Annotated in this window: 60 protein-coding genes, 1 tRNA gene, 1 rRNA gene and 1 other RNA gene (1 of these 63 cut by a window edge); 47 read left to right on the forward strand and 16 right to left on the reverse strand. The window is 74.6% G+C overall.

Annotated features, from left to right (window positions below; all coding sequences use genetic code 11):
* The first annotated feature begins 3 nt into the window (after positions 1-3).
* The 3 genes from rrf to AB1207_RS14740 all read left to right on the forward strand — a co-directional run bounded on the left by rrf (position 4) and on the right by AB1207_RS14740 (position 2,521).
* A 5S ribosomal RNA gene (gene rrf / locus AB1207_RS14730) occupies positions 4-120 on the forward strand.
* A gap of 1,091 nt (positions 121-1,211) precedes the next feature.
* Entirely contained in the window at positions 1,212-1,991 is a 780-nt protein-coding gene (locus tag AB1207_RS14735) for a tetratricopeptide repeat protein (RefSeq protein ID WP_367639142.1), read from the forward strand.
* A gap of 2 nt (positions 1,992-1,993) precedes the next feature.
* Entirely contained in the window at positions 1,994-2,521 is a 528-nt protein-coding gene (locus AB1207_RS14740) for a DUF6912 family protein (protein WP_367639143.1), read from the forward strand.
* A gap of 18 nt (positions 2,522-2,539) precedes the next feature.
* Here AB1207_RS14740 and AB1207_RS14745 read toward each other — a convergent pair whose 3' ends face one another.
* Entirely contained in the window at positions 2,540-3,040 is a 501-nt protein-coding gene (locus tag AB1207_RS14745) for a DUF2505 domain-containing protein (RefSeq protein WP_367639144.1), read from the reverse strand.
* A gap of 97 nt (positions 3,041-3,137) precedes the next feature.
* Here AB1207_RS14745 and AB1207_RS14750 point away from each other — a divergent pair, with 97 nt between their 5' ends.
* Together AB1207_RS14750 and AB1207_RS14755 are read left to right on the forward strand one after the other, a co-directional pair.
* Positions 3,138-8,093 carry an NAD-glutamate dehydrogenase gene (locus tag AB1207_RS14750; protein ID WP_367639145.1) on the forward strand — a complete coding sequence of 1,652 codons (4,956 nt, stop codon included), beginning with the start codon at positions 3,138-3,140 and terminating at the stop codon, positions 8,091-8,093.
* 46 nt (positions 8,094-8,139) lie between these two features.
* On the forward strand, positions 8,140-9,642 hold the full coding sequence (locus tag AB1207_RS14755) for a sensor histidine kinase (RefSeq protein ID WP_367639352.1): 1,503 nt from the start codon (positions 8,140-8,142) through the stop codon (positions 9,640-9,642).
* 74 nt (positions 9,643-9,716) lie between these two features.
* Here AB1207_RS14755 and AB1207_RS14760 read toward each other — a convergent pair whose 3' ends face one another.
* Positions 9,717-9,965, reverse strand: coding sequence for a WhiB family transcriptional regulator (locus tag AB1207_RS14760; RefSeq protein ID WP_179753353.1), 249 nt, complete (start codon positions 9,963-9,965; stop codon positions 9,717-9,719).
* A gap of 394 nt (positions 9,966-10,359) precedes the next feature.
* Here AB1207_RS14760 and AB1207_RS14765 point away from each other — a divergent pair, with 394 nt between their 5' ends.
* Positions 10,360-10,767 (forward strand): hypothetical protein, encoded by a 408-nt coding sequence (locus tag AB1207_RS14765; protein WP_367639146.1) that lies wholly within the window; start codon positions 10,360-10,362, stop codon positions 10,765-10,767.
* Between the two features lie 17 nt (positions 10,768-10,784).
* On the opposite strand, the gene AB1207_RS14770 is transcribed toward AB1207_RS14765, so the two are convergent.
* The 4 genes from AB1207_RS14770 to AB1207_RS14785 form a co-directional block, all read right to left on the reverse strand.
* The gene (locus tag AB1207_RS14770; protein WP_367639147.1) at positions 10,785-11,579 is read right to left on the reverse strand and encodes a SigB/SigF/SigG family RNA polymerase sigma factor; all 795 of its coding nucleotides are present in this window, start codon (positions 11,577-11,579) and stop codon (positions 10,785-10,787) included.
* Positions 11,576-12,022, reverse strand: coding sequence for an ATP-binding protein (locus AB1207_RS14775; RefSeq protein ID WP_367639148.1), 447 nt, complete (start codon positions 12,020-12,022; stop codon positions 11,576-11,578). Before AB1207_RS14775 ends, AB1207_RS14770 begins: the two co-directional genes overlap by 4 nt.
* 66 nt (positions 12,023-12,088) lie before the next feature.
* Positions 12,089-12,613 carry a GNAT family N-acetyltransferase gene (locus AB1207_RS14780; RefSeq protein WP_367639149.1) on the reverse strand — a complete coding sequence of 175 codons (525 nt, stop codon included), beginning with the start codon at positions 12,611-12,613 and terminating at the stop codon, positions 12,089-12,091.
* Positions 12,610-16,476, reverse strand: a complete 3,867-nt coding sequence (locus AB1207_RS14785; RefSeq protein ID WP_367639150.1) for an FtsK/SpoIIIE domain-containing protein — start codon at positions 16,474-16,476, stop codon at positions 12,610-12,612. Before AB1207_RS14785 ends, AB1207_RS14780 begins: the two co-directional genes overlap by 4 nt.
* A 144-nt stretch (positions 16,477-16,620) precedes the next feature.
* Between AB1207_RS14785 and AB1207_RS14790 the strand changes: the two genes are divergently transcribed.
* The 17 genes from AB1207_RS14790 (at position 16,621) to AB1207_RS14870 (ending at position 30,225) form a co-directional block, all read left to right on the forward strand.
* On the forward strand, positions 16,621-17,859 hold the full coding sequence (locus tag AB1207_RS14790) for a TadA family conjugal transfer-associated ATPase (RefSeq protein WP_367639151.1): 1,239 nt from the start codon (positions 16,621-16,623) through the stop codon (positions 17,857-17,859).
* Positions 17,856-18,719, forward strand: coding sequence for a type II secretion system F family protein (locus AB1207_RS14795; RefSeq protein WP_367639152.1), 864 nt, complete (start codon positions 17,856-17,858; stop codon positions 18,717-18,719). The genes AB1207_RS14790 and AB1207_RS14795 overlap by 4 nt, the downstream gene beginning before the upstream one ends.
* Positions 18,716-19,582 carry a type II secretion system F family protein gene (locus tag AB1207_RS14800; protein ID WP_367639153.1) on the forward strand — a complete coding sequence of 289 codons (867 nt, stop codon included), beginning with the start codon at positions 18,716-18,718 and terminating at the stop codon, positions 19,580-19,582. The genes AB1207_RS14795 and AB1207_RS14800 overlap by 4 nt, the downstream gene beginning before the upstream one ends.
* 29 nt (positions 19,583-19,611) lie before the next feature.
* A complete protein-coding gene (locus tag AB1207_RS14805) occupies positions 19,612-19,797 on the forward strand; it encodes a hypothetical protein (protein ID WP_367639154.1) in 186 nt (61 codons plus the stop codon).
* The gene (locus tag AB1207_RS14810) at positions 19,794-20,180 is read left to right on the forward strand and encodes a TadE/TadG family type IV pilus assembly protein (RefSeq protein ID WP_367639155.1); all 387 of its coding nucleotides are present in this window, start codon (positions 19,794-19,796) and stop codon (positions 20,178-20,180) included. Before AB1207_RS14805 ends, AB1207_RS14810 begins: the two co-directional genes overlap by 4 nt.
* Positions 20,177-20,587, forward strand: a complete 411-nt coding sequence (locus tag AB1207_RS14815; protein WP_367639156.1) for a pilus assembly protein — start codon at positions 20,177-20,179, stop codon at positions 20,585-20,587. Before AB1207_RS14810 ends, AB1207_RS14815 begins: the two co-directional genes overlap by 4 nt.
* Entirely contained in the window at positions 20,584-21,027 is a 444-nt protein-coding gene (locus AB1207_RS14820; protein WP_367639157.1) for a pilus assembly protein TadG-related protein, read from the forward strand. Before AB1207_RS14815 ends, AB1207_RS14820 begins: the two co-directional genes overlap by 4 nt.
* 19 nt (positions 21,028-21,046) lie before the next feature.
* Entirely contained in the window at positions 21,047-21,718 is a 672-nt protein-coding gene (locus tag AB1207_RS14825; protein ID WP_367639158.1) for an SDR family NAD(P)-dependent oxidoreductase, read from the forward strand.
* 50 nt (positions 21,719-21,768) lie between these two features.
* Positions 21,769-22,833: a peptide chain release factor 2 gene (prfB, locus tag AB1207_RS14830; protein ID WP_367639353.1), complete on the forward strand. Its 1,065-nt coding sequence runs from the start codon at positions 21,769-21,771 to the stop codon at positions 22,831-22,833.
* 42 nt (positions 22,834-22,875) lie between these two features.
* Positions 22,876-23,565 (forward strand): cell division ATP-binding protein FtsE, encoded by a 690-nt coding sequence (ftsE, locus tag AB1207_RS14835; protein WP_367639159.1) that lies wholly within the window; start codon positions 22,876-22,878, stop codon positions 23,563-23,565.
* Positions 23,565-24,470, forward strand: a complete 906-nt coding sequence (gene ftsX, locus AB1207_RS14840; protein ID WP_367639160.1) for a permease-like cell division protein FtsX — start codon at positions 23,565-23,567, stop codon at positions 24,468-24,470. Before ftsE ends, ftsX begins: the two co-directional genes overlap by 1 nt.
* 47 nt (positions 24,471-24,517) lie before the next feature.
* The gene (gene smpB, locus AB1207_RS14845) at positions 24,518-24,988 is read left to right on the forward strand and encodes an SsrA-binding protein SmpB (protein ID WP_367639161.1); all 471 of its coding nucleotides are present in this window, start codon (positions 24,518-24,520) and stop codon (positions 24,986-24,988) included.
* Positions 24,989-25,004: 16 nt separating this feature from the next.
* Positions 25,005-26,702 (forward strand): DUF2207 domain-containing protein, encoded by a 1,698-nt coding sequence (locus tag AB1207_RS14850; RefSeq protein WP_367639162.1) that lies wholly within the window; start codon positions 25,005-25,007, stop codon positions 26,700-26,702.
* 62 nt (positions 26,703-26,764) lie between these two features.
* Positions 26,765-27,130, forward strand: a transfer-messenger RNA (tmRNA) gene (gene ssrA / locus AB1207_RS14855).
* Positions 27,131-27,232: 102 nt separating this feature from the next.
* Entirely contained in the window at positions 27,233-27,934 is a 702-nt protein-coding gene (locus AB1207_RS14860; protein ID WP_367639163.1) for an ABC transporter ATP-binding protein, read from the forward strand.
* Complete coding sequence (locus AB1207_RS14865) at positions 27,931-29,247, forward strand: hypothetical protein (protein ID WP_367639164.1); 1,317 nt, start codon at positions 27,931-27,933, stop codon at positions 29,245-29,247. Before AB1207_RS14860 ends, AB1207_RS14865 begins: the two co-directional genes overlap by 4 nt.
* Before the next feature lie 138 nt (positions 29,248-29,385).
* Entirely contained in the window at positions 29,386-30,225 is an 840-nt protein-coding gene (locus tag AB1207_RS14870; RefSeq protein WP_367639165.1) for a GGDEF domain-containing protein, read from the forward strand.
* Here AB1207_RS14870 and AB1207_RS14875 read toward each other — a convergent pair.
* Positions 30,146-30,499 carry a hypothetical protein gene (locus tag AB1207_RS14875; RefSeq protein ID WP_367639166.1) on the reverse strand — a complete coding sequence of 118 codons (354 nt, stop codon included), beginning with the start codon at positions 30,497-30,499 and terminating at the stop codon, positions 30,146-30,148. The two genes, AB1207_RS14870 and AB1207_RS14875, sit on opposite strands and share 80 nt — an antisense overlap.
* A gap of 67 nt (positions 30,500-30,566) precedes the next feature.
* On the opposite strand from AB1207_RS14875, the gene AB1207_RS14880 reads away from it, so the two are divergent.
* The 6 genes from AB1207_RS14880 to AB1207_RS14905 are packed head-to-tail and all read left to right on the forward strand — an operon-like array spanning position 30,567 to position 35,006.
* Positions 30,567-31,145, forward strand: a complete 579-nt coding sequence (locus AB1207_RS14880; RefSeq protein WP_367639167.1) for a YqgE/AlgH family protein — start codon at positions 30,567-30,569, stop codon at positions 31,143-31,145.
* A gap of 32 nt (positions 31,146-31,177) precedes the next feature.
* A complete protein-coding gene (locus AB1207_RS14885; RefSeq protein WP_367639168.1) occupies positions 31,178-31,489 on the forward strand; it encodes a DUF3039 domain-containing protein in 312 nt (103 codons plus the stop codon).
* Position 31,490: 1 nt separating this feature from the next.
* The gene (locus tag AB1207_RS14890) at positions 31,491-33,308 is read left to right on the forward strand and encodes a DEAD/DEAH box helicase (protein ID WP_437178950.1); all 1,818 of its coding nucleotides are present in this window, start codon (positions 31,491-31,493) and stop codon (positions 33,306-33,308) included.
* Between the two features lie 9 nt (positions 33,309-33,317).
* Positions 33,318-33,773 (forward strand): SRPBCC family protein, encoded by a 456-nt coding sequence (locus AB1207_RS14895; protein ID WP_367639169.1) that lies wholly within the window; start codon positions 33,318-33,320, stop codon positions 33,771-33,773.
* Positions 33,774-33,809: 36 nt separating this feature from the next.
* Positions 33,810-34,268, forward strand: coding sequence for a tellurite resistance TerB family protein (locus AB1207_RS14900; RefSeq protein WP_367639170.1), 459 nt, complete (start codon positions 33,810-33,812; stop codon positions 34,266-34,268).
* 21 nt (positions 34,269-34,289) lie between these two features.
* Complete coding sequence (locus tag AB1207_RS14905; RefSeq protein ID WP_367639171.1) at positions 34,290-35,006, forward strand: RDD family protein; 717 nt, start codon at positions 34,290-34,292, stop codon at positions 35,004-35,006.
* Positions 35,007-35,020: 14 nt separating this feature from the next.
* Here AB1207_RS14905 and AB1207_RS14910 read toward each other — a convergent pair whose 3' ends face one another.
* A complete protein-coding gene (locus AB1207_RS14910) occupies positions 35,021-35,638 on the reverse strand; it encodes a nicotinamidase (RefSeq protein ID WP_367639172.1) in 618 nt (205 codons plus the stop codon).
* Positions 35,635-36,927 (reverse strand): nicotinate phosphoribosyltransferase, encoded by a 1,293-nt coding sequence (locus AB1207_RS14915; RefSeq protein WP_367639173.1) that lies wholly within the window; start codon positions 36,925-36,927, stop codon positions 35,635-35,637. Before AB1207_RS14915 ends, AB1207_RS14910 begins: the two co-directional genes overlap by 4 nt.
* A 40-nt stretch (positions 36,928-36,967) precedes the next feature.
* On the opposite strand from AB1207_RS14915, the gene clpS reads away from it, so the two are divergent.
* From clpS to AB1207_RS14955, 8 genes are all read left to right on the forward strand, one after another.
* Complete coding sequence (gene clpS, locus AB1207_RS14920; protein ID WP_367639174.1) at positions 36,968-37,267, forward strand: ATP-dependent Clp protease adapter ClpS; 300 nt, start codon at positions 36,968-36,970, stop codon at positions 37,265-37,267.
* The gene (locus AB1207_RS14925; protein ID WP_367639175.1) at positions 37,268-37,861 is read left to right on the forward strand and encodes a DUF2017 domain-containing protein; all 594 of its coding nucleotides are present in this window, start codon (positions 37,268-37,270) and stop codon (positions 37,859-37,861) included.
* Positions 37,858-38,709: a glutamate racemase gene (murI, locus tag AB1207_RS14930; protein WP_367639176.1), complete on the forward strand. Its 852-nt coding sequence runs from the start codon at positions 37,858-37,860 to the stop codon at positions 38,707-38,709. Before AB1207_RS14925 ends, murI begins: the two co-directional genes overlap by 4 nt.
* Before the next feature lie 382 nt (positions 38,710-39,091).
* Positions 39,092-39,832, forward strand: coding sequence for a ribonuclease PH (rph, locus tag AB1207_RS14935; RefSeq protein ID WP_367639177.1), 741 nt, complete (start codon positions 39,092-39,094; stop codon positions 39,830-39,832).
* Complete coding sequence (gene rdgB / locus AB1207_RS14940) at positions 39,829-40,473, forward strand: RdgB/HAM1 family non-canonical purine NTP pyrophosphatase (RefSeq protein ID WP_367639178.1); 645 nt, start codon at positions 39,829-39,831, stop codon at positions 40,471-40,473. The genes rph and rdgB overlap by 4 nt, the downstream gene beginning before the upstream one ends.
* Position 40,474: 1 nt before the next feature.
* Complete coding sequence (locus AB1207_RS14945; RefSeq protein WP_367639179.1) at positions 40,475-42,028, forward strand: molybdopterin-dependent oxidoreductase; 1,554 nt, start codon at positions 40,475-40,477, stop codon at positions 42,026-42,028.
* A 92-nt stretch (positions 42,029-42,120) separates the two neighbouring features.
* The gene (sigK, locus tag AB1207_RS14950) at positions 42,121-42,666 is read left to right on the forward strand and encodes an ECF RNA polymerase sigma factor SigK (protein ID WP_367639180.1); all 546 of its coding nucleotides are present in this window, start codon (positions 42,121-42,123) and stop codon (positions 42,664-42,666) included.
* A complete protein-coding gene (locus tag AB1207_RS14955; protein ID WP_367639181.1) occupies positions 42,663-43,418 on the forward strand; it encodes an anti-sigma factor in 756 nt (251 codons plus the stop codon). The genes sigK and AB1207_RS14955 overlap by 4 nt, the downstream gene beginning before the upstream one ends.
* A gap of 13 nt (positions 43,419-43,431) precedes the next feature.
* Here the strand turns inward: AB1207_RS14955 and AB1207_RS14960 are convergent.
* Positions 43,432-43,513: transfer RNA gene (locus AB1207_RS14960), tRNA-Leu, on the reverse strand.
* A gap of 12 nt (positions 43,514-43,525) precedes the next feature.
* Positions 43,526-44,002: a thioredoxin-dependent thiol peroxidase gene (bcp, locus tag AB1207_RS14965; RefSeq protein WP_367639182.1), complete on the reverse strand. Its 477-nt coding sequence runs from the start codon at positions 44,000-44,002 to the stop codon at positions 43,526-43,528.
* Positions 44,003-44,103: 101 nt separating this feature from the next.
* Here bcp and AB1207_RS14970 point away from each other — a divergent pair, with 101 nt between their 5' ends.
* From AB1207_RS14970 to AB1207_RS14995, 6 genes are all read left to right on the forward strand, one after another.
* Positions 44,104-44,394 (forward strand): DUF3618 domain-containing protein, encoded by a 291-nt coding sequence (locus AB1207_RS14970; protein WP_367639183.1) that lies wholly within the window; start codon positions 44,104-44,106, stop codon positions 44,392-44,394.
* A 23-nt stretch (positions 44,395-44,417) separates the two neighbouring features.
* Positions 44,418-44,723, forward strand: coding sequence for a GroES family chaperonin (locus tag AB1207_RS14975; protein WP_367639355.1), 306 nt, complete (start codon positions 44,418-44,420; stop codon positions 44,721-44,723).
* A gap of 10 nt (positions 44,724-44,733) precedes the next feature.
* Positions 44,734-46,059, forward strand: a complete 1,326-nt coding sequence (locus AB1207_RS14980; RefSeq protein WP_367639356.1) for a cytochrome P450 — start codon at positions 44,734-44,736, stop codon at positions 46,057-46,059.
* On the forward strand, positions 46,056-46,454 hold the full coding sequence (locus AB1207_RS14985; protein ID WP_367639184.1) for a RidA family protein: 399 nt from the start codon (positions 46,056-46,058) through the stop codon (positions 46,452-46,454). Before AB1207_RS14980 ends, AB1207_RS14985 begins: the two co-directional genes overlap by 4 nt.
* A 17-nt stretch (positions 46,455-46,471) precedes the next feature.
* Positions 46,472-47,863: a GGDEF domain-containing protein gene (locus tag AB1207_RS14990; RefSeq protein ID WP_367639185.1), complete on the forward strand. Its 1,392-nt coding sequence runs from the start codon at positions 46,472-46,474 to the stop codon at positions 47,861-47,863.
* A gap of 104 nt (positions 47,864-47,967) precedes the next feature.
* Positions 47,968-48,321, forward strand: coding sequence for a hypothetical protein (locus tag AB1207_RS14995; protein WP_367639186.1), 354 nt, complete (start codon positions 47,968-47,970; stop codon positions 48,319-48,321).
* Here AB1207_RS14995 and AB1207_RS15000 read toward each other — a convergent pair whose 3' ends face one another.
* Positions 48,322-48,792, reverse strand: coding sequence for a hypothetical protein (locus tag AB1207_RS15000; RefSeq protein WP_367639187.1), 471 nt, complete (start codon positions 48,790-48,792; stop codon positions 48,322-48,324). It abuts the gene before it with no gap.
* 18 nt (positions 48,793-48,810) lie between these two features.
* Here AB1207_RS15000 and AB1207_RS15005 point away from each other — a divergent pair, with 18 nt between their 5' ends.
* Genes AB1207_RS15005 through AB1207_RS15015 form a run of 3 tightly spaced genes read left to right on the forward strand, consistent with a single transcriptional unit; the run spans position 48,811 to position 51,068 of the window.
* The gene (locus tag AB1207_RS15005; RefSeq protein ID WP_367639188.1) at positions 48,811-49,740 is read left to right on the forward strand and encodes a LysR family transcriptional regulator; all 930 of its coding nucleotides are present in this window, start codon (positions 48,811-48,813) and stop codon (positions 49,738-49,740) included.
* A gap of 21 nt (positions 49,741-49,761) precedes the next feature.
* The gene (locus tag AB1207_RS15010) at positions 49,762-50,145 is read left to right on the forward strand and encodes an ArsR/SmtB family transcription factor (RefSeq protein WP_367639189.1); all 384 of its coding nucleotides are present in this window, start codon (positions 49,762-49,764) and stop codon (positions 50,143-50,145) included.
* Positions 50,142-51,068, forward strand: a complete 927-nt coding sequence (locus tag AB1207_RS15015) for a cation diffusion facilitator family transporter (RefSeq protein WP_367639190.1) — start codon at positions 50,142-50,144, stop codon at positions 51,066-51,068. The genes AB1207_RS15010 and AB1207_RS15015 overlap by 4 nt, the downstream gene beginning before the upstream one ends.
* Here AB1207_RS15015 and AB1207_RS15020 read toward each other — a convergent pair.
* The 4 genes from AB1207_RS15020 to aztD form a co-directional block, all read right to left on the reverse strand.
* Positions 51,065-52,567 carry an HNH endonuclease signature motif containing protein gene (locus AB1207_RS15020; protein WP_367639191.1) on the reverse strand — a complete coding sequence of 501 codons (1,503 nt, stop codon included), beginning with the start codon at positions 52,565-52,567 and terminating at the stop codon, positions 51,065-51,067. The two genes, AB1207_RS15015 and AB1207_RS15020, sit on opposite strands and share 4 nt — an antisense overlap.
* 83 nt (positions 52,568-52,650) lie before the next feature.
* The gene (locus AB1207_RS15025; RefSeq protein WP_367639192.1) at positions 52,651-53,541 is read right to left on the reverse strand and encodes an HD domain-containing protein; all 891 of its coding nucleotides are present in this window, start codon (positions 53,539-53,541) and stop codon (positions 52,651-52,653) included.
* A gap of 34 nt (positions 53,542-53,575) precedes the next feature.
* On the reverse strand, positions 53,576-54,436 hold the full coding sequence (locus tag AB1207_RS15030) for a metal ABC transporter solute-binding protein, Zn/Mn family (protein WP_367639193.1): 861 nt from the start codon (positions 54,434-54,436) through the stop codon (positions 53,576-53,578).
* Positions 54,433-55,692: a zinc metallochaperone AztD gene (gene aztD / locus AB1207_RS15035; protein ID WP_367639194.1), complete on the reverse strand. Its 1,260-nt coding sequence runs from the start codon at positions 55,690-55,692 to the stop codon at positions 54,433-54,435. Before aztD ends, AB1207_RS15030 begins: the two co-directional genes overlap by 4 nt.
* Positions 55,693-55,841: 149 nt before the next feature.
* Here aztD and treS point away from each other — a divergent pair, with 149 nt between their 5' ends.
* Positions 55,842-56,563, forward strand: partial view of a maltose alpha-D-glucosyltransferase gene (gene treS / locus AB1207_RS15040; RefSeq protein WP_437178953.1) — the 5' end (the start) only. It continues 1,570 nt past the right edge of the window; the window shows 722 of its 2,292 coding nt (coding positions 1-722); the start codon lies at positions 55,842-55,844; its stop codon lies beyond the right edge, outside the window.

Below are 56,563 nucleotides of genomic sequence, written 5' to 3' on the forward strand. Positions count from 1 at the left end.
TGGTCCGGTGGTCATAGCGGTGGGGAAACGCCCGGTCTCATTCCGAACCCGGAAGCTAAGCCCACCAGCGCCGATGGTACTGCTCGGGAGACTGGGTGGGAGAGTAGGTCACCGCCGGCCACTCACATTCGTGAGTGATGGGGAGTGCCTCCTTCGGGAGGCGCTCCCCATCGTCATGTCCAGCCCGTGTGAGAGGCTGGACCGCTCGTTCGACGAGCATCAACGTGAAAAGCGACGAGGACATCCGCGCACAGCGCGGCGGTGGGGAGATCGGCATGGCAGAGCAGGGTTCGCGCGGCGGCGGGAACAACGAGCGTCGGCCGAGCGGCGGCGCACGTGGCGGCGCCGGCGGTTTCCGCTCCGGTGGTCCTCGTCGCTCCGACTCCTCGCAGCGTCCTGACCGCGACCGTCCTCGTCGTTCGAGCGCCGGTGACGACCAGCGTCCCAGTCGTCCCGTTCGTGACGGGGCCCGTCAGGGTGACCGCCCGCAGCGTTCCTACGGTGACCGTCCCCGTGACGACCGCCAGCGCGATGACCGTCAGGGCGACCGTCCGCAGCGTTCCTACGGCGACCGTCCCCGTGTCGACCGCCAGCGCGACGAACGCCCCCAGCGTTCCTACGGTGACCGCCCCCGTGACGACCGCCAGCGTGACGACCGCCCCCAGCGCTCCTACGGTGACCGTCCCCGTGACGACCGCCAGCGGGACGACCGTCCCCGTCGCACCGACCGTCCGTGGGAGGACCGCGGGCCCCGGACCGAGCGTCCGCGACGCGACGACGACCGTCCTCGTCGTGATGAGCGACCCCGTCGCGACGACCGTCCGCGTCGTGACGACGACCGCCCCCGCTCCGACCGTCCGCAGCGCGACTCGTTCCGCAGCAACCAGTCTCGCGGGGACGCTCGCGGTGAATCCCGCGGTGAATCTCGCGGTGAATCCCGCGGTGTAAGCCGCGGTGAGACCCGTGGCGGGTTCCGCAGCGGTGCCCGGCCCGACATGCGTTCCGGGGAGCGTCCCGGCGCTCGTGGTGGCGCCGGCCGTCCCGAGCGTGCCGGCCGCCCGGACCGCGGTGACCGCCCCTTCCGCGACCGTCCGCAGCGGGCGGACGAGCGTCCCCGTCGCACCGACCGCGGCCCGGTCCGCTCGGCCGGCGCCGACCGTGGCCGGGACAGCCGTCCGCCCCGTCCGACGGGCCCCCGCATCCCGGACGGCGTGACCGGCAAGGAGCTGGCGCCCGACGTCCGTCGTGCGGTGCAGAGCCTGCCCAGCGAGAGCGCGGACGTCGTCGCCAAGCACCTCGTCGCCAGCGGCCAGCTCCTCGAGGTCGACCCCGAGGCGGCGTGGCAGCACGCGCTCGTGGCGCAGAAGCGCGGGGGACGCATCGCCGCCGTCCGTGAGGCCGCGGGCATCGCCGCCTACAAAGCGGGCCACTTCCGCGAGGCGCTGGCCGAGCTGCGCACCGTGCGCCGGATGACGGGCGACGACAGCTACCTGCCCCTCATGGCGGACTGCGAGCGCGGTTTGGGCCGCCCGGAGCGCGCCCTGGACCTCGCGACCTCGCCCGAGGTCGCCGGCCTGGACACCCCGGCGAAGGTGGAGATGCTCATCGTCGCGGCCGGGGCGCGCCACGACCTCGGTCAGCACGACGCGGCCGTCGTGTCCTTGCAGGTGCAGCAGCTGCGCACCAACAGCCGTGCGCCCTGGCGCGCGCGCCTCTGGTACGCCTACGCGGACGCGCTGATCTCCGTGGGCCGCACCGCCGAGGCGCGGGACTGGCTGGTCAAGGCCGCCGAGGCCGACGCCGACGGCGAGACCGACGCGGCCGAGCGCCTCGACGAGATCGACGGCATCGTCTTCGACGAGGTCTGGGACGACGAGGACGACGAGGCCGAGGACGACGAGGCCGAGGTCGGCGAGGTCGAGGAGGCCGAGGTCGAGGAGGCCGGTGACAGGGCCGGGCGTGACGAGGACGACGCCACGGACGGGCACTGACCGTGCGCGTCTACTGGCCGACGACCCTCGCGGCCCTCGCCCGCCTCGCCGACACCGCTGAGCTGGCGGCGGCGCCCGTCACCGTGCACGCCGTGACCCCCACCCTCCGGGACTACTACGCGGACGCCGATCCGCGCGACCTCGAGGAGGAGCTGGAGTACGTCGCGATGACGGACGCCGCGGGGGAGTCGGTGCGGATGCTCGCGGCGGAGGCCGCGGGCGGCGCCGCCCGCCGGGTGGTGCTCGCCCTCGACGTCCCCGACGCCGCCGTGGAGGTGGGACGCGCGGGGTGGGCCGCGCCCGAGCGCTCGCAGGTGCGCCTCACCGTCCCGTTGACGCTCGACGACCTCGCCAGCGTCCACGTCGACGACGGTGACGCCGAGGCGGACGTGCGGGCGGCGGTCGCCGCGCTGCCCGCGGCCGACGCCGGCGACGAGGACGCGCAGTTCACGGTCGAGGCGTGCGAAGGGCACGACCTCCTCTGGTACGACGCCGGCGAGCTGCCGATCCTGCTCAGCGTCGGTCCCTGAGGCGGTCCCCCGGACCGCTCAGGCTCCTGCGGCCCACTCCTGCGCCAGGGCCGACTCCGAGCGGACGAGCTGGAGCAGGCCCGGCAGGGCGGCCCGCTCGACCTGGCCGCCCAGGAGTGGCACCCGGACCTCGAGCGTGCCGTCGAGGCGGTGGGAGCTGCCCGGACCGTCGGGCGCCAGGACCGAGGACGCCGTCAGCGTCACGGGCGCGTTCCGGATCGTCAGCGTCAGGTGCGACCGGCGGCTCCCGTCGGCAGCCGCCGGGTCCCACCGCTCGACCTGCTCGACGACCGCGGTGGACCCGAGGAAGCGCGATGCCGCCGCCGGCAGGACGTCCGTGCTCACCGTGCGGGTGCTCGTCACCACGACGGCCTCGCCGTCCGCGGACACCGACTCGGTGTGCTCGAGCGCACCGGAGCGTTCGGCGCGGGCGCGCAGGAACGCCGGGTCGACGAGGACCGCGTGCACGGCGGTGGGGGGCGCGGTGAAGCGCGTCTGCTCGGAGAACGGGGTGGGCACGGCGTCACTCTAGGTGCCGCCTCGCGCGTCCCCCTGCGGACCGGCCGTGATCACGACTAGGCTGGCAGCGCGTATCCACCCGCGAACCGGAGCAGTGATGCCCGCCTCGACCTCGGCCCCCGCCGGCAGCGTCCGTGAGCTCGTCCGAGCCGCCTCGACCGCCCGAGACGACCGCTGGGGGGAGGGGATGCCGCCGGCCCTGAGCTCCGGGACGGCCGTCGAGCGGCTGCTGCTGGACTACTTCGCCCACACCGCGCCCGATGACCTCGCCGAGCGCGCTCCGGCGGAACTCCTGGCGGCCGTCGCCTCGCACGTGCGGTGCGGGGCGGTCCGCCGACCGGGCACCACCCTCGTCCGCATCGTCGACGGCCCCACCTCGGGTGCGGGGGAGGGCCGGTCGACCGTCGAGGTCGTCACCGACGACATGTCCTTCCTCGTCGACAGCCTCACCGCAGCGCTGACCCGCGCGGGGCGCGGCATCCACCTGCTCGTCCACCCGCGGCTCGCGGCGCGCCGTGCGGCCGACGGGACCCTGGAGGACCTCCACGACGTCGGCACCGCCCCGCCGTCGGAACCGGCCGAGTCCTGGATCCGCATCGAGATCGACACCGCGGGCGCTCCGGAGGCCGACGAGGAGCTGCTCACGAGCCTGCAGGGCGTCCTCGACGACGTCCGCGCCGCCGTGAACGGCTGGCAGCCCATGCGCGCCAAGGCGCTGCAGATCGCCGACGCCCTGCAGATCGATCCGCCCAAGGGGATCGCCGACGCGGAGCTGCGCACCGCCGAGCGGTTCCTGCGCTGGATGGCCGACGACCGCTTCACGTTCCTCGGCTACCGCGAGTACGACCTCGTGACCGCCCCCTGCGCGGACGGGGAGGCGGCCGAGGGGGACGAGGACGTCCTGCTCGTCGCCCGGTCCGGCACGGGTCTCGGTGTCCTCGCCGAGCGGCCCGGCCGGCGCGGGGGCCGGGAGCGCAAGCTCTCGGGCCCGGTGCGGGACAAGGCGACCGAGCCGCAGGTGCTCGTCGTGACGAAGGCCAACGCGCAGGCGACCGTGCACCGGCCGGCGTTCCTCGACTACGTCGGCGTGAAGAAGTTCGACGCCGACGGCCGCGTCACCGGGGAGCTGCGGTTCCTCGGGTTGTTCACCTCGGTGGCCTACACCGACTCCGTCAAGCGCGTCCCCGTCGTCGCCGAGAAGGTCACGGAGGTGCTGCAGCGCGCCGGGTTCGGCTCCGGGGGGCACTCGGCCAAGGACCTGCTGAGCATCCTCGAGACGTTCCCGCGCGACGAGCTGCTGCAGTCCGACGTCGAGACCGTCCTGCAGACGTCGCTGGCCGTCCTGCGCCTGCAGGAGCGACGCCGGACGCGGGTGTTCCTGCGCCGCGACGACTACCGCCGCTTCATGTCCTGCCTCGTCTACATGCCGCGCGACCGCTACACGACGCGGGTGGGCGCGCGCATCGAGTCGCTCCTGCAGGACGCGTTCGACGGCGGGTCCGTCGAGCACACGCTGCGCGTCTCGGAGTCCGTGCTGGCCCGCCTGCACGTGGTCGTCCGCGCCCGCGCCGGGGAGGAGCTCACCGACGTCGACGTCTCCCAGCTCGAGGCCGACGTCGCCCGCGCCGCCCGGTCGTGGGAGGACGACGTCGTCGACGACGCCCGGGAGCGGGCCGGGGACGCCGGCGCCGCCCTCGTGCGGCGCTGGGCCGGCGGCATCCCCAACGGCTACCGGGCGTCGGTGCCCGTCGAGCGGGCCGTCGCGGACCTGCAGCGGGCCGAGGAGCTGCTGGACCGCGCCGACGGCGAGCAGCGCGACCAGCCGCTCCTGGACCTGCGCGAGGACCCCGAGCAGCCGCGGTCGTGGCGGATGACGAGCTACCGGACGAGCCCGGTCACCCTCAGCGCGGTGCTGCCGGTCCTGTCCGACCTCGGCGTCGAGGTCACCGACGAACGCCCGCACCAGCTGACGCGCGAGGACGGCCGGCGGGTCTGGGTCGACGACGTGGGCCTGCGGCTGCCGGTCGACGTCTGGCACCTCGACGCCGACGCGGCCGCGGCACGCACCCGGTTCACCGAGGCCTTCGCGGCCGCCTGGTCGGGTCAGGCCGAGAGCGACAGCCTGGCCCGGCTCGTCCTGGCCGGCCAGCTCACGTGGCGGCAGGTCGCCGTCGTGCGCGCGCTCGTGCGCTACCTGCGGCAGGTGGGGCTGGCGTACTCGCTGGACTACGTCGCCAACTGCCTGCTGGGCGACGTCGGCATCACCCGGCTCGTCGTCCGGTTGTTCGAGGCGCGGTTCGCGCCGACGCGGCCGGGCCACGAGGACGAGCGGGCCGAACTCGTCGACGCGCTCGCCGAGGAGACGCGCGGCGCGCTGGACGGCGTCGCGAGCCTGGACGCCGACCGGATCCTGCGGGCGCTGCTGTCCGTCGTGCAGGCCGTCGTGCGCACGAACGCCTACCAGGACGGGCCGGACGGCAGGCCCCACCCGTACCTGTCGTTCAAGCTCTCGCCGCGGCTCGTGGCGGGGATGCCCGAACCCGCGCCGCACGCGGAGGTCTGGGTCTACTCCCCGCGGGTGGAGGGCGTGCACCTGCGGTTCGGCGAGGTCGCCCGCGGCGGTCTGCGCTGGTCGGACCGGCGCGAGGACTTCCGCACCGAGGTCCTGGGGCTGGTGAAGGCGCAGATCGTGAAGAACGCCGTCATCGTCCCGACGGGGGCCAAGGGGGGTTTCGTCGCCAAGCAGCTCCCGGACCCGTCGGTGGACCGGGACGCGTGGTGGGCCGAGGGGATCGCCTGCTACCGGACGTTCATCTCCGGCCTGCTCGACATCACCGACGACCTGCGGTTGGTCGACGGGGTGCGCACGACGGTGCCGCCCGTCGACGTCGTCCGCTACGACGGGGACGACTCCTACCTCGTCGTCGCGGCCGACAAGGGGACGGCGACGTTCTCCGACATCGCCAACGAGATCGCGGTCTCGCGGGGTTTCTGGCTGGGCGACGCGTTCGCCTCCGGCGGATCCGTCGGGTACGACCACAAGGCCATGGGCATCACGGCCCGCGGGGCGTGGGAGAGCGTGCGCCGGCACTTCCGCGAACTCGGGCACGACACCCAGTCCGATCCGTTCACCGTCGTGGGCGTCGGGGACATGAGCGGTGACGTCTTCGGCAACGGGATGCTGCTGTCGCAGCAGATCCGGCTCGTGGCGGCGTTCGACCACCGGCACGTGTTCCTCGACCCCGACCCCGACCCGGCCGCCTCGCACGCCGAACGCGCGCGGTTGTTCGCCCTGCCGCGGTCGTCGTGGGCCGACTACGACACCTCCCTCGTCTCCGAGGGCGGGGGCGTCTACCCCCGCACGGCGAAGTCCGTACCCGTCAGTCCGCAGGTCGCCCAGCGCCTCGGCCTGGACCCGGCGACGCGGTCGATGTCGCCGGTCGACCTGCTCAAGGCGGTCCTGGCCGCGCCCGTCGACCTGTTCTGGAACGGCGGCATCGGGACCTACGTCAAGGCGTCGACCGAGTCGCACGCCGACGTGGGCGACAAGGCGAACGACGCCATCCGCATCGACGGCCGCGACCTGCGCGTCCGCGTCGTCGGGGAGGGCGGGAACCTCGGCCTCACCCAGCGCGGGCGCATCGAGGCGGCGCAGTCCGGCGGTCCGGGTGGCGAGGGCGTCAAGCTCAACACCGACGCCATCGACAACTCCGCCGGCGTCGACTGCAGCGACCACGAGGTCAACATCAAGATCCTGCTGGACCACCTCGTGACGCAGGGGCAGCTCGACCCGGCCGACCGGAACGAGACCCTGCTGCGGATGACCGACGAGGTCGGCCACCTCGTCCTGCGCGACAACTACGACCAGAACGTCGTGCTGAGCGTCGAGGGGAGCTTCGCCTCAGGCCTGCTGCCGGCGCACCGGCGGTTCCTCGACGTCCTCGTGCGCGCCGGGGACGTCGACCGGCGGCTGGAGGCCCTGCCGTCGTCGGCCGAGCTCGACCGGCGCGCCCGCGAGGGCGGCGGGCTGACGATGCCCGAACTGTCGGTCCTCATCGCCCACGCCAAGATCACCCTCGGCCGCGCGGTGCTGGACAGCGCGCTGCCGGACGAGGAGTGGGTCGCGGCGACCCTGCGCGGGTACTTCCCCGCGGAACTGGGCGAGCGGTTCGGCGACCACCTCACCGACCACCCGCTGCGCCGGGAGATCGCGACCACGGTCCTGGTCAACCACGTCGTCGGGACCGGGGGGCTGACGTTCGCGTTCCGCGCCGCCGAGGAGACCGGGTCCGACCCCGCCGACGTCGTGCGGGCCTTCGTCGTCGCCTCCCAGGTGTTCGGGCTGCCCGAGCGGGCCGCGGCCGTCGAGGCCCTGGACGGGCAGGTGGAGGCGTACGCGCAGTCCCGCATGCGCCAGGCCCACCAGCGGCTGCTGGACCGCTCGGTGCGCTGGCTCCTGCACACCCGGCCCGAGGGGATCGACGTCCCCGCCGAGATCGCCCGGTTCGCCCCGGCCGTCGCCCGGCTGGCGCCCTCGATCGTCGACCTCGACGACGCGGCGACGCTGCAGGCCGAGGCGGAGTGGTTCACCGAGCGCGGGGTCCCCGCGGACGAGGCGCTGCGGACGGTGGCCCTGCTGTCCCTGTTCCCGCTGCTGGACGTCGTGGAGGTCGCCGACGCGAGCGGCCGCACCGTCGAGGAGATCGCGGCGGTCTGGTACGAGCTGTCCCGCCGCTACGCCATCACCACGGTGCTGGAGGGGATCGCCGCGCTCCCGCGCGGGGACCGCTGGCAGTCCCTGGCCCGGGCGGCGCTGCGCGACGACCTGTACTCGGCCGTGCGGGACTTCACGGCCGCCGTGGTCGCCGAGGTGCCCGCGGGTGCCCCGGTCGACGCGGCGGACGCCGTGCAGGCGTGGGAGACCGCGCACGCCCCGGCCGTGCGGCGGGCGCAGCAGACGATGACGGACCTGGAGGGCGAACCGGGCGCCGGGGACCTCGCGGCGCTGTCCGTGGGACTGCGGGCGCTGCGCACCGTCCTGCGCGCGGGCTGAGCGGAGGTCCGGCGTGGTCGGCCCGTACGCTCGTGCGGTGCCCACCATGTCGGACCTGCTGCACTCCCAGACCGCGATCTCGGGCGCGGAGGCGGAGTGGTTGCGGTTGCTCGTCGGCGACTGGCAGCTCATCTCCGACCTGTCGTTCGCCGACCTCGTCCTGTGGGTCCCGACGGCCGACCGTCAGCACTTCGTCGCGGTCGCGCACTGCCGTCCCACCACCGGCCCGACGGTGCACTACGACGACGTCGTCGGGGCCGTGCTCGAACGCGGTCGCCGTCCGCAGGTGGACACGACGTTCGACGAGGCGCGCAGCCTGCGCGGTCGCGACCCGGAGTGGGACGACGACGTCCCCGTGCGCGAGGAGACCATCCCCGTCGTCCGGGAGGGCGTCGTCCTCGGCGTCCTGGCCCGGCACACCAACCTGGCGACGTCGCGGACGCCCAGCCGCCTGGAGCTGAACTACGTCAAGTGCGCCGACGACCTCACCCGCATGATCGCCGCGGGGGAGTTCCCGCAGACGGCGGCGCCGACGGGCCCGCGCCGCGGCGCCCCCCGCGTCGGGGACGGGATGCTCCGTCTCGACGCCGACGGGGTCGTCACCTACGCCAGCCCCAACGCGCTGTCCGCGTTCCACCGCGCCGGCCTCATCGGCGAACTGGTCGGGGCCAACCTCGCCGAGATCTCCAGTTCGCTGGCCGCCTCCCACCTGCCGGTCGACGAGTCGCTGCCCCTGGTCGTCACCGGCCGGGCACCCTGGCGCACCGACCTCGAGACGGACGCGGCGACCCTGTCGATGCGGGCGATCCCGTTGACGCGCAAGGAGAACGGCGCGGCGGTGCGCACCGCGGCGCTGCTGCTCGTGCGCGACGTGTCCGAACTGCGCCGTCGTGAGCGCGAACTCATGACGAAGGACGCGACGATCCGCGAGGTGCACCACCGGGTCAAGAACAACCTGCAGACGGTGGCTGCGCTGCTGCGGCTGCAGTCGCGGCGCATCGGCTCGGAGGAGGGGCGCTCGGCGCTGCAGGAGGCGATGCGGCGGGTCGCCACCATCGCCACCGTCCACGAGACGCTGTCGCAGGGCATCGACGAGAACGTCGACTTCGACCAGGTCCTCGACCGCTGCCTCATGATGGCCGCCGAGGTCGCGATGGAGAACGCCGAACGCGTCCGCACCGTGCGCGAGGGCCGGTTCGGCGAGCTGCGGCAGGAGGACGCGACGGCGCTCGCGCTCGTCCTGACCGAGCTGGTGACGAACGCCGTCGAGCACGGCTTCGGGTCCGACAAGGCCGGGACCGTGGTGGTCAAGGTCGAGCACACCGCCGACGACCGGATCGAGGTCGTCGTCAGCGACGACGGCGTCGGGTTGCCGGCGGACTTCCAGGTCGGCAGTTCCGGGCTCGGGACCCAGATCGTCCGCTCGCTCGTGGCGGGAGAACTGCGGGGGCGCATGGAGTTCGGCGCCAGCGAGTCCGGGGGGACGGAGGTCCGGCTGGACCTGCGCGTGCGGCGGGACGTCGCCCAGATCGGCAGCGTCCGCAACTGAGCGGGTCACGACGTCAGCGAGGCCCCCGACCGGAGTCGGGGGCCTCGCTCAGTGTCGTGCTGGTGCGGCGGGTGTCAGCTCGCGCGGCGGGCGCGGGCGGCGCGGCGCTTGAGGGCGCGACGCTCGTCCTCGCTCATGCCGCCCCACACGCCCGCGTCCTGGCCGGTCTCCAGCGCCCACTTCAGGCAGGAGTCGACGACGTCGCAGCGGCGGCAGACGGCCTTGGCCTCTTCGATCTGCAGGATCGCGGGGCCCGTGTTCCCGATGGGGAAGAACAGCTCGGGGTCTTCGTCGAGGCAGGCGGCATTGTGGCGCCAGTCCATGGGGGTTCCACTCCTTCTCGCGTGTTCGGTCTCAGGACACACGTGTCAACCTCGCGGAAACGAGCTGGACACGCGGGATCCCTGAGCACCGGCAACGCCGGCGGTGCCAGGACACATGCTCCTCACCTGCAACTTCCCAGGTGACGACGTGTGTCGGGGATCGCGTCGGGATCCAGAGTCACACCTCGTGCGCGCTTTCACAAGAGGTGGGACCAGGTCGATCGTGAGGAACGCATGTCGAGTACGTCACACGGTCGTAACACAGCAGACCCCTCCCGGTAATCCGTGGTCTCCCGGCGCGCCCGGTTCGACACGCCGAGTCATGACCCTCGCTGGGGGGACGCGCCGCTACGGACCGGGGGAGGCCCCCGACGTGCTGCCGTACCGTGCTCCCGTGCCGTCCGTCCCCGCGCCCAAGGCTGCGACACATCGCCCCCGCCCGCCACTGCTGACGGCCATCGCCGTGGTCGTCGGCGTCGAGGTCCTCCTCCTGCTGGCCGGGGCCGCCTACCTCGTGCACGGTCTGGTCGTCGAGGGGTCGCGTGCTCCGCTGGCCGGGCTGTCGGTCGTCCTGCTCGCCGTCGTGTTCGCCGCGGGCCTGGCGTTCTGCGCCCGCGGCCTGCTCCAGCGGGCGACGTGGGCGCGCTCGCCGCTCGTCGTGTGGCAGGTCCTGCAGATCGCGGCCGGCCTGCCCGCGTTCACCGGGGGGTCGCCGTGGCTCGGGGCGCTCCTCGTCGTGCCCGCCCTCGCCGTCGGCGTCGGCCTCTTCCTGCCGTCGGTCTCCGACGAGGTCGGTCGCTGACGGTCGGTCGCCGACCGTCAGTCGACGTCGCCGAGGCCGTCGCGCAGCTGGGCCAGCGTCCGGGTGAGCAGCCGGGACACGTGCATCTGCGAGATGCCGACCTCGGCCGCGATCTGCGACTGGGACATGCCGCGGACGAAGCGCAGCACGAGGATCCGCCGTTCCCGCACGGGCAGGGCCGCCAGCAGCGGGCGCAGCGCCTCGCGGTTCTCGACGTTCTCCAGCGCAGCGTCGTCCTCGCCGAGCGCGAGGGCCGGGGACGTGGGGGAACCCGTGTCCAGCGGGACGGTCGAGTAGGCGTTCGCGGCCTCGAGCACCTCGACGACGTCGTCGGCCTCGTGGCCGGTGCGCTCGGCCAGCTCGGCCACCGTCGGGGCGCGGCCCAGCTCCTGGGTGAGGACCTCCCGGGTGTCGGCGAGCAAGCGGCCCGCCTCCTGGACCCGGCGCGGCACCCGCATCGCCCAGCCGCGGTCGCGGAAGTGCCGCTTGATCTCGCCCAGCATCGTCGGTACGGCGTACGCCCCGAACGGCACGCCGCGGGTGGGGTCGAAGCGGTCGAGGGCCTTGAGCAGCCCGATGGTCGCGACCTGGGCGAGGTCGTCCTGCGGCTCGCCGCGGCCTGAGAAGCGGGCGGCCAGGTGCTCGGCCAACGGCAGGTGGCGGCGCGTCAGCTGCTCGCGCAGGTGGAGCCGCTCGGGGTCGTCGGGTGCGAGGGAGGCCATGCGCTCCAGGAGTGGGGCGTCCGCGTCGTGCTCGCCCTCGCGTGCCGCCGGCACGTCCCGCGCCGGCGAGCGGTGCGACGTCCCGTTCACCCGACCCCCGCGGCCACGCTGGCGGCCGCCCCCGACGTCTTGCTGTGCCGCAGCACGATCCACGCCCCGGTGGCCGAGGTGCCGGTGAAGACCTCGCCGACGAGGGCCTCGAGCACCGCCCACGCGAAGCTCGAACGTTCGGGCAGTTCGCGCGCCGGGCCGCGCACCTCGACCTCGAGGGACCCGTCGCCGAGGCGGAAGGTCGCCACCAGCTCGGCGTCCGACGGCGAGGGCCCGAGCAGCAGCGTGCACGCCTCGTCGACGGCGATGCGCAGGTCCTCGATCTCGTCGAGCGTCAGGTCCAGCCGCGCGGCCAGTCCGGCGCTCGCGGTGCGCACGACCGTCAGGTACGCCGGGTCGGCCGGGACCCGCAGCTCCACCAGGTCGGTGGAGGCGTCCGCGACCGGATCGCCGGCCGGTTCACCGGTCGTGGAGGTCGACACGTGGCTGGGTCCTTTCGGGGCCGGGTACAGCGCGGAGCTGCTGCTCAACGTACAAGCGTGACCACGTTAGGTCACGGCCGGGGCCGGGGTGTCACCACCGAGCGTCGCCAGCTGCTCGCCGTCCAGCCGCCAGACCGTCCACTCGTCCTCCGGCCGCGCCCCGAGGGCCCGGTAGAAGGCGTGCGCGGAGGTGTTCCAGTCCAGGACCCAGAACTCCAGCCGACCGAAACCCCGCTCGGTGCAGATGCGCCCGAGCTCGGCGAAGAAGGCCGACCCGATGCCGCCGCGCCGGTGCTCGGGACGGACGTAGAGGTCCTCGAGCCACATGCCCTGCCGGCCGAGCCACGTCGAGAACGTCGTGTACCACAGGGCCATGCCGACCACCTCGGGACGGCCGTCCACCTCGACCTCCGCCACCACGCAGCCGATCCCCGTACCCGGCTGCAGGGCGCGGGCGAAGTCCTGGGCGCTCGCCGTCGCGGCCTCCGGCTCGCGCTCGTACTCGGCCAGTTCCCGGACCAGGCCCGCGATGGCCGCGCCGTCCTCGGGGGTGGCGGTGCGCAGGGTCGCCCACGGGGCTGGGGTGCTCACGGAGCCACGGTAGGGCAGTCGGTGGCGCCCACCCGCACGCTGGTCCAGACCCCGTCGCGCACCACGAAGCCCGCGCCGGGTCCGGGACCGGGCGCGGGGACCGGACGGCGGCCGACGAGCTCGGCCGGCACGCGGTCCGAACGGCCCAGCAGCACCGTCGTGCGGGCCGTCGTGCGGGCCAGCGCCGCGACCCCGCGGAAGCTGCCCGTCAGCTCCTGCCCCTCACCGGCGACGACGACGCGGACCGGCTCGCCGCCCTGCAGGGCCGCGACCAGCGCGTCCTCGACGTCCGGGGGCAGCGGCCGGACCGCGTCGTCCACCAGCACCAGCCGGCCCGCCGCCAGCGCTGCCCGCACGGCCGGTCCGCCGGCCGTCCGTGCCCAGACGCTGCCCGGCTCCTGGGCCGCGAGCGTCCGCAGCGCGGTGGTGCGTCCGCTGCCGGCCGGGCCGGCCACGAGGAGCACGGGGTCCGCCGTGACCACGACAGCCCCCGCGTCGTCCCCGCCCCGGCCCAGGACGAGACCACCCGGGGCGGCTGCGGGGACCGGGCAGCGGCGCGGGAGGGGGGCCACCGGCCACCGGCACGCGCGCGGCGCGGCGGGGTCCCGGGGGAGGGCGACCTGCACCTCGGTGGCCCGGCCGTCCACGACGAGCAGGCCGCGGCCGGGGACCGCGGCCCGCGGGACCTCGGCGGGTCGCACGCCGAGCAGGCTCGCGTCCCCGCGGTCGGCCGTCCGCAGGAGCACGACCTGCCCCGCGGTCGCCGAGACGGCGCCCGTGAGGCACTGCCGGTCGCCGGCCACCACGACCCGCAGCCCGGCCCCGGAGCCCTCCCGCAGCAACCGCAGCAGCGGGTCGGTGCCCGCGACCGGGTCCGCTGCCGCCAGGGCCGCCGACCAGGACTCCCAGCCGTCGACGACGAGCAGCAGGTGGTCCGTGGCGGGAGCCCCGGCTCGGCGGGCCTCCACCTCGGCCTGCAGCCGTTCCAGGACCCGGCCGGCGCGCCACACCTCGTCCCGGGCGACGACCGAGGCGGTGCCCCCGGTGCCGGCCAGGTCGCGCAGCCCGCCCCCGCCGTCGAGGACGTGGACCTCGACGTCCGGTCGGGCGCCCGCCTCCACGGCCAGCCGGCGCAGCAGGGTCGTCCGGCCGCTGCGCACCCCGCCGACGACGAGCAGGTGCGAGCCGGCGTCCAGGTCCCAGCGGGCCTCGGCGCGGTCCTGCTGGTCGGGCAGGTCGACCAGACCCCACCCGAGGGTGCGGTCCGCCGTGCGCGGGACCTCCTCCGCCCCGACGACCGCGGGCAGCGGCGGCAGCCACGGGGGCGCGGGACGGGGCCGGTCGGCGGCGGCGCGGACGGTCTCGACGAGACCGGGCAGGTCGTCCACCTCCGGCCGCGGGGGGCCTGCGGGCGCCAGCGGGTCGACGGCCTCGACGCTCACGGCGCCCCGCACCGGACCGCGCAGCCGGGCGGTCTGGAACGAGCGTGCTCCGGTGCTGCTCGAGCGCAGGAGCGCCCGTCCGGGCACGGTGAACGTCGCCGGTCGCGGGTCGCCGACGACGTCCTCGGCGTCGGCGCGGTCCTGCACCCGCAGCGCGAGGCGCAGGTCGGTGTTGGCGCGGATCTCCGGGCTCACCACGCCGGCGGGGCGCTGGGTCGCCAGCACGAGGTGGATCCCGAGCGAGCGCCCGACGGCGGCGAGCCGCACGAGGCCGTCGACGAACTCGGGCACCTCCTGGGACAGGACGCGGAACTCGTCCACGACCACGACGAGCCGCGGCAGGACGCCGGGCGGCAGGGCGGCCACGTCGGCCGCCCCGGCGTCGGCCAGCACCCGTTCGCGGCGGCGCACCTCGGCCCGCAGGCTGCGCAGGACGCGTGCGGCGAGCTGGTCGTCGAGGTCGGTGACGAGCCCGGCGACGTGGGGGAGCCCGGTGACGCCGCCGAAGGCAGCGCCGCCCTTGTAGTCCACGAGGACGAACTGCAGCCCGTCCGGGGGCGTGCGCAGGGCCAGGGCGAGCACGAGGGTGGTGAGCAGGACGGACTTGCCCGCGCCCGTCGTGCCCGCCAGCAGCGTGTGGGGGCCGTCGCGCACCAGGTCCACGGTGACGGGGCCGGCCGCGTCCGCCCCGACCACGGCCGGCAGACCGGGAGCGGGGTCGGCCCACGTCCGTCGCACGCTCTCGGGGCCGGGGCGACCCACGAGGTCCAGCAGGTGGACGTCGGTGGGCAGCACGTCGACCGACGTCGTCCCGGCGGCCAGCAGCGGGGCGCAGGCCCTGGCCAGTCCGGCGGCCCAGTCCTCACCGACGCCGTCGGGGCGGAACGCCTGGTCGCCGTCGGCCGTGCGCACGACGGGGACCGTGGAGCCCAGGTCGACGACCGTCCGGCAGGCCGGGGGCAGCTCCGCCGGACCGGCGCCCACGCAGACGGTGTGCACCCTGACCGCGGGACCGTCGGTCAGCAGTTCGGTGAGCCGCGCGTCGGCGTGCCACCACGCGACCGGGTCCAGCAGGACCACGAGAGCGGGACCCGGCGCGGGACCGGACGTGGCGCGGGCGCGGACCTGGTCCACGGCCGCCGCCAGCACGTCGCCGTCGGCGGGCGGGCCCGCGTGGTGGGGGAACCACCCGGCCCACTCCTCCTCCGCGGCGGTGAGGATCCGGACGTCCGCGGGTGCCTGCCACGCCGCCAGTTGCGCCACCCACCAGCGCACCGCCGCGGACGCGTGCTCGCCCCGTCCGCAGACCCCGACCGCGCCGGCCCCGAGGTCGACGACGACCGGGACGTCGCGGAGCCGGGACAGGGGCCCCTCGCCGTCGCGCAGCGTGGCCGTCGCGGCGGGCAGCTCGCCGAGGCCGACGCGGACGGTGAGGTGGTCGGGATCGTCCGGGCGCCGGCGGAACAACCGGTCACCCCGCCCGACCACCTCGGCGTGCACCTCGTCGGCGCCGGGGTGCCGTTCGCGTCGCCCGGCGGTCTCCCGCTGGAGCGCGTCGCCGTGCTCGCGGCGGACGACGTCCCGCGCGGACGTGAGCTCGGCCGCCGCCCGGGCGGTCACGCGCCGGTGCCGACGCCGCTGCCCCCACCACTGGCCTCCGGCGACCACGGGGGAGGCCAGCCCGAGCAGCAGTGACAGCGGCGTCCAGACGAGGGCGAGCACGACGGCGACCGCCAGCGGCACGAACAGCCCCAGCCAGGGCGGTCCCGGCGCCTCGGCCTCCGGCGCGGGGGAGGGCCAGCGCCACGTGCGCGGCCCGGGGGTGGCCAACAGGCGCGGTGGCCGGTTCACCAGGAGGTGGCCCTGTCCGTCGGGTCGGGCGACGGCCGCACCCACGGGCACCGGCCCGCGGCGCAGGACGGTGTCGCCGACCGCGAACAGGGCTCCGGCCAGCAGGGAGGTGTCGTCGCCGGCGAGGTCGCCGTCGTCCATCCGCAGCAACCGCGTGCCGTTGAGCGAGCCGAGGTCACGGACCGTCGACATCGACGCCTCGACGCGCAGTTCCGCGTGCCGCCGCGAGACCGAGGGGTCGGTGAGCGCGACCGTCGCGCCGGCCTCGTCCCGGCCGACCACGTGCCGCCCCGGCGCGAGCGGGAACCGCGTTCCGGCGTCGGGTCCGGCCGCGACCACGAGTTCCACGCCGTCGACCCCCGCAGGTGCGGGGACGGGCGGCCAGACGGTTCCCGCCAGCAACGGCGGGAACCCGAGGACGGCCCCGGGGTCCAGGCCCCACGTCGGCGCCCAGTCCTGCGGCCAGGGCCCGGTCACCTCCTCGAACTGCTCCCGGGCAGCGGCCAGCGTCGTCCCGGCGGGAACCTCCACCAGCACGTCCACCCCCAGCACGGTCATCCGGAACGGCACCGGCGGAGCCTCGCACGGAGCACCGACAGGGCCCGCCAGTCGTCCACAGGGCGGAGTTGTCCACACCATCCAGACGTTGTCCACATCACCCGAATGCCGATCGCCGGTTTTCCCCTACGGTTCTCCGAGCCGAGTGAGGGGGAGGTGCGCGTGGACGCGGTGCGGCTGGTGGAGGACGAGGTGCGGGCGCAGGTGCGCCGCCGCATCGCGGCCGGGAGTTTCCGGGGGGACGCGGCCGAACTGCGCTCCCTCGTGGACTCCGTCGTCCTCGACTACGACCTGCGGTCCCTCGACGGTTCCCTGCCCGGTCTGCCCGACCGGCAGGACGCGGCTCGCGAGGTCGTCGCGGCGGTCTCGGGTTTCGGTCCGCTGCAACGGTACTTCGACGACCCCGACGTCGAGGAGATCTGGATCAACGAACCCGGCAAGGTGTTCGTGGCGCGCGGTGGGGTCGCCGAACTCACGACCACCATCCTCGACGAGGAGACCGTCGCCGAACTCGTGGAACGGATGCTCGCCACGAGCGGTCGTCGGGTGGACCTGTCCTCGCCGTTCGTCGACGCGTCGCTGCCCGACGGGTCGCGGGTGCACGTCGTCATCCCGGACGTGACGCGCCGGCACTGGGCCGTGAACGTCCGCCGGTTCGTCGTCCGTGCCCGCCGCCTCGACGACCTCGTGGGGTTGGGTTCCCTCACCGCACCCGCCGCCCGGTTCCTGTCCGCCGCCGTCGCGGCCGGGTTGAACGTCCTGGTCTCCGGCGGGACCCAGGCCGGCAAGACGACGCTCCTGAACTGCCTGCTCGCCGCCGTTCCCGCGCACCAGCGCATCGTGACGTGCGAGGAGGTGTTCGAGCTGCAGCTGCAGAACCGCGACGTCGTCGCGATGCAGTGCCGGCAGCCGAACCTCGAGGGCCGCGGGGAAATCCCGCTGCGCCGCCTCGTCAAGGAGGCGCTGCGGATGCGCCCGGACCGCCTCGTCGTCGGTGAGGTGCGGCAGGCCGAGAGCCTGGACCTGCTCATCGCCCTGAACTCCGGACTGCCCGGCGCCGCGACCGTCCACGCGAACTCCGCCGCCGACGCCGTCGCGAAGATGTGCACCCTGCCGCTCCTGGCGGGCGAGAACGTCACGAGCGGTTTCGTCGTCCCGGCGGTCGCGGCGAGCCTCGACCTCGTCGTCCACGCCGGGCTCGACACCACGGGTCGCCGTCGCGTGCGCGAGGTGCTCGCCGTCCCGGGCCGGGTGGAGGGCGGCGTCGTCGAGACCGCCGAACTGTTCACCACGCGCGGCGGGGAACTCGTCCGCGGGACGGGCTGGCCCCCGCACCGGGACCGCTTCGAGCGCGCGGGTTTCGACCTCGCCGACCTGCTCGGGACCTCCGGGTGAACGGGTCGATGGACGGGGTGCGGGTCGGGGCGTTGCTGGGCCTCGGCGTCTTCTGCGTGTGGTGGGCGTGCTGGACCCGCCCGCCGCGGGTGCGGCGGCCGCGTCGTCGCGTCCGCGCGCTGCTCGACGCCGCGGGCTGGCCGGAGGTCCCCACCGCCGCCCTTCCGTTCGTCTGCCTCGTGGCCGGCACCGGCGCGGGGGTCCTGGTGCTCGCCGTCAGCGCGGTGCCCGTGCTCGGGTTCGGGGCCTGCGCCGCGGCCGCGTGGGCGCCGGTCGTCCTCGCCCGGTCGCGGGCCCGCCGCCGGGAGCAGGACGCCGCCGCGCAGTGGCCCGACGCCGTCGACGCCATGACGGCGTCCGTCCGCGCAGGCGCCACGCTGCCGGAGGCGGTGGCCGGGCTCGCCGTGCGCGGTCCGTCGGGGTTCCGACCGGCCTTCGCGCGGTTCGCCGCCGCCCACCGGGCCAGCGGGTCCTTCGACGCCGAGCTGGAACGGCTGCGCGACGACCTCGCCGACCCCGTCTTCGACCGGCTCGCGGCGACGGTGCGCATGACGCGGCAGGTCGGCGGCAGCGACCTCGGCGCCACGCTGCGGACGTTCTCCGGCTACCTGCGCGAGGACGCCCGCACCCGCGGCGAACTCCAGGCCCGGCAGAGCTGGACGGTCTCGGCGGCCCGCCTCGCGGTCGCCGCGCCGTGGATCGTGCTGGCGCTGCTCGCCACCCGCCCGGGGACCCTCGCGGCGTTCGCCGACACGACGGGTGCCCTCGTCCTCGCCGGCGGGGCCGCGCTGACGGCCGGGTCCTACCGGCTCATGCTGCGGCTCGGTCGGCTGCCCACGCCACGGCGGGTGCTGACGTGACCGGCGCGCTGCTCGGGCTCCTCGCCGGTCTGGGCCTGCTCCTCGTGCTCACCGGTGTCCCGCTGGGGCGTCGCGTCGCCCTGGAGGCGCGCGTGCTGCCGTACCTCGGGCACGGGACCACGTCGGCGCAGGACCGGGTCCGGTCGCTGGCCGCGGCCGTCGGTCAGCGGCTCGGTGGCGGTCGCACCGTGGCCGGCCGTCTCGCCGTCCTGGACCCCGGGACCGACGGCTCCGACCGCTCCCCGGGCCACCGTGCCGAGCAGGTCCTGTGGGCCTGCGCTGCCACGGTCCTGGCGCTCGTCGTCGCCGTCGCCGCGGCAGGCGGCGACCCGCTGGCGGTGCTCGCCGCGATGGCCGTCGGAGCTTGCGCGGGGGTGCTCGCCCGCGACGCCGTCCTGGACCGCGCGGTCCGGCGGCGCCGGGCCGAGCTCGTCGCGGAACTGCCCGCGGTGGCCGAACTGCTCGCGTTGTCCGTCGCGGCGGGGGAGAACGTCACCGCGGCCCTCGAACGGGTCGCCGCCGGCCGCGGGCCCCTGTGCGACGGGTTGCGCGGGGCCCTGGCCCGCGTGCGGACGGGCACCCCGCTGCTGGAGGCCCTGACGACGCTCGCCGGCCGGTGGCAGGTGCCCCCGTTCACCCGCTTCGTCGACGCGGTCTGCGTCGCCGTCGAGGCGGGCAGCCCGCTGGCGGAGGTGCTGCGCGCCCAGGCGGCCGACGCCCGCGACGCCGAGCACCGCCGGCTGACGGAGGCCGGGGGCCGCGCCGAGGTGCGGATGCTCGTGCCGGTCGTCTTCGGGATCCTCCCGACCGTCGTCGTCTTCGCCGTCTACCCCGGGCTGGCCCAGCTCCAGCTCGACCACTGAGCGGACCCACCGCAGAGAAGAGGAACACCGTGCTCCACCAGTTGCTGACCGCCCTCGGGGACAGGATCGAGAACGACGACCGGGGCGACGTGCCCGGCTGGGTGCTCGTCACGATCATGACCGCCGGCCTGGTGGTCGGGCTGTGGGCCGTCGCCGGTCCGCGCCTGGCCGCCCTGTTCACCACCGCGATGGACGCGGTCGTGACCCAGTTGTGAGGGCCCCGCACCGCGGGGACGAGGGGTCGGCCGTCGCGGAGTTCGCCGCCGTGGCCGGGCTGCTGTCCCTGCTCTTCGTCGCCGTCGTGCAGCTCGCCGTCGTCCAGCACGTGCGGGCGACCGCCGCCGACTGCGCGGGGGAGGGCGCCCGCTTCGGGGCGCTGCGCGGACACTCCCCGGCCGACGGGGCCCGGCGCACCCGCGAGCTCCTCGCCGCGTCCCTGTCACCGGCCTACGCCCGTGACGTCACCGCGGGCGTCGTCCGCGTCGGTGCGCAGCCCGTCGTCGAGGTGCAGGTCGCGGCCCCGCTCCCGGTGCTCGGGCTGCTCGGGCCGGGACGCGGGCTCACCGTCCGAGGCCACGCCCTGCAGGAGGGGTCGTGACGCGCGACGAGGGCAGCGCCACCGTCGAGTTCCTCGCCGTCGGGATCCTGCTCCTGGTCCCGCTGGTCTACCTCGTCCTGACGCTGGGCCGGGTGCAGGCGGCGACGTTCGCGGCCGGGTCCGGCGCGAGCGAGGCCGCCCGCCTGACCGCCGCCGGCGCACCCCCGGCCGACGCCGAGGCGGCGGTGGCGCTCGCGGTCACCGACCAGGCGCTGCCGGCGCGGACCGCGCGCCTGGCCGTCGCCTGCGCCGCCGACCCCTGCCGCACCCCCGAGGCGGAGGTGGCCGCGACCGTCCGCGTCGACGTGCCGCTGCCGCTCGTGCCGGCCTTCGCCCGCGACGTGCTGCCCCTGCAGGTCCCGGTGAGCGTCCGTCGCGTCGCCGTCGTCGACCGGTTCGCGCCGTGAGCAGTCCGAAGACTCCGACGGGTGACGAGGGCCGGATCACGCTGCTGGCCCTGGCCTTCGGCCTGCTCGCCACGGTCCTGGTCCTCGTCGTCACGTCGGCGTCCGCGGTGCACCTGCAGCGCAAGGAGCTGTACGCCCTGTCCGACGCCGCGGCCCGCGACGCCGCCGACGCCCTCGACGAGGACCGCTACTACGCGGGCGGACGCGCCGGTGACCCGCTGCTGCTGACCCGCGCCTCGGTCCGGGACAGCGTCGAGGCCTACGTCGCCGCGCACGCGGCGGGCGTCGCGGTCGGCGCGGGCACCGGCACGCCGGACGGGCGGACGGCCCGCGTCGAACTCGTCCGGGTGACGACCCCGCCCTTCGCGTCCTTCGTCCCGGCGCAGTTCGTCCGGGTCCGCCTCGTAGCGCGGTCGAGCGCGGTGGCCGACCTGCGGTGAGCGTGCCAGCGTGTGCGCCGTGGAGCTTCGAGACGCAGGAGTCCTGGTCACGGGTGCGGGCGGCGGGCTGGGCCGTCCCCTGGTGGAGGGGCTGCTGGCCGCCGGCGCCCGGGTCGTGGTGAGCGGACGGACGGCGCCGCAGATCGACGGCACGCACGCCGTCGCCGCCGACCTGCGGTTGCCGGGGGAGCCCGAGCGCCTCGTGGAGGAGGCCGTCGCCCACCTCGGCCGCCTGGACGGCCTCGTCCACGCCGCCGGGGTCGTCGCGTTCGGCAAGGGCGTCGACGCCGACGACGACCTCCTCGACGAGCTGTTCCTCGCCGACGCCATCGGCCCGATCCGGTTGCTGCGAGCCGCGGTCCCGCACCTGCGCGAGGGGAACGACGCGTTCGCGGCCGTCGTGACCGCCGTCGTCGCGGAGAAGCCGCAGGCCGGGATGGCCCCGTACTCCGCGGCCAAGGCCGCCCTGTCGTCCTTCGTCACGGCCCTGGCCCGGGAGGAGCGCTCGCGGGTCCGGGTCCTCGACGTCCGCCCGCCGCACACCGAGACCGGCCTGGCGACGCGGCCCGTCGCCGGGTCCGCGCCGAAGCTGCCGCAGGGCCTGGAGCCGCGGGCCGTGGCCGACCGCATCCTGCGCGGCATCACCGAGGGTGAGCGGGAGCTGCCGTCGGAGGCGTTCGCGCAGACGTAGACTCGTCGGTCGTGGCCATCGACTTCCCCGCCGAGATCTCCGCCCTCCGCATGACGTACGCGTCCATCCGGGAGGTGTCGGACCTCGAGGGCCTGCGCAAGGAGCTGGCCGACCTCAACGAGCAGGCCGCCGCGCCGGACCTGTGGGACGACCCCGAGACCGCCCAGGGCGTGACGAGCCGGCTGTCCTCGATCCAGGCCGAGCTGGAGCGCATCGAGAAGATGGGCGGGCGCATCGACGACCTCGAGGTGCTCGTCGAGCTGGCCGAGTCCGAGCACGACGCCGACTCCCTGGCCGAGGCCGAGGAGGAGCTCGCGGGCATCCGCAAGTCCCTCGAGGAGCTCGAGGTCCGCACGCTGCTGTCCGGGGAGTACGACCCGCGCGAGGCGCTCGTGACGATCCGCGCCGAGGCCGGGGGCGTCGACGCCGCCGACTTCGCGCAGATGCTCATGCGCATGTACCTGCGCTGGGCCGAGCGCCACGGGTACAAGAGCGAGGTCTACGACACCTCCTACGCCGAGGAGGCGGGCATCAAGTCGGCGACGTTCAAGGTCGCCGCGCCCTACGCCTACGGCACCCTGAGCGTCGAGCAGGGCACCCACCGCCTCGTGCGCATCTCGCCCTTCGACAACCAGGGCCGTCGCCAGACGTCGTTCGCCGGCGTCGAGGTGCTGCCCGTCGTGGCCGAGACCGACCACATCGAGATCCCGGAGAACGAGGTCCGCGTCGACGTCTACCGCTCGTCCGGCCCGGGTGGTCAGTCGGTCAACACGACCGACTCCGCGGTCCGCCTGACGCACCTGCCGACCGGCATCGTCGTCACCTGCCAGAACGAGAAGTCGCAGCTGCAGAACAAGGCGGCCGCCATGCGCGTCCTGCAGGCCAAGCTGCTGGAGAAGGCGCGTCAGGACCGGCAGGCAGAGCTCGACGCGCTCAAGGGCGAGGACTCCGGCTCGTGGGGCAACCAGATGCGGTCCTACGTCCTGCAGCCCTACAAGATGGTCAAGGACCTGCGCACGAACTTCGAGGTCGGCAACACCGACGGCGTCTTCGACGGGGAGATCGACAGCTTCCTCGACGCGGGCATCCGCTGGCGGCGGCAGCGCGAGGCCTGAGCCCGGCGCTCACGCTGAGCCACAGACCATAGGGTGGGAGTGATGATCACCTTCGAGCACGTCAGCAAGTCCTACGGCGAGGGGCACCGCCCCGCGCTCGCCGAGGTGACCCTCCAGATCGACAAGGGCGACTTCGTCTTCCTCGTCGGCCCCTCGGGATCGGGCAAGTCCACCTTCCTGCGGCTGGTGCTGAAGGAGGAGAAGGCCAGCTCCGGCTCGGTCCAGGTCAACGGTCGTGACGTCGGCCGGCTGCGCTCCTGGAAGGTGCCGCAGCTGCGCCGCCAGATCGGGGTCGTGTTCCAGGACTTCCGGCTCCTGGCCGACAAGTCCGTCTACGAGAACGTCGCCTTCGCCCTGCAGGTGCTGGGCAAGCCGCGTCACGTCATCGCCCAGACCGTCCCGGAGACGCTGGGACTGGTGGGCCTGGCCGGCAAGGAGAAGCGCCGCCCGCACGAGCTGTCCGGGGGTGAGCAGCAGCGCGTGGCGATCGCGCGCGCGTTCGTCAACCGGCCGGCGATCCTGCTGGCCGACGAGCCCACCGGGAACCTCGACCCCGAGACGAGCGTCGGGATCATGAAGCTGCTGGACCGCATCAACCGCACGGGGACCACGATTCTCATGGCCACGCACGACGACGACATCGTCGACCAGATGCGCAAGCGCGTCGTCGAGCTGCGCGACGGTCGCGTCGTGCGCGACGAGGACCGCGGCGTCTACGGATCGGGCCGCTGATGCGCCTGGGGTTCGTGCTGGGCGAGATGGCCACCGGCCTGCGCCGCAACTTCACGATGTCGGTCGCCGTCGTGCTCGTGACGATGGTGTCCCTGTTCTTCTTCGGGACCGGGCTGCTCGTGCAGAAGCAGGTCGGGATCCTCAAGGGCGAGTGGTACGACCGCGTCCAGGTCTCGGTCTTCCTCTGCGGTGACACCTCCCCGACCGACCGCTGCCCGAGCGGAGCGATCACCGACGCCCAGCGCACCGCGCTGCGCGAGCAGCTGCAGGCGGACCCGCGCGTGGAGCGCGTCTACTACGAGTCCCAGCAGCAGGCCCTGGACAACTTCAAGGAGCAGTCCACTCCGGCGGTCACGGACAACCTGACGGCCGACCAGCTGCCGGAGTCCTTCCGCATCCGCCTCAACGACCCCCAGCAGTACAAGGAGGTCAGCGCGGACTACGAGACCGCCGTCGGGGTGGAGGACGTGCCCGACCAGCGCGCCATCCTGCAGCCGCTGTTCACGGTGCTGGACGTCGCGACGAACATCGCGCTGGGCCTGGCGGCGCTCATGCTGCTGTGCTCGATGATGCTCGTGTCCACGACGATCCGGCTCACGGCGTTCAGCCGCCGCCGCGAGACGACGATCATGCGGCTGGTCGGGGCGTCGCGTGCGCTCATCCAGTTGCCGTTCGTCCTCGAGGGCGTCGTGGCCAGCCTCATCGGGGGCGTGCTCGCCTCCGGGGCGCTGTGGGCGATGGTGAACTTCGGCGTCTCCCGCCTGCAGAACCGTCCGGGGTTCACGACGCGGCTCATCGACACGTCCGACGTGCTGACCCAGACGGGGCCGGTCATCATCGGCGTCGGCGTCGTGTTCGCGGTCATCGCCTCCCTGTTCAGCCTGCGCCGCTGGCTCAAGGTCTAGACTGGAGGGCTCACGACCCGCAGAGCCAGAACACCAGGAGGGACGACGTGCCGCGCGAAACCGGGCGCAAGGTCATCGCCAGCAACCGCAAGGCGCGCCACGACTACTTCATCGACGACGTCTACGAGGCCGGCGTCAGCCTCATGGGCACCGAGGTGAAGGCCCTGCGGATGGGGCGGGCCTCCCTCGTCGACGGCTTCGCCCACATCGACCGGGGCGAGATGTGGCTCGAGGGCGTCCACATCCCCGAGTACGTCCAGGGGACCTGGACCAACCACACGCCGCGTCGCAAGCGGAAGCTCCTGCTGCACCGTGCCGAGATCGACAAGTGGGCGGGCAAGGTCCGCGAGTCCGGGCTGACGATCGTGCCGCTGGCGCTGTACTTCGTCGACGGGCGGGTCAAGGTCGAGATCGGCCTCGCGCGCGGCAAGAAGAACTACGACAAGCGGCACGCCCTGCGCGAGCGGCAGGACCGCCGCGAGGCCGAACGCGCGATGTCCTACCGGCAGAACCGCTGACGCGGGGTTCGACACCGTGCCCGTGCGCACCGCCCTGCTCGGCGTCGTCGGCGCGGTCCTGCTCGTCGCCGGCCCGCTGGCGCTCCCGGCGGCCGCCGACGACGACGAGCGCATCGACCTCCTGAGCACCGAGCTCACGCTGGCCCGCGACGGTTCCCTGGCCGTGCGCGAGGAGATCACGTACGACTTCGGGTCCGACGGCCACCACGGCCTCGAACGCGTCCTGCCCGTGCGGGCGCGGTACGACCAGACGCACGACCGCAGCTACCCCGTCCGCGACCTGCGGGTGAGCAGTCCCACCGGCGCGGCGACGCAGGTGCAGAGCGAGCGCGACGGCGACTCGCTCGACGTCAGGATCGGCGACCCGGACCGCGACGACGTCACCGGTCGTCAGACGTACGTCCTCACCTACACCGTCCCCGCGGTGGCCGACCGGCGGTCCGACGGGTCGGTGCAGATCGCCTGGGACGCCGTCGGCACGGGGTGGCAGGTGCCGATCACCCGTGCCGACGTCGTCCTGCGGGCACCCGGCGACCTGCAGGACGTCCGCTGCTTCCGGGGGTCGCAGGGCAGCACCACCCCGTGCGAGGTGCGGGCCGCAGGCGCCGAGGCGACGGCCACCGTGCAGGGTCTGGACGCCGAGGAGGGCGTCACCGTCTCCGCGGTCCCGCCCTCCGGTGCGGTCGACCCGGCGCCCCCGCTGCTGGTCGACACCTTCAGCCCGGTGCAGGCCTTCGCCGCCACGCCCGCGAGCCTCGGCGGGGCCGGCGCGGTCCTCCTGGCCGGTCTCGCGGTGGCCCTCGGCCTGCGTCGCCGGACCCTGCCCACGGGGTCCGCGACGGCCGACGTCACGAGCCTGCCCCCGGGGGTCGTCGGGGCCGTGGTCCACGGCCACGCCCGGGACGAGGACGTCGTGGCGACCCTGCTGCACCTGGCCGAGCGCGGGCACCTGACCCTCACCGAGGTGCCCGGCGACGACCCGGACGGGGCGACTGCCGACTGGGCGCTGGAGCGACGGACGACGACCGACGAGCCCTCCCGCGCTGAGCAGCGCCTGCTCGACACCGTCTTCAGCGAGGGGGCCACGTCGACGACGCTGTCGGCCGTCCGCACCACCGCCCGGGCCGGCACCCAGCTCACCAAGGAGTTCCTCGAGGACGACGCGGTGTCCCGCGGCCTCTTCACGGCCCGCCCGTCGCGGGTGGTCCTGCGGCGCCTCGGGGCGGGGCTCGCCGTCGCGCTGGCGGGCGTGCTCGTCACCGTGGCGCTCGCGGTCTGGACGTCGGCGGCGCTCGTCGGGCTCGCGGTCGTGGCCGTCGGTGTCCTCCTCGCCGTCGTCGCCACCGCCACGGCCGAACCGCGGACCGCGGCCGGCCGGGCCGTGCGGGCGCGGGCGGCGGACTTCCGGGACGCGCTCGCCGGCGGCGGCGGCGACCGCTCGACCCGGCTCCTGCCGTACGCCGTGGCCCTCGGCGCGACGCAGCGCTGGGCCGACGGTCTCCGCGAGGCGCCGCCGCCGGCGCCCGCCTGGTACGCGGGGTCGGCGGCGAGCAGCTCCACCTTCAACGTCGCCCTCTTCGCCGGGACGATGGGCGGGTTCTCCGCCAGCACCTCCGACGCGCTGAGCGCCGCGACGCCCTCGACGGCGAGCACGTCCGGCGGGGCCTCCTACTCCGGCGGCGCCGCGGGCGGTGGCGGTGGCGGTTCCTGGTGAGGGGCGGAATGCGTGCGACGGTCCCGCCGTTTGCACGGTAAGCTGGACGCACAACTCAACATGGGGATGACAGGTTTCGACGTTGGTCGTCGAGCCAGGGGAAGCGGGTCGAGGATGCATGGTCATCTCGTCAACGATCCATGCAAACCAATAGGTGCCGATTCCAAGCGCACCGAGTTCGCCCTCGCCGCCTGAGCGAGTGCGACTCTGTCAGCCCGGGTGTGCTCCCGCCCCGGGTCCTGGCATCAGCTAGGGGGCTCACCTCTCACGGAGGTCGCGTACGTGAGAGGGACAATCAACGCGGCTGGGCCCGGCGATGACATGCCTGTGTGAGCATCGGGGCCGAGCAGACCGCTGAACAGGATGCACCCGGAGAAGCCCTGGTACCACGCTGACGGACGCGGGTTCGATTCCCGCCATCTCCACCACACCACCCGCCCGGGGGCCTACGCCCCCGGGCGGACGTGCGTCCGGCGGGTTCCGCCCGCGCTCCGACGCGGCGCAGGGGCCCCGCGCGACAGGCTCGAGCCATGGACATCCTCACCGCCCGCGGTCTCGTCATGACCTACGGCTCCACCCGCGCCCTCGACGGGGTCGACGTCCGCGTCGGCGCGGGGGAATCGGTCGCCGTCATGGGCCCCTCCGGATCGGGCAAGACCACCCTCCTGCACGTCCTCGCCGGCATCCTGCGCCCCATGGCCGGGGCCGTCGACCTCGCGGGCACCGATCTGCTCACCCTCTCCGACGCCGAGCGCACCAAGCTGCGGCGCAACGACTTCGGCTTCGTCTTCCAGTCCGGTCAGCTCCTCTCGGAGCTCCCGGCCGAGGAGAACGCCGCCCTGCCGCTACTGCTGTCGGGGGCTTCGCGCGCCGCCGCGACCGAGCGGGCCGGTGGGCTCCTGCGCCGTCTCGGCCTGGCCGGGATGGAGCGGCGCCGGCCGGGGGAGCTGTCCGGCGGGCAGGCGCAGCGGGTGGCCATCGCGCGCGCCCTCGTGGGCAGCCCCATGGTCGTCTTCGCCGACGAACCGACCGGTGCGCTCGACCAGGCCACCGGCCGGGAGGTGCTGGACCTGCTGACGGCGGCGACCCGCGAGCACGGGGCCGCGCTCGTCGTCGTCACGCACGACGCGGGCGTCGCCCGCTGGTGCGACCGGACCATCGCCATGCGCGACGGCCGGGTGGTCTCCGAGTTCACCGCCCCCGCCACGTCCGCGGCGGGGGTGGCCCGGTGAGCGCCGTCCGCCTCTGGTGGTCCCTGGCCCGGCACACGCACGCCGAGACCCGGCTGCCCACCGTGCTCGCGGTCACGGCCTTCGGCGTCACGACGTGGGCGGTGCTCACCGTCGCCGGCGGGGTGCAGGCGTTCCAGGCGCGCGCCGAGGTGCCGGGCGCCGACCCGACGTACCCCTTTCTGTCGTGGGTCGCGGTGGCGCTGCTCGTCGTGCCGACCGCCACGCTCGGGGCCGCGGCTGCCCGCCTCACCATCGCGCGCCGCGACGAGCGCCTGTCCCGTCTGCGGCTGGCGGGCGCCACCAGCGCGCAGACCACCCTCGTCGCCCTCCTGGACGCCGGGGCACAGGCCCTCTCCGGGGCGGTCGCCGGGGTCGCGCTCGCCCTGGCGACCCTCCCGGCCGCGGCCCAGCTGCGGTTCCAGGGCCGGACGTTCGACGTCGCGGAGCTGCGCCTGGGCGTCGTGCCGGTGCTCGCGACGGTCGCCGCGGTGCTCGCCGTCGCGCTGCTGTCCTGCCTCGTCAGCCTGCGACGCGTCGTCGTCACGCCGCTGGGCGTGGCGCAGCGGGTGCCGCAGAAAGGGCTCAGCTGGGTCCGCGTGCTGCCGGTCCTGGCCCTCGGGGCCGGCTTCGTCGCCGCCTTCAACGCGAGCAGCGTCCTGTTCGGGCTGGGCGCGGCCGTCGGGGTCCTCGTCCTCGTCGGGCTGCTGGCGGGCGCGTTCGCGCTCTTCAACCTCGTCGGACCGCTGTTCGTCTCGCTGCTGGGACGTGTCCTGGCCGCCCGGGCGCGCAGCGTCGAGACGCTGCTGGCCGCGCGGCGCATGGCCGAGGACCCCAAGTCGGTGTGGCGCAGCGTGGGGGGCATCTCGCTGGTCACCTTCGTGGCGGGCTGCCTCAGCGTCGTCCCGGGTCTGACCCAGGGGGAGGACGCGGCGGACCGCCTCGCCGTCGACATCGGGACCGGGGCGGCGGTCACGCTCGTCATCTCCGCCGTGCTGGCGGCCGTCTCGACGGGCGTGACGCAGGCCTCCCGGGTGCTGGACTCCCGGTCCCGCTACCGGATGCTGCACCTGGCCGGCACCGACCTCGGCGTCCTGCACAGCGCGCGGGCCCGGGAGACGTGGATCCCGCTCGTGGTGACGATGGGCGGTGCGGCCGCGCTCTCGCTCCTCGTGGTCTCCCCGGTGCTGGGCCTGCTGCAGGCCGCGCCGGTGGGGGTGCTGTGGTTCCTCGGGTGCGCCGTCGTCGGCGCGGTGCTGGTGCTGCTGGCCGCGCGCGCCAGCCGGCCGCTCGTCGCGTCCTGCGCCTCTCGCTGAGTCACCATCGGACACGCTGCGTCGCAGCGTGTCCGCCGTGTCGGCGATGATCCGGTACTCGGGCCGCACCGTGTGCTCGCGCCTCGTACGGTCTGGGGACACCGGCCGTCCGGGCCGGGGACGCGAGGGGGAACCGCAGTGCAGGACGCCGACTACCGGCGCCTCGTGGAGGACTCGCCGCTGGCGACGGTCCTGGTCGACCGCGGACCCTCGGGGTGGCGCGCCGCGTGGGCCAACCGCGCCGCGACGGACCTCTTCGACGGCCTGCTGGACCGGCCGCTGGCCGAGGTCGTGCACCCCGAGGACCTCGCCGACGTCGTCGCGACCCTGGACCGGGGGGCCCGGGACGACCGCACGGCCCACGAGTGGCGCTGGCGGGGCGCGGACGGCCGCGACGTCACGGTCGAGGTGCTCGTCGGCGGCGGGACGCCCGACGGGGTGCTCAGCCTGTCGTGCTGGGACGTCACCCAGCACGTCGAGCGGACGCGCGACCTCGCCCACCGGGCCACGCACGACCGGCTGACGGGTCTGCCCACGCGGGAGCTGTTCGAGGACCGGTGGGAGCTCGCCCGGTCCCGGGCGCGGCGCAGCGGGGACGTCCCCGTCGTCGCCTTCTGCGACGTCGACGACCTCAAGCAGCTGAACGACGAGCACGGTCACCTCGTCGGCGACCAGGCCCTCGTCCGCATCGCCGGTCGCCTGGCCGGCACGTCGCGCGCAGGGGACACCGTGGCGCGCTTCGGCGGCGACGAGTTCGTGGTGCTCGTCGAGGCCGGCGACGTCGACCCGGCAGCCCTGGGCCGGCGGCTGCGCGAGGCCGTCGCCGACGTCCCCCTCGAGGTGCCCGGCCACCGCGCCGTGCCCGTGCGCTGCAGCGTGGGCCTCGTCCAGGACGACCTCACGCGCTCGACGGCCGAGGTCCTCGCGAGCGCCGACCGTCGCATGTACGAGGAGAAGCGGCGCCACCGCCACGCGTGAGGCGCGTCCGCAGCCGCCGGTGCCCGAGGACGAGGCCGAGCTCGTGCAGGCGGCCGAGCCGGACGTGCTCGACGAGCGTCTGCACCTCGGCGGCGGTGAAGCCCCCGCCGTACCAGAGCAGCGTGCCGTCCGTGGCCAGCCCGAGCTGGGCGCCGGCCACCGGGGGAGGGCTGTCGAGCGCCACGAGCACGCCGTCGGGGGTGCGTCGGACGGCGGGTCGGAGCCGGGCGAGCAGGCCGACCTCCTCGGCGGGGACCAGCAGCCAGGTGTTCACGCCCCGACTGTAGAGAACGATTCTCACTACGCCAAGGCGGGTGGTGCCCCGGTGCCATGATGAACGGGTGAGCGAGACCGCGAGCCTGACGGGGCGCCTGCTGCTGGCGACCCCGTCGCTGAGCGACCCCAACTTCTCCCGCTCGGTGGTCCTCGTCCTCAACCACGACGAGGACGGCGCCCTCGGGGTCGTCGTCAACCGCCCGCTCGACGTCGACGTCGCCGTCGTCCTGCCGAGCTGGCAGCCCTTCGCCACCGCCCCCGGCAAGCTCTTCCAGGGCGGGCCCGTCGCGCTGGACTCCGCCCTCGGCCTGGTCGCCGTCCCCGGCGACCGACCCGACCCCGCCGGTGTCCGGCGCGTCTTCGGCTCCGTCGGCCTCGGCTCGGTGGGCCTGGTCGACCTCGACACGCCGCCGGAGACGATCGTCGACGAGCTGGCCGGGCTGCGGATCTTCGCGGGCTACGCCGGGTGGAGCGCGGCGCAGCTCGAGGGCGAGATCGCCGAGGGGGCCTGGTTCGTGCTGCCCGCCGAGGCCCGCGACGCGTTCTGCGACGCCCCGGAGGCCCTGTGGGGGGACGTCCTGCGCCGCCAGGGCGGCGACCTGGCCCTCGTCGCGAGCTTCCCGCGCGACGTGTCCATGAACTGAGCCCCCCACCTTCGACAAGTACGCTTGCGGGCATGAGCTCGCCGACCGACGACCCGTTCCAGACCCAGCCCACGGCGCCCGCGGCCCCGTCGCGCACCGCGGTGCTGGACCGCGAGGAGCAGGTCGAGGAGCAGGCGTCCCCGGGGGACCACGAGCGCTTCGCCCACTACGTCAAGAAGGAGAAGATCATGGAGTCCGCCCTCTCGGGCGACCCCGTGATCGCGTTGTGCGGCAAGGTGTGGGTGCCCGGCCGCGACCCCAAGCGGTTCCCCGTCTGCCCCACCTGCAAGGAGATCTACGAGTCCCTCTCCGGTGGCGGCAAGGGCGGCGACGACAAGTCCTGACGTGAGCACGACCGACCACGAACCCCAGCTCGCCCTCTCCGACACCGTCCCCGGTCCCGTCGTCGACGCCCCCGGCGTCCCGGCGGCCCGCCCCCTGCGGGCGTGGCAGAACGCGGCGCTGGAGAAGTACTTCGACCCCCAGCGCGAGGAACCGGCCGACTACCTGGTCACCGCGACGCCGGGCGCGGGGAAGACGACGTTCGCCCTGGCCCTCGCGCGGCGGCTGCTCGACACCCGTCGCGTCGACCGCGTCGTGGTCGTCGCCCCGACCGACCACCTGCGCACCCAGTGGGCCGAGGCCGCCCACCGCGCCGGCATCGAGCTCGACCCGACGATGACGAACGCCGTCGGGCCCGTGCGGCCGGACATGAAGGGCTACGTCACGACGTACGCCCAGGTCGCGGGCCACCCGATGCTGCACCGCGCCCGGGCCACCGCCAAGCGCTCCCTCGTCGTCATGGACGAGATCCACCACGCCGGCGACGGGCTGTCGTGGGGTGACGCCGTCTTCGAGGCCTTCGGCGACGCGCGCCGCCGGCTGTCGCTGACGGGGACCCCGTTCCGCACCAAGGTCGACGAGCGCATCCCGTTCGTGGCGTACGTCGAGGACGACTCGGTGGAGTCCGAGGGCGGGCTGAAGAGCGTCGCCGACTTCACCTACGGCTACAAGGACGCCCTCGCCGACGGCGTCGTGCGGCCCGTCGTGTTCGCGGCCTACACCGGGGTCTCGCGGTGGCGGAACTCCGCCGGCGAGGTCGTCGCCGCCTCGCTGTCCGACGCCACGACGAAGTCGGTGGAGTCGCTGGCGTGGAAGACGGCTCTGGACCCGCGCGGGGACTGGGTCCCGCACGTCATCGCCGCGATGGACGAGCGCCTGAACCACCTGCGCGAGCACGGCATGCACGACGCCGCGGGCCTGGTGCTGGCCTCGGACCAGGACGACGCCCGCGCCTACGCCAAGATCGTCCAGCGGGTCACGGGCGAGAAGCCGGTGCTCGTCCTGTCCGACGACCCGAAGGCATCGCAGAAGATCTCCGAGTTCGCCGAGTCCGACCAGCGCTTCGTCGTCTGCGTCCGGATGATCTCCGAGGGCGTCGACGTCCCGCGCGCCGCGTGCCTGGCGTGGATGACGTCGTACCGGACCCCGCTCTTCTTCGCCCAGGCCGTCGGCCGCGTGGTCCGCTCCCGTGCGCCGGGGGAGTCCGCGACCGTCTTCCTGCCCGCCGTCCGCCCGCTGCTGGCCCTGGCGGCGGAGATGGAGAGCGACCGCAACCACGTCATCCCGCCGCCGGCGTCGGTCTCCTCCGACGAGGTCGACGAGGGTGGGCTGGACCTGCTGCCCCCGCCCGAGCGCGAGCCGGGGGAGAAGAAGGAGTACGAGGCCCTCGAGGCGCAGGCCGAGTTCGCCCACGTCCTGCACGGCGGGAAGGCGCTCACGGGCGGGGACCTGCCGCCCGTCAGCGTCGAGGAGGAGGACTTCCTCGGGCTGCCCGGGCTGCTCTCGCCGGAGCAGACCGCCGCGCTCCTGGCCCAGCGCGACGCCGAGATCCGCAAGCGCACGGCCCGTCCCGTCGAGGAGGCCCAGGCCGAGGGGGACGCCGGTCCTGCCGAACCGGAGCAGGAGGACGCCACCTGGCACACGGCGGCGCTGCTGCGCAAGGAGATCCACGGACTGGTCGGCCGGGTCGCCGCGGGCCGGGCCATGCCGCACGCCTCGGTGTACTCCAAGCTGCGCTCCGCCGTGCCCGGACCGCCGTCCGCGTCGGCCTCCGTCGACGTCCTGCGCCGACGCCGGGACCACCTGCTGTCCATGGTCTAGGTTGCTGAGGTGCCCGAGATCGTCCAGCGGACCATGGTCCGAGCCCCCCTCGCCGAGGTCTTCGAGATGTCCCTCGACCTGGACGTCGAGCGGGTGGCGGGCCGCCGCTTCAAGGTCCGGGCGGTCGAGGGGGCGGGCCGGACGAGCGGCCGGATCGCGCTGGGGGAGAAGGTCCAGTGGCGGTTGCGGATCCTCGGCCTCCCCGTGACGCACACCTCGCACATCACCGAGCTCGAGCGGCCCCGGCGGTTCGTCGACGAGATGGCCTCGGGCGCGTTCTCGCGCTTCCGGCACGAGCACACGTTCGAGGTCGAGGGCCCGGGCATGACGATCATGACCGACCGGATGTCCTGGAGCTCCCCGTTCGGGCCGCTCGGCCGGGTGGCCGACGTCCTGTTCGTGCGGCGGACCCTGCGCCAGCTGCTGGCCGACCGCAACTCCGAGATCGTCCGCCGCTTCAGCTGAGCGGAACCGCCCGCGCGCGGTGTCCGTTGCCCCGGCATGGGATTCCTGGACAACCTGAAGAGCAAGGGCCTCCTGGCGGGCGACCAGCTCAAGACCAAGGTCGGTCAGTTCAAGAGCAAGGACTTCGCCGAGGCGAGCATGGCGACCTGCGCGCTCATCGCGGCCGCCGACGGCAGCATCGAGCCGGAGGAGCGCCAGAAGACGGCGGCGTTCATCGGCAGCAACGACGTCCTGTCCGTCTTCAACGCCGGTGACCTGCGCGAGTCCTTCGACAAGTGGTGCGGCAAGCTCAGCGCCGACTACGACTTCGGCAAGATCGAGGCGCTGCAGGCCGTCGGCAAGCTGCGCAGCAAGCCCGACCAGGCCCGCGCCGTCGTCCAGGTCGGCGTCGTCATCGGCGGCGCCGACGGCGACTTCGACCCCACCGAGCAGAAGGCGGTCCGCGAGATCTGCCAGGCCGTGGGCATCGACCCGGCCGAGTTCGGCGTGGCCTGAGCACCTGGCAGGCTTCCTCCCATGAGCACGCCCCCCGGGTGGTACCCCGACCCGTCCGACCCGCGCAGCACCGACCTGCGCTGGTGGGACGGGTCGCGGTGGACCGACCACGTCCACGCCCAGCAGCAGGCCCCGTCGCTGACGAAGGCGCCCACGAACCCCTACGCCGGCCCGCAGCAGCACTACCCCGAGTACCCGCCGTCGCAGTACCCGGCGCCCGGGGTCAAGGCCATCGCGACGCCGGACGGTCAGGCCCTGGGAGGGCTGGGGTGGCGGCTGCTGGCGCGGATCGTGGACTACGTCCTCGTCTCGATCATCGCCACGATCGCCGGCTGGGCCCCGCTGCAGACGCTGACGGGCCTCATGGACACCGCGGTGCAGTCCCTCATGGCGGGCAACACGCAGGCCTACGTCGACCAGGTCGGCCTGGCGACGCAGAGCAGCGCCCTGCGCACCTTCACGTTCGTGTACCTCGCGGTCAGCGCGGTCTACACGGTCCTGACCCTGCGCTTCTACGGCGCGACGCCGGGCAAGGCGCTGTTCCGCCTGCGGGTTCGGGACTGGAACCGCCCCGGTCACCCGGGGTGGCTGCAGTGCATCTCGCGCTGGGTCGGCTGCGACATGCTCGGCCAGATCATCCCGCTGTACCTGCTGCTGGACTTCCTCTGGCCGTGCTGGGACCAGCGCAAGCAGGCCCTGCACGACAAGCTGGCCCGCACGGTGGTCGTGCGGCGCTGACGGCGCGGCGCTGATCAGCCCTCGAGCACGGGGTCCCCGACGAGGACGACCCCGTGCTCGCTCATTTCGGCCAGGGCCGCCTGCACGGTGGGGGCCGAGATCCCGGCCGTCAGCCCGAGCAGGACGGTCGTGCGGAACCCGGCGCGGGCCGCGTCCAGCGCGGTGGCGCGCACGCAGTGGTCGGTCGCCAGGCCCACGACGTGGACGTCGTCCACCCCCTTGCCGCGCAACCAGTCCGCGAGGCCGGTGTCGAGTTCCCCGCCCTCCGTGGTCACGGTGGTGGACACCCCCTCGAACCCCGAGTAGGCCGCCGCGTACTGCCCCTTGCGGAACACGGCCTCCACCCGGGAGGTGTCGAGGTCGTCGTGCAGCAGCGCGCCGGTCGACCCGACCCGGCAGTGCGGCGGCCAGGAGTCGACGAAGTCGGGGGTGTCGGAGAAGTGCGCCCCGGGGTCGATGTGGAAGTCCTGCGTCGCGACGACGTGGTCGTAGGCGATGCCCCGGCCGTCGCCGGTGTCCCGGGCCAGCAGCTGGCTGATCGCGCGGGCGACCTCGTCGCCACCCGCGACGGCGAGCGCCCCACCGGGGCAGAAGTCGTTCTGGACGTCGACGACGACGAGCGCGCGGGTCACCGGGCCACCTCCCGCTCCGAGGCCAGGACGGTGGTCGGGATGGCCGGGTCGCCCTTGGACAGCGCGAGCCCGTCCCAGGGCAGCGTGACCAGCGCCCGGCGCAGGTGCTCGCGGGAGGCCTGCAGGTCCGGCAGGTCCTCGACCCGTTCGCCGCCGGAGACCATCGGCACCTGCAGCGGCCGGTCGTTCGGCTCGCGCGGCGGGGTGAAGCCGACGCCGAGGACCTCGTCGGTCGCGGTGCCCGTCGGACGGTGGCGGCGGACGGCGGTCTTGCGCCCGCCCTGGGTCACCTTCGACGTCGAGCGCTTGGCGACGGGGCGGCCGTCGACCTCGACGAGCTTGTAGACCAGGCCCGCGGTCGGTGCCCCCGACCCCGTGACGAGCGAGGTGCCCACGCCGTACCCGTCGACGGGCGCGGCGCGCAGGGCGGCGAGGGCGTACTCGTCGAGGTCGCCGGAGACGACGATGCGGGTCGCGGTGGCGCCCAGGGAGTCCAGCTGTGCGCGGGCCTGGACGGCGAGCACCTCCAGGTCGCCGGAGTCGATGCGCACGGCGCCGAGCTGCGGTCCGGCGACCTCGACGGCCGTGGCGATGCCGGCGGTGATGTCGTACGTGTCCACGAGCAGGGTGGTCCCGACGCCGAGCGCGTCGACCTGGGCGCGGAACGCCTCGGCCTCGGTGTCGTGCAGCAGCGTGAAGGCGTGCGCGGACGTCCCCGACGTCGGGATCCCGTAGGACGCCCCGGCCTGCAGGTTGGAGGTGGACGTGAACCCCGCGAGGTAGGCCGCGCGGGAGGCGGCGACGGCGGCGTGCTCGTGGGTGCGGCGCGAGCCCATCTCGATGAGCGGGCGGTCCCCGGCGGCCTGCGCCATCCGGGACGCGGCGGCGGCGATGGCGCAGTCGTGGTTGAGGATCGACAGCACGACGGTCTCGAGCACGACCGCCTCGGCGAAGGTCCCGGTGACGGTGAGGATCGGGGAGCCGGGGAACCACAGCTCGCCCTCGACGTACCCCTCGATGGACCCCGAGAAGCGGTAGCGGGCCAGCCAGTCGAGCGTCCGGTCGTCCAGGACGCCGCGCAGCCCGGTCAGCAGGTCGGGGTCGAAGGTGAAGTCGCGCACCGCGTCCAGGACGCGGGCGGTGCCGGCGACGACGCCGTACCGCCGTCCCTCCGGCAGTCGCCGGCCGAAGACCTCGAACGTGCAGGCCCGGTCGCCGGTCCCGTCCGACAGCGCGGCCTGCAGCATCGTCAGCTCGTAGTGGTCCGTCAGCAGGGCGGTGCTCACCATGCAGCGAATCTAGCCACGTCCGGTTGCCTAGACTGCACGGGTGTCCGTCGTCCTGACCGCTCCCACCGAGCTCGAGCGTCCGGAAGCCGACCTCACCACCAGCCCGGACACCCCGTGGGTCACCCTCGTCTGGAACGACCCGGTCAACCTGATGTCCTACGTGACCTACGTCTTCCGCACCCACTTCGGGTACTCCGAGGCCAAGGCGGAGGCGCTCATGATGGACGTGCACCAGAAGGGCCGTGCCGTGGTGAGCTCTGGCACGCGCGAGTCCATGGAACGCGACGTCGAGGCGATGCACGGCTACGGCCTGTGGGCGACCTTGCAGAAGGACGAGTGAGTGGCCACCTTCCGACGGTCCCGGCACGGACTGTTCTCCCTCACGCTGCACGTCTCCGAGGCCGACCTCCTCGCCTCCCTGGCGCGCGAGGTCGTCGAGCTGCTCGAGGTGCCCGAGCCCCCGGTGCGCCGGGTCGACCCCCTGGCGGCCGAGCTCGGGCTCGAGGACCTGCCCCGGTTCGAGGACGTCCCCGACCTCGGTGCCGACGGCCCGACGACGGCGCCGGAGGACGAGGTCCTGCAGCGGCTGCTGCCCAACGCCTACGCCGCCGACGACCCGCAGGCCTCGGCGGACTTCCGCCGGTTCACCGAGCGCGGGCTGCGCGAGCGCAAGGCCGCCGCCGCGCGGGCCATGCTCGCCACGCTGGACCCCGTCGTGGGGCAGGGCGGGCGCGTCCAGCTCGACGCCGACGGCGCCCGGACGTGGCTCGTGGCGCTCAACGACATCCGGCTCGCCCTCGGCACGCGGCTGGGGGTCAGCGACGAGCGCGACGCCTACGAGGACCTGGCCGAGGACGACCCCGCGCGCTGGGCGTGGGCCGTGTACGACTTCACCACCCACCTCCAGGAGACGCTCGTGAGGTCCCTCTCGTGACCGGTGTCGTGACGGGCAGCGGCAGGGAACTGCCCATCGGGATCTTCGACTCCGGGGTGGGCGGGTTGACCGTGGCCCGCGCGGTGCTGGACCAGCTGCCGCACGAGTCGGTGCACTACGTGGGGGACACCGCGCACGCCCCCTACGGCCCCAAGCCGATCGCCGAGGTGCGCCGGTTGGCGCTCGACGTCCTCGACCGGCTCGTGGAGTCGGGCGTGAAGATGCTCGTCATCGCCTGCAACTCCGCCTCGGCGGCGATGCTGCGCGACGCCCGCGAGCGCTACGACGTGCCCGTCGTCGAGGTGATCCAGCCGGCCGTGCGCCGGGCCGTGCGCGCCACCCGCAACGGCCGCGTCGGGGTCATCGGCACCCGGGCGACGATCTCCTCGCGCGCCTACGAGGACGCCTTCGCCGCCGCGCCGCACCTGGCGCTGACGACGGCCGCGTGCCCGGCCTTCGTCGAGTTCGTCGAGCGCGGGGTGACGAGCGGTCCGGAGCTGCTGACGGCGGCCCGGGAGTACCTGGCCCCGGCCATCGCGGCCGACGTCGACACGCTCGTCCTGGGCTGCACGCACTACCCCCTGCTGATGGCGGTGCTGCGCAGCGTCGTCGGCGACGACGTCACCCTCGTCTCGAGCGCGGAGGAGACGGCGTTCGACGTCTACCGCGAGCTCGCGGCGCGCGAGCTGCTGCGCCCCGACGACCTGCCGCAGCCGCGGCACCGGTTCACCTCGACGGGCGACGCCCGCGCGTTCCGCCTGCTGGCGCAGCGCTTCCTGGGGCCCCAGCTGGGACCTCAGCTGGTCGACGTCGACGAGACCGGTCCGCTCTACCTCGGCGCACTCTGAGCATCGGCGCCCCCTCGCGGGGCGCCGGCGCCACGGTCCAGCGCGCCGAGGCCGCGACGGCCTGGCTGCGGGCGCCGTCGGTGAACTCCAGGACGACGCGGCGGCGCAGGGGCCCGGTGCGGTGCACCGCGGCGACCTCGCGGACGACCGTGCGGGACAGCGGCCGGGGGCTCCACCGCAGCGGACGCAGGGCCACACCCTCGTGGTCGGCCGGGCCGGTGACGACGCGGTCACCCGGCTGCAGTGCCGCCGTCGAACGTCGAGACATGGGGCACAGCATGGACCTCCGCGGGCCCGTGTGGGACCACGTTCACCGAACGACCATGCATTGCGACGCAGCGTGTTCCGGGCGCGACGTCCAGTGATCGGTCACACTGGGGGAGTGACCCAGCAGACCCCCTCCCGCGCCGACGGCCGCGCCGCCGACGAGCTGCGCCCCGTGACCATCACCCGCAACTGGCTCGACCACGCCGAGGGCAGCGTCCTCGTGGAGTTCGGGCGCACCCGGGTCCTGTGCGCGGCCTCCTTCACCGAGGGCGTCCCGCGCTGGCGCAAGGGGTCGGGGCAGGGGTGGGTGACCGCGGAGTACGCGATGCTCCCGCGCTCGACCAACACCCGCAGCGACCGAGAGTCGGTCAAGGGCAGGATCGGCGGCCGCACCCACGAGATCTCCCGCCTCGTCGGCCGGTCCCTGCGGGCCGTCGTCGACACCGCGCAGCTGGGGGAGAACACGATCGTCCTGGACTGCGACGTCCTGCAGGCCGACGGCGGCACCCGCACGGCCGCCATCACGGGCGCCTACGTGGCGCTCGCCGACGCGATCTCCTGGGCCCGCGGCCAGGGCATCGTCAAGGCCTCGAAGCAGCCGCTCACCGGCTCGGTCTCGGCCATCAGCGTCGGGGTCGTCGACGGGGTGCCCGTCCTGGACCTGCCGTACGTCGAGGACGTGCGCGCCGAGACCGACATGAACGTCGTCGTGACCGGCGACGGGAAGTTCGTCGAGGTGCAGGGCACCGCCGAGGGCGCGCCCTTCGACCGGTCCGAGCTCGACGCCCTCCTCGACCTCGCGCTCACGGGGACGACACGACTCGCTGCGCTGCAGGCGGAGGCGCTCGCCCGATGAGCGCTCGCGTCGTGCTCGCCACCCGCAACGCGCACAAGGTGGGGGAGCTGCGGGCCGTCCTCGCCCCGCTGCTGCCCGACGTCGAGGTGCTGACCGTCGACGCCTTCGAGGACGTGCCCGAGGTCGCCGAGACGGAGGTGACCTTCGCGGGCAACGCGCTCCTGAAGGCGCGCGCGGTCGCGGCCGCCACCGGCCTGCCCGCGATCGCCGACGACTCCGGCATCGCCGTCGACGTCCTGGGCGGCTCGCCGGGGATCTTCTCGGCGCGCTGGGCCGGCCGGCACGGCGACGACGTCGCGAACCTGCACCTGCTGCTGGCCCAGATCGCGGACGTCCCCGCGCAGCACCGCGGCGGCGCCTTCGTCTGCGCCGCCGCCCTGGCCCTGCCCGACGGGACGAGCGCGGTCCGGGAGGGGCGCTCGCGCGGGACCGTCACGACGGCCCCCGCCGGGGGCGGCGGCTTCGGCTACGACCCGTGCTTCGTGCCCGAGGGGTCGGACCGCACGCTCGCCGAGCACACGGCCGAGGAGAAGAACGCGATCAGCCACCGCGGGAAGGCCTTCCGCGCCCTGGCCCCGGTCGTCGTGGACGCGTTGGCCGGTCGACCCATCCAGGACGCGTCCGGCTCCGAAGGGGAGTGACGTGGGGGCCGACGGGACACCGCGGGCGGACGAGCCGGAGGGGAACGTCCGGGCCGGGCGGCTGCTGGCCGCCTGGTCCGGGGTGCTCGCCGCCGCCCTCACCCTCGGCGTGGGGCAGCTGGTCGCGGGGATCGTCTCCCCGTCGGCCGCTCCCCTTGTCGTCGTGGGCGACGCCGTCGTCGACCGCGTGCCGGCCCCGGTCAAGGAGTGGGCGATCCGGTCGTTCGGCACGTCCGACAAGACCGTCCTGCTCGCCGGCACCGCCGTGCTGCTCGCCCTGCTCGCCGCCGGCGCGGGGCTGCTCGCCCGGCGCCGCCTGCGGGCCGGGGTGGCCGTCGTCGCCGCGCTCGGCGCCGTCGGGGTCGTCGCCGCGGCGACCCGCCCCGACGCCACCGTCCTGACCCCGCTGCCTTCGCTGCTCGGCACCCTCGCAGGCGCCTCCGCGCTCACGCTCCTCGTCCGACGGGTGCCGGCCACCCCCGACCCCGCCCGTCGCGCCCTGCTGCTCGGCGGCACCGGCGCCGCGGCCGCCCTCACCGGGGGCGGCGGTCAGGTCCTCGTGTCCGCCCGCAGCGCCGAGCTCTCCCGCGACGGCGTCGTGCTGCCGGCCCCCGCCGACCCCGCGCCCGCCCTGCCCGCCGGGCTCGACCCGGCCGCGGAGGTCGCCGACGGCCTGACCCGCTACGCCACCCGCACCGCGGACTTCTACCGGATCGACACCGCCCTCGTCGTCCCGGACCTGCGGGCCGAGGACTGGTCGCTGCGCGTGCACGGGATGGTCGACCGGGAGCTCACGCTGGACTTCGCCTCGCTGCTGGCCAAACCGCTGCGCGAGCGCTGGGTGACCCTCACCTGCGTGAGCAACGAGGTCGGCGGGGACTACGTCGGCAACGCCCGCTGGCTCGGCTACCCCGTCGCCGACCTGCTGGCCGAGGTCGGCGTCCGCGCGGGCGCCGACATGGTCTACGCGACGAGCACCGACGGGTTCACGCTGTCCGCGCCCCTGGCCGAGCTCACCGACGGCCGGGACGCGCTGCTGGCGGTCGGGATGAACGGCGCACCGTTGCCGCGCGAGCACGGGTTCCCGGTCCGCCTCGTCGTCCCGGGCCTCTACGGCTACGTCTCGGCCTGCAAGTGGGTCGTCGACCTCGAGCTGACGACGTTCGCGGCGAAGACCGCGTACTGGACCGACCGCGGCTGGGCCGAACGCGGGCCGGTCAAGACGGCCTCGCGCATCGACGTCCCGCGGGGTTCGGCGACGGTCCGGCGCGGCCGCGTCCCCGTCGCGGGGGTCGCGTGGGCGCAGCACCGCGGCATCTCGCGCGTCGAGGTGCGCGTCGACGAGGGGGAGTGGCAGCCGGCGCGCGTCCTGCCCTCGGCGTCGGCGGACACCTGGTGCCAGTGGGTCTTCGACTGGGACGCGCAGGAGACCGGGACGCACACGCTGCAGGTCCGCGCGACCGACGGGACGGGGACGCCGCAGACCGACGTCGTGGCCGCGCCCATCCCGGACGGCGCCAGCGGACACCCCTCCGTGAGCGTCGTCGTGCAGTGAGGTGGAGTGAGGCGCGTCACACATCCACCGGGCCTGCCGCCACGAACTCCTCCTGACAGGCGGAGCGGAGGGGGTGTGCCATCGTGACCACGATGACCACCACCACCGAGGACGCACTGGTGGCCGCCTCCCGCGGCGACCAGCAGGCGTTCGCGTCGTTCTACGACGCCACCGCGGGGGCGGTCCACGGCACGGTGCTCAAGGTCCTGCGCGATCCCGCGCAGTCCGAGGAGGTCGTGCAGGAGGTCTTCCTGGAGGCGTGGCGGACGGCCTCCCGCTTCGACCCGGACCGCGGCACGGCCCGCGGGTGGGTCGTCACCATGGCCCACCGCCGGGCCGTGGACCGGGTGCGGTCGGCCCAGGCCAGCACCCTGCGGGACGAGAAGGCGGGGCTCCGCGAGGTGCCCCCGTACGACAGCGTGAGCGAGGAGGTGGAGAACGTGCTGGAAGCCGACGAGGTGCGCCGTGCGCTGACCTCCCTCACGCCGGTGCAGCGCCAGGCCATCGACCTCGCCTACTACGGCGGGCGCACCCACCGCCAGATCGCCGAGGACCTCCAGCTGCCGCTGGGCACCGTCAAGACCCGCCTGCGGGACGGCCTCATCCGGTTGCGCGACGCGCTCGGGAGTGACCGGTGAACCCCCGGGACCGGCGCGACGACCCGCTGCTGTCCGCTGCCTGGGCCCTCGACGCTCTCGACGACGACGAACGCGCCGCCTACGAGGAGCGCCTGCGGACCCACCCGGACGAACGGGCCGACGCCGACGCGTTGCGCGAGACGGCGTCCCGGTTGTCCGTGGCGACGACCCCGCCCCCGCACCTGCGCGCGGCCGTGCTCGCGGCGGTGGCCGGCACCCCCCAGGAACCCCGGGAGGAGCTCGTGGCGCCGGTCGTCGACCTGCGCACCGAACGCGTGCGCCGCCGCGGCCCCTCGCGCTGGAGCGCCCTCGTCGCGGCCGCCGGCATCGTCGTCGGTGCGGCCGGCGTCGGGGTCGGCGTGGGCGTCGCGAACCGTTCCGGCGACACCGTCGCCAGCGCGGACCAGGTGGCGCGCCAACGCATCACCGACCTGCTCGCCACCCCCGGCGCGCGCGTCGCGACCGTCGCCGCGACCGACGGCGGGACGGCCACGCTCGTCCAGGCCGACGGCCGCATCGGCGTCCTGACCGCGGGGCTGCCCGCCGCCGGAGGTGGCCGGGACTACCAGTTGTGGCTGGCGCAGGGCGACGCCCTGACGTCGGCCGGGATGCTCCACGTGACGTCCGCGGGGGGTTCGGCGGTGGTCGTGGCGGCCGGGTCGGCGACCGGCGTCGGGATCTCGCTCGAACCCGCCCGGGGCTCGGCGCAACCGACGACCACCCCGGTCGTGTTCACGCCCCTGACCGCCTGAGGGACGGTGCGAGTGCGGGAGAAGGGACTCGAACCCTCACGCCCGGAGGCACAGGAACCTAAATCCTGCGTGGCTGCCAGTTACACCACTCCCGCTCGGGCGCCAGACTACTGGTCGAGCCCGAGGTCCTTGCGGAGCTTGGCGACGTGACCCGTGGCGCGGACGTTGTACTGCGCCAGCTCCACGGCGCCGTGGGAGTCCACCACGACCGTCGAACGGATCGTGCCGACCGACGTCCGGCCGTAGTTCGTCTTCTCGCCCCACGCGCCGTAGGCCTCGAGCACCGCGTGGTCGGGGTCGGACAGCAGCGGGAACGTGATGCCGTCCCGGTCGGCGAACGCGGCGAGCTTGTCGACGCCGTCCTTGGAGATCCCCACCACGGTGAAACCCGACGCGGCCAGCGCGTCGAGGGAGTCGCGGAAGTCGCACGCCTGGGTCGTGCAGCCCGGCGTCATCGCGGCGGGGTAGAAGTACACGACGACGTGCCGGCCGGCGGCCCGCAGGTCCGTCAGCGACACCGTCGAGGAGTCGTGCGCGGTCAGCGTGAAGTCGGGGGCGGGGTCTCCGGGCACCAGACGCGTCATGGTCCGGGACCCTAGCCCCCGCGCCCGCGAGCCCCCGCAGGAGAGGCCGCTCCTTCTCCGGTACGGTTCCGGGGACGTCCAGAGGAACACAGGAGGTGGCCGTGGCGGCCAGCGACGGCAAGGCCGAGATCACGACCAACGACCCGCGCGCCCTCGAGCGCGAGGTGGAGGCACGTCGGGCCGCGCTCGCGGGCACGATCGACGAGCTCACCGACCGGCTCGCGCCGAAGACGATCGCCCAGCGCACGGTGGCCGACGTCCGGGGACGGGTGCACTCCTTCGCCTTCGACCACCGCGGGGGCCTGCGCGTCGAGCGCGTCGCCGCCGTCGGTGTCGCGGTCCTCGGTGTCACGACGTTCGTCGTGGTCCGCGCGGTGCGCAAGCGCCGCTGAGCCCCGTGAGCACCCCCGACCAGATGCCCGTCCGGATGCTGCACGACCGCGTCCTCGTCCTGCCGGACGACGCCGCGGAGCGCAAGTCCTCGGCGGGCATCCTCATCCCGGCCACGGCCGCCGTCGGCAAGCGGTTGTCGTGGGCGGCGGTGGTGGCCGTCGGCCCGCACGTCCGCCAGGTCGCCACGGGCGACAAGGTCCTGTTCGACCCCGAGGACAAGGCCGAGGTCGAGCTGCACGGCAAGGGGTACGTCCTGCTGCGCGAACGCGACCTGCACGCCGTCGCCGCCCCGGGCGAGGACGCCGGCCGCACCGGTCTCTACCTGTAGGTCCGGACCTCTGAACCGGTACTCCCCGCTCGACGTCGGCGGGCCCTCCCCGCTCGACATGGTCCGTGCGGTCCCGCGCATCCTGCGGGCCCCGCACCTCTTCCTCACCGAGGTCACCGCCCGGCACGGCGCGGCCGCCGCGATCCCGCTGCCGCGCACGCCGGTCCTCGTCCTGGCCGATCCCGCCGGCGTCCGCCGCGTCCTCGTGGAGAACGCCCGCGCGTACGGCAAGGCGACCATCCAGTACAACGCCCTGGCCACCGTCACCGGGCCCGGGTTGCTGGCCGGCGACGGGCAGCGCTGGCGCACCCACCGCCGCGTGGTCCAGCCCGCGTTCCACCACGCCGGCCTGCGCGAGGTCGCCGCGCACGCGGTCCACGCCGGGCGCCGGCTCGCCGCCGAGGCGGACGCGCTGGCCCCCGGACAGCCGCTGGAGGTCCTCGACGCGACGTCCCGCGCCGGGCTGGAGGTCGTCGGCCACACCCTCGCCGCGGCCGACCTGTCGAACGACGCACCCCTGCTCGTCGAGGCCGTCGGCCGGGCCCTCGAACTGGTCGTCCGGCGCGCCGCCAGCCCCGTCCCGGGGACCTGGCCCACGCCGTCGCGCGCACGCCTGGCCCGCGAGGTGGCCGCGATCGACGACGTCTGCGCCCGCATCCTCGCCGACCGCGCGCGCCGCCCCCTCGACGACCCGCGCGACCTCGTCGGGCTGATGCTCGCCGCCGGCATGGACGACCGGCAGGTCCGCGACGAGCTCGTGACGTTCGTCGTGGCCGGTCACGAGACCGTCGCCAGCTCCCTCACGTGGACTCTGGACCTGCTGTCCCGCAACCCCTCCGCCCTCGCCCGCGTCCACGACGAGGTCGCCGCGCTCGACGTGGCGCCCGGCTGGGACGACGTGCCGCGGCTGCCGTTCCTGCGCGCCGCGGTCGACGAGGCCCTGCGCCTGTACCCGCCCGCGTGGGTCATCACCCGGCAGGCGCTCGCCGACGACGTCGTCGCCGGGGTCGACGTGCCCGCCGGCACGCTCGTCATCGTCTGCACGTGGGCGCTGCACCGCGACCCCGCGCTGTGGGACGACCCGACCGCGTTCCGGCCCGACCGCTTCGCCGAGCCGGCCCGCCGCGACCACTACGTCCCCTTCGGCGCCGGGCCGCGCCTGTGCATCGGCCGCGACCTCGCCCTCGTCGAGGAGGTGCTCGTGCTGGCCGAGCTCCTGCGCACCCACACCGTCCGCCCCGCCGGTCCGCCGCGGCCCGTCGACGCGCTCGTCACGCTCCGACCGCGCGGCGGGCTGCCCCTGCACGTCGAGCGCCTGCCAGGCTCACGGCCATGAGCAGCCGCAAGGAGACGTTCGTGTTCAGCCCCGACGACGGGGTGCCCCCGCAGGTCGGCCCGTTCGCCCACGCGACGCGGCTCGGGGACCTCGTGTTCGTCACCGGGCAGATGCCCACCGACCCCGCCACGGGTCAGCTCGTCGAGGGCGGGGTCGTCGAGCAGGCCGAGCAGGTCCGGGCCAACCTCGTCGCCGTCCTGGGCCGGCTCGGCCTCACCCTCGACGACGCGCTGCAGGTCCGCGTCTACCTGACGGACTTCGAGGCGGACTTCGCCGCCTTCAACGAGCGGTACCGCACGTGGTTCGACGGGCCGCTGCCCGCCCGCACGACCGTCGGCGTCACCGGCCTGGCCGTCGGAGCCCTCGTGGAGATCGACCTCATCGCCGGACGCTAGGTGCCGATGGGACGGGTGTGACGCGCACCCGTCCCGCCGCCGTCCTGGCGGTCGCCGGCCTCGTGCTCGTCGACGGCTGGGGGCCTCCGGTCGCCCAGGCGGTGGCCGCCGTCGGACCCGCCGTCGTGGCCGGCGCCGTCGCCGCGTCCCGCCTGCGCCGCCGCCCGGTCGCCCTGCGCGCCGCCTGGCTCGTGCAGCTGGCCGGCGTCCTCGTCCTCGCCGTCGGCTACACCGTCTTCCAGCTCACGCTGCTCCTCGGCGGGACCCCCGGGTACGCGCTGCCGGCCGACCCGTTCTTCCTGGCCGGCTCCGCCCTGGTCACCGCGTGGTTGCTCCTGCTCAACCGCGGCACCCGCGACCGGGCCGCCACCGTCGACGCCGGCATCGCCGTCACGGGGCTCGGGGTCGCCGTCACCGCTCTGCTGCTGCGTCCCGCGCTGGCGGGCGACCCCGACCCGGTCGACGTGGCGTTCACCGCGGTCTACCCGGTGCTCGACCTCCTCGGGCTCGGCCTGCTGCTGCGGTTGCGCCTGGCGGGCCGCGCCCCGACCCGCCCGGCCAACCTCCTCGCCGCGTCCTGGGGCTGCCTCCTGTTCGGGGACAGCGCCTTCGGTGCGCTGGTCGCCGTCCTCCCCGTCGACGTGCGGCCCTGGCTGGGCCTTCCGTTCCAGCTCGCCCTGCTGCTGCAGGCCGCCGCGCTGGCGCACGCGCGCTCGGACGACCTGGGGACGGGCATCCCGCGCACGCGCGCCTGGTCCCGCACCCACTGGGTCGTCGTCGGCGGAGCCGCGTGCCTGCCGCCCGCCGTGCTGCTGGCCCAGGGGTTCGCGGGCGTCACCGTCGACTGGCTCGTCACGGGCGCCGGGTCGCTCCTGCTGTCGGCGCTCGCCGTCAGCCGCGTCCACCACGCGGTGCTCAGCGTCCAGGGGCAGGCCGACCTGCAGGGACGGCTGGCCCGCACCGACGAGCTGACGGGGCTGCCGAACCGCCGCAGCTGGGACGCCGAACTGCGCCGGGCGGCCGAGGGCGGTGGTCCCGTCGCCGTCGCGCTGCTCGACCTCGACCACTTCAAGCGGCTCAACGACAGCCAGGGCCACGCCGCGGGCGACCTGCTGCTGCGGGCCGCGGCCGACGCGTGGCGGTCCGCGCTGCCCCCGGACGCGGTGCTGGCCCGGCACGGCGGGGAGGAGTTCGCGCTGCTGCTGCAGGGGGACCTGGTGGCCGTCGCCGACGTCCTGGCCGACCGCCTGCGGCGGGTGTGCCCGGCGCCGCAGACGGTGTCGGTGGGGCTGGCCGTCCGGCGACCGGGGGAGCACCCGGCGGCGCTGCTGGCCCGCGTGGACGCCGCGCTCTACCGGGCCAAGGCCGAGGGCCGGGACCGGGTCTGCACCGCTGCTCCGACCGGGTGATCTAGAAGAAAGGTGCGCGCCGGGGCTCAGCCCGGCGCCGGCGGCGACCGATCGATGTCCCACGACCCGCTCCGGGTCGCGCTCCATGGGTCGAGGAGGAAGCCGTGAAGCCGTTGCACCAGGTCCTGCGGGACCTCGAGTTCGCCGCCCACCAGGGGACGCTGACGCCGTCGTTCCTGGATTCGTACGCCCGCCGGAACGGGGAGAAGGTGCTGGCGCTCTACAGCCTCGCCGCCCGGCACCAGCTGACCGTCGCCCACGAGGAGGGTCGCAACGACCACCTCGCGGTCGAGAAGGAGTGGCACTCCGTCGTGGACGCCACCGCTGTCGAACGGGAGCTGGACGCCCACAGCGCCGAGGTCGTCCGCCGGGTCCGGGACGCCGCCGACGACGGCCGTCCCGCCTGCCTGCGCAAGCGCAGCCGCACGTCCTTCTTCCCGCTCAGGACGGCGGTCTGATCAGGGCATCTCCATCGTCTCGGCGCGGCGGACCTCCGCCAGCGCCGCGTCGAGGGCCCGCCGCAGGGGGCGTCCCGGGCCGGTCGCCAGGTCGTGCACGAGCAGCACGGAGTGCTGCAGCACGAGCGCGTGACCGAGCCGGGGCACCTCCTCGGGATCGGGATGCTCCCCGAGCGCGGCGACCAGGACGACGACGAGGATGCGCGGGTCGAGCCCGCCGAACCACGCGGCACCGCGGGCCGTCGCGGCCATCGCGGCGCGCACGTCGTCGGCGTCGAGGCCGTCGGGGTGCTGCTCCTCGAGGGCCTGGCGCAGCACCCAGCCGAGGACGACGCGCGCCTGTTCGGCGTCGAACGCCGCCAGGTCCGTCGTCGCCGCGGTGAAGTCCGCAGCGTCGCCCCGGTGGGCCGCCTCGACGGCACGGGTGACGTGGCGGGTCAGCAGGGTCGGATCGGTCGGCGCGGGGCTCACCCGCCTACCCTGCCCGACGTGCCCCTCGACCGTGTGCCCGACCTGACCTCGTTGCGCCTGCTCGTCGCGGTCGTGGAGACGGGGTCCATCGGCCGGGGCGCCCGGCGGGTCGGGCTGACCCAGCAGGCCGCGTCGGAACGGTTGCGCGCCGTGGAGTCCCAGGTCGGGGTCGCCCTCCTGCACCGCAGCCGCCAGGGCTCGCGTCCCACCGAGGCGGGCACGCTCCTGACCGGCTGGGCCACCCGGCTGCTCGAGGTCGCCGAGGAGGTGGCCGAGGGCATCGGCACCCTGCGTGCCGACCGGACGTCGCCGTTGCGGGTGGCGTCCAGCATGACGGTCGCCGAGCACCTGGTGCCCCGGTGGCTGCTGGTCCTGCGGCAGCGGTCCGAGGCCGGGGGAGCGACGCCGCAGCCGGTGGAACTCCTGGCCACCAACTCCGTGCGGGTGCTCGCCGCCCTGGCCGACGGGGCGGCCGACCTCGGCTTCGTCGAGGGCCCCGACGTCCCGCGCGGGTTCCGCAGCCGGGAGCTCCTCGAGGACCACCTCGTCGTCGTGGTCGCCCCCGGCCACCCCTGGACGCGGCGCCGTCGCCCGGTGAGGGCCGCGGAACTCGCCGCGACCCCGCTGGTCTCCCGCGAACAGGGGTCGGGGACGCGGGACGTCCTCGAACGGGCCCTCGCCGCCGCGGGCCTGACGCCGGTGCCACCCGCCGTCGAACTCACGACGGCGACGAGCGTGCGCGAGGCCGTGCGTGCCGGTACCGGCGTCGCCGTCCTGAGCCGGCTCGCCGTCGCCGACGACGTCGACGCGGGGCGGCTGCGCACCGTGGCGGTGGAGGGCCTGGACCTGGGGCGGACGTTGCGTGCGGTGTGGACCGGTGCCGCCCGGATGGCCCCCGGTCCGGCCCGTGAACTCCTCGGGATCGCGGCGGGGACCGCACACTCCTGACCCTTCGTCTATTCTTTGCGCATGGACGCAAGTAGTTCGTGCCGTCGCACGCTGCCGGCCGACCAGGTCGACCTGGCTGTCGAGGTGTTCCGCATGCTGGCCGACGCCACCCGCGTGCACCTGCTGTGGGCCCTCATCGGGCGGGAACTGCCCGTCGGTGAACTCGCCTCGCACGTCGGCAAACCCGTGCCGTCGGTCTCGCAGCACCTCGCCAAGCTGCGCATGGCCCGCCTCGTCGCGACGCGTCGCGAGGGGGTCCAGATCTTCTACCGGCTGGAGAACGACCACGTCGCGCAGTTGGTCACGGACGCCGTGCACAACGCCGAGCACGCCGGACCGGGAGTTCCCGGCCACCACCGCAGCGACCGCGAACTGCGGGCGCTGCACACGGAGGCCGGCGCGTGAGCGGCCACGGACACGGCCACGGACACGGCCACGGACACGCCGAGTCCCTCGACGACGCTCTCACAGCGAGTTCCGCCGGGATCCGCGCGGTGAAGCTGAGCCTCGTGGGTCTCGCGGTCACCGCTGCGCTGCAGGCCGTCGTGGCGGTCGCGTCGGGGTCGGTCGCCCTGTTCGCCGACACCGTGCACAACGCCGCCGACGCGCTGACGGCCGTCCCGCTGTGGATCGCCTTCGCGCTGGGACGTCGGGCGGCCACCCGGCGGTTCACCTACGGGTACGGCCGGGCCGAGGACCTGGCCGGGCTGTTCGTCGTGGTGGTCATCGCGGCGTCCGCGCTGGTCGCCGGTGTCGAGGCGGTGCGGCGCCTGCTCGACCCCGCGCCGGTCGAGCACCTGGGCTGGGTGGCGCTGGCCGGTCTGGTGGGTTTCGCCGGGAACGAGGCGGTCGCCCGGCTCCGCATCCGCACCGGCCGGCGCATCGGTTCCGCCGCCCTCGTCGCGGACGGTCTGCACGCGCGCACCGACGGGTTCACGTCCCTCGCCGTCCTCGTCGGCGCCGGCGGGGTGGCTGTGGGGTTACCGCTGGCCGACCCGCTCGTGGGGCTGGTCATCACCGTGGCGATCCTGGCCGTCCTGCGCACCGCGGCGCGTGACGTGTTCGCCCGCCTCATGGACGGGGTGGACCCCGAACTCGTCCACACGGCGGAGGTCACCCTCGCCGCCCAGTCCGGGGTGCTGGCGGTGCGGACGGTCCGGTTGCGCTGGACTGGCCACCGGTTGCTCGCCGACGCCGAACTCGACGTGGACCCCACCAGCTCCCTCGCGGAGGCGCACGACCTCGCGCACCGTGCCGAAACGGCTCTGACGCAAGCGGTCCCGAGGCTCGACCGGGCATTGGTCCACGCGTACCCCGGGCACCCCTAGAACGGTGGCGGGTCGTCGTCGGGGGCAGCGCGCAGCACCGCGACTCGTGCGGCGCGGTCGTCGACGTGCTCCCACACGAACTGGGTCTTGAACCGGTGGTGTGTCCGGCACAACGCCTGCAGGTTCTCGGCGGTGGTGGGGCCTTCGGGCCAGGGGACGACGTGGTCCAGGTCGCAGTCCGCGGCCGGTCGCACGCACCCCGGGCCGCGGCACGTCTCGTCGCGGGCGACGATGAACCGGCGCAACGCCGCGGAGGGGCGGTAGACGTCGGCGGCGACGTCGATCACCTCGCGGGTGCCGGGGGCGGTGACGACCTTGCGCCAGGTGGCGTCGGGGTCGGCGGCCAATTCACGCGCCGTCTCGATGGACACCGGGCCGAGGCCGTCCACCCAGGCCGAGTTCTCGGGAAGTTCCCCGCCGTTGTCCTCGTCGGTGCCGAAGAGGGTGGTCGCGTCGACGCGCAGCAGGACGTGGACGCTGGTCGCGGGCCGGTGACTGCGCCCGGTGGTGACGGGGTGGTCCTCGTCGGCCGGTTGCTGGTGCTGCTCGTCGGAGGTGGCGGGGGTCCAGCGGGTGAGGCCGTCGCGCAGGACGTCGACGAGGGCGTCGTTGACCCTGGTGGCGTGGTCGCGGGTGTCGTGCAGGCCGTGGGTCTTGGTGTGGTCGGTGGTGGCGTCGGCGCAGGCGGTGGCGAACGTCATCAACCGCCGTCCCAGGCCCAGGGGGAGCTCCAGGGACAGGTGGGCGGTGGCGCCGTCCTCGCAGTCGGTCAGAACCGCTTCGCGGCCGGGTTGGCGTCGGTGGCGGGTGATCTGGCGGTGGTGGGGGGTCTTGCGTTCGACGAGGCGGAAGCAGCGTCCGCGGAGGGCATCGCCGACGTGACCGGCGCGGGCGAAGGTGAGAGCGGCGTCGTAGAAGGTGTCACGGGCCGCGGTGAGGGCGTCGCCGCTGAGCAGGGCGGCTCCTTCGACGATCTGCTCGACGCCGTTCTCGTCGGTGCTGATCGTGCCGGTGAGGCAGCTCAGGCGCCAGGCCTGGGAGGTGATGGTCTTGGCCTGGCGCATGGTGATGGAGCCGTCGGCGACGGCGGTCCACAGGCGCCGCTCCGTGGTGCCGGTGTCGTGGGCCCAGGTGGTGTGCAGGACGGCGGCCTGCAGGTCCATGCCGTGGGCGCGGGAATAGTGCAGGGCGACGAGTTCGAGGGCGCACCGCAGCGGGGTCATGACCCGGCCGGTGGCCCACTGGGGCAGGCGGCTGCTCCGCTCGACCTGGTCGGTGGCGATGGCGCGTTGGTCGGGGGCGGGGTGGTGGCGCAGGTGTTCGACGAGGTCGGCCAGGGCGAGCAGTTCGGCCGCTTCGGCCTGGTCCTTGGTACGACGCAGTCCGGCGAGGTGGGCCGTGAGGTCGAGGTCGGTGAACCCGTCGGCGTCGAGGGGGAACCGGGTCGGCAGCACGGAGCGCGTGGGGTGTCCCGCGTGCTCCAGAACCGCTGCCGTCATGCCCTGATCCTACCGTCCAGGATCCGTTCGAACAAGGCGAACACGCTGTGCAGCAGCGACTTCGGAGAGTCGACGGCCTGATCTCATCGCCGCGCGATCCACCGCTCCGCGGGCACCGGCGGGAGTTCCCCGGCGATCTGCCAGGGCCTCCCGAGGACCTCGGGCGGGTCGACGTAGAGGCGCGTCGTCCGGTGCAGGACAGCCCCCGGAGCCGGGTGCCCCACGACGGTCCAGGCACCCGGGTCGCGACGGAACTCCGCCACCTGCGCGCCCGTCGCGGGGTGCGTGAGCAGGAGGACCCAGAACTCGTCGTCGGTCATCGAGTGAATCCCCGGTCCGTCGACGACGGCGGCGGACCAGTTCCGGACGAGTCCCGTGGCGACCACGTTGGCGGGGGAGGACTGCGACCAGGCCTCGTCGACGACGAGGTCGGAGAGGACCCGCGCCGTCGCGGGGGAACACGTCACGGCGCCGTCGACCCACGAGCACCCAGCGAGGAGTTCCGCCGGGTCCACCGGGCGGCCGCGCACCCGGGCGCTGCGGGCGTAGGAGTCGAGGTGGTCCAGCGTCATGAGGCCCGGACGGCGGGGTTCGACGGGGACGACCCCGTGCCGGTCGAGGACGGGCCGCAGTTTCGCGCGCCGACGTCGTCCGAGCTCGTGGTGGTCGAGCCCGCCCAGCCCCTCGAACGTGTGGCTCAGCGGCAGGTGCCCGATGTCGTGCAGCAGCGCCCCCGCCCTCGCCGCGTGGTCGTCGGGTGCGACGTGCGCGGTGAGGGCGAGGACGCCGAGGGAGTGCTCGAGCCGGGAGTACGACTGCGTGGTCACCGCGGCCGCGGCGCCGGCGTGCGCGACGAACTGCAGGCGGCGCACCCACCACGACCGCAGGAGCTCCCGCTCCAGCGGGGTGAGGACGACCGTGACGCCCCACAGCGGGTCGCGGTAGGTCCCGTCGAGGGCGAGGGTGTCGCTCACCGGCCCAGTCTGGACCCGGTTCGGGTCTCGGTCGTCAGGCCGAGCAGTTCAGCCCGGTCCGCAGGGCCTCGAGGTTCTCGCGCATCAACGACAGGTAGTCCTGGCCCTCGTCGACGCGTTCGACGGGGTGCAGCACCGCGGTCTCCACGCCGAGGTCGCGGGCGAGCTTGTCCGCGACCGCGGGGTTGGCCGTCTCCTCGAAGAAGACCGTGGTGACCGAGTTCTCCCGGGCCACCTCCATCACGTCGCGGACGCGGGCGGGGGAGGGTTCCACCTCGGGGTCGACCCCGGCGATGCCGATCTGCCGCAACCCGTACCGCTGCGCGAGGTAGCCGAACGCCTCGTGCGAGGTGACGAGCGCGGCGTCCCGGCACCCGGCGAGCGCCGAGGCGTAGTCGGCGTCGAGGCGCTCCATCTCGCCGGCGAACCGGTCGGCCCCCGCGCGGTACGCCTCGGAACCGTCGGGGTCGACCTCGGCGAGCTCGCCGGCCACGTCGCGACCGAGCGAGGCCATCCGGACCGGGTCGAGCCAGAAGTGCGGGTCGCGGTCGTCGTCGGCGTACTGCGCGGCGTCGACGAGGTGCCGCGGCGGCCGGGCGTCGAGGGCGTCGTCGATCGCGGGTTGCAGCCCGCTGAGGTGGACGACGACGTCCGCGTCCACCATCTCGGCCACCTGCCGGGTCGTGACCTCGGTGCCGTGGCTGTCGTCCCCGGCGGCCAGGACGCTCGTCACCACCGCCCGGTCCCCGGCCACGGCCTCGGCCGTGAACTGCAGGGGGTGGGACGTGGTCACCACGCTCACCCCGTCCTCCCCGCCGGTCTGCGGGTCCGGTGACCCGCAGGCGGCGAGGAGGGCGAGGGCCAGCGCGCCGCCGGCCAGCGGCGCGGACCTCACTCGGTGACCTCACCGGGGACGGCGGTCAGCTCGTTCGGGGTGACCTCCAGCGTGCCGCTGGCGTACACCTCACCGGTCTCGATGTCGACCGCGTGGATCTCCTTCGTCGCCGGCTCGGTGATGAAGGCGGTGCCGTCCATCGTGAAGACCTGCGGCTGCGGCGCCTGCCAGTCCTCCTGGACCTCCCACGGCGCCACGACGGGCGTGGAGCGCGTCACGGTCCCGGCGACGGGGTCGATGAGGTGCAGCTGCCCGTCGGTGCCGAGCACGACGCCCTCGCCGTTCTCGCCGCGTCCCAGCGACCGGTACCAGTAGGAGGTGCCGCCGGGCAGCTCCACCAGGCGCAGGGTGGCGTTCGTGGTGTCGATGAGCGAGACGCGCGTGGTGAGGTCGACCTCCGCGTCGGGGTTCGACTTGTAGTCGCCGAGGACGACCGGGGACTCGTCGGTGCCCCACTGGTTGCCGATGCGGCCGTAGGCGTCGGGGCTCTGGACCTTGGTGATCTCGGTGCCCTTGACGACGAGGACGCCGTCGCTGCAGCCGATGACGACGGTCTCGTCGGCCGCGACGGTCTCGCCGTGGGTGTTGGGGCACTGGTCGTTCGCGGCGATCTGCTGGTCCTGCGCGTCGAGGACGCGGATGCCGGTGCGGGCCTCTTCCGTCCCCTCGGTGACGACGAGCGACCCGTCGCTGCGCTCGACCGCGACGCCGTGGTGCGCGGACGGGGTCCTGTACTCGCGCGCCTCGCCTTCCTCCACGGCGTCGTGGGCGACGTGCTCGGAGTCGAAGGACACGACCTCGCCGGTGCCGTCGTCGAAGAGCGTCGTCCTGCCGGCGTGCCGGACGACGTGGCCCGGCTTCTCCGCGGCGTAGACGACGTCGGTCTCGTGGGGCTTCGCCGTGTAGTAGTGCGAGTGGTCGCCGTGCGGCTCGCTCCAGGCGCCGGCGTCCAGGACGTGGAAGCCACCGGCGGCGGACACCATCACGTGGCGACCGTCCCCGGCCGGGTTGAGCCGGGTGAAGCCGTCGTAGGGCACGTCGGCGAGCACCTCGAAGGTGGAGGCGTCGAGCACCTGCACGCCGCCGTCGTAGGTGACGGCGACCCGGGCCTTGGCGGCACCGACCTCGGTGGCCTCGGGGGCGGCCGAGGTGCTGGGTGGGGCGGCGGGTGTCTCGGAAACGCCACCACCGCAGGCGGTCAGCAGCGTCAGGGAGAGGGGGAGGGCGGTCAGGGACAGCAGGGGGCTGCGGCGCACGGGAGACGTCCAACCTGGTCGGGAGCTGTGAACGTCGGAACCGTAACACGAGTGAGAACCGTTATCGACATGCCCTCCGCGATCTCCGGTCGAGAAGCGGGCCGGTCTGTGGTGGGGTGAGGTCCGTGGACGACGACACCGACACCGCCATCGACACACCCGAGGTCGAGACGGACACCGCAGAGGTCGAGCTGGTCGAGCACGAGCCGAGCGAGATCACGTACGACGAGCAGCGCTACCCGGCCCGCCCGCGGGCCCTGCGCCGTCCCCGCCCGCAGGCGCGGTTGCGCGGCACCGACGCGCCGCCCCGGCCCGAGGCGGGGGAGGGCCCGGCCGACGGGTCGAACCCGGAGTACGTGCGGTGGCTCCTCGTGCAGTCGATGCTCGCCGACGCGGAGAAGATCAGCCGCCAGTTCTCCGGCAAGGCGAGCATGTGGCAGAACCCGTACGCCAAGCCCGACCCGCGCCGAGCCGTCGACACGGCCGCGGTGTGGTTCACGGCGTACCCCATCTCCCTCGTGACGCGCGCCGGCCGGTCGTTCCTCGGCTCCCTGGGCGACCCGGACCTGTGGCAGGCGTTCCAGCGCATCGGCATCGACGCCGTGCACACCGGCCCGGTGAAGGCCGCCGGCGGGCTCGACGGCTGGCGCCAGACCCCCAGCGTCGACGGCCACTTCGACCGGATCTCCACCGAGATCGACCCGATGTTCGGGACCGAGGGGGAGTTCCGCCACCTGTGCGAGGTGGCGGCCGACCACGACGGCAGCGTCATCGACGACATCGTCCCCGGGCACACCGGCAAGGGTGCGGACTTCCGCCTGGCCGAGATGGCCTACGAGGACTACCCCGGGATCTACCACATGGTGGAGAT

Origin of the sequence: Kineococcus endophyticus, from assembly GCF_040796495.1 — a bacterium.
GTDB lineage: Bacteria > Actinomycetota > Actinomycetes > Actinomycetales > Kineococcaceae > Kineococcus > Kineococcus endophyticus.

What these genes read in the sequence shown, in the direction of transcription:
- AB1207_RS14750 (WP_367639145.1), top strand. Translation starts at nt 3,138, where the DNA reads ATGCCCGCCTCGACCTCGGCCCCCGCCGGCAGCGTCCGTGAGCTCGTC.
- AB1207_RS14755 (WP_367639352.1), top strand. Translation starts at nt 8,140, where the DNA reads ATGTCGGACCTGCTGCACTCCCAGACCGCGATCTCGGGCGCGGAGGCG.
- AB1207_RS14760 (WP_179753353.1), bottom strand. Translation starts at nt 9,965, where the DNA reads ATGGACTGGCGCCACAATGCCGCCTGCCTCGACGAAGACCCCGAGCTG.
- prfB (WP_367639353.1), top strand. Translation starts at nt 21,769, where the DNA reads ATGACGTACGCGTCCATCCGGGAGGTGTCGGACCTCGAGGGCCTGCGC.
- ftsE (WP_367639159.1), top strand. Translation starts at nt 22,876, where the DNA reads ATGATCACCTTCGAGCACGTCAGCAAGTCCTACGGCGAGGGGCACCGC.
- ftsX (WP_367639160.1), top strand. Translation starts at nt 23,565, where the DNA reads ATGCGCCTGGGGTTCGTGCTGGGCGAGATGGCCACCGGCCTGCGCCGC.
- AB1207_RS14860 (WP_367639163.1), top strand. Translation starts at nt 27,233, where the DNA reads ATGGACATCCTCACCGCCCGCGGTCTCGTCATGACCTACGGCTCCACC.
- AB1207_RS14885 (WP_367639168.1), top strand. Translation starts at nt 31,178, where the DNA reads ATGAGCTCGCCGACCGACGACCCGTTCCAGACCCAGCCCACGGCGCCC.
- AB1207_RS14900 (WP_367639170.1), top strand. Translation starts at nt 33,810, where the DNA reads ATGGGATTCCTGGACAACCTGAAGAGCAAGGGCCTCCTGGCGGGCGAC.
- AB1207_RS14905 (WP_367639171.1), top strand. Translation starts at nt 34,290, where the DNA reads ATGAGCACGCCCCCCGGGTGGTACCCCGACCCGTCCGACCCGCGCAGC.
- AB1207_RS14915 (WP_367639173.1), bottom strand. Translation starts at nt 36,927, where the DNA reads ATGGTGAGCACCGCCCTGCTGACGGACCACTACGAGCTGACGATGCTG.
- rdgB (WP_367639178.1), top strand. Translation starts at nt 39,829, where the DNA reads ATGAGCGCTCGCGTCGTGCTCGCCACCCGCAACGCGCACAAGGTGGGG.
- sigK (WP_367639180.1), top strand. Translation starts at nt 42,121, where the DNA reads ATGACCACCACCACCGAGGACGCACTGGTGGCCGCCTCCCGCGGCGAC.
- bcp (WP_367639182.1), bottom strand. Translation starts at nt 44,002, where the DNA reads ATGACGCGTCTGGTGCCCGGAGACCCCGCCCCCGACTTCACGCTGACC.
- AB1207_RS14975 (WP_367639355.1), top strand. Translation starts at nt 44,418, where the DNA reads ATGCCCGTCCGGATGCTGCACGACCGCGTCCTCGTCCTGCCGGACGAC.
- AB1207_RS14985 (WP_367639184.1), top strand. Translation starts at nt 46,056, where the DNA reads ATGAGCAGCCGCAAGGAGACGTTCGTGTTCAGCCCCGACGACGGGGTG.
- AB1207_RS15010 (WP_367639189.1), top strand. Translation starts at nt 49,762, where the DNA reads ATGGACGCAAGTAGTTCGTGCCGTCGCACGCTGCCGGCCGACCAGGTC.
- AB1207_RS15020 (WP_367639191.1), bottom strand. Translation starts at nt 52,567, where the DNA reads ATGACGGCAGCGGTTCTGGAGCACGCGGGACACCCCACGCGCTCCGTG.